The 57,671-nt window shown below is 71.4% G+C and carries 39 protein-coding genes (1 of these 39 running past the window's edge); 36 read left to right on the forward strand and 3 right to left on the reverse strand.

The window, feature by feature from the left end; genetic code table 11:
* The first annotated feature begins 128 nt into the window (after nt 1-128).
* From AB0F40_RS05330 to AB0F40_RS05345, 4 genes are all read left to right on the forward strand, one after another.
* Nucleotides 129-1,109 (forward strand): o-succinylbenzoate synthase, encoded by a 981-nt coding sequence (locus AB0F40_RS05330; protein WP_357464950.1) that lies wholly within the window; start codon nt 129-131, stop codon nt 1,107-1,109.
* Nucleotides 1,106-2,917 carry a thiamine pyrophosphate-binding protein gene (locus AB0F40_RS05335; RefSeq protein ID WP_357464952.1) on the forward strand — a complete coding sequence of 604 codons (1,812 nt, stop codon included), beginning with the start codon at nt 1,106-1,108 and terminating at the stop codon, nt 2,915-2,917. The genes AB0F40_RS05330 and AB0F40_RS05335 overlap by 4 nt, the downstream gene beginning before the upstream one ends.
* 110 nt (nt 2,918-3,027) lie before the next feature.
* Nucleotides 3,028-4,575 (forward strand): trypsin-like peptidase domain-containing protein, encoded by a 1,548-nt coding sequence (locus AB0F40_RS05340; RefSeq protein WP_357464954.1) that lies wholly within the window; start codon nt 3,028-3,030, stop codon nt 4,573-4,575.
* A 156-nt stretch (nt 4,576-4,731) separates the two neighbouring features.
* Entirely contained in the window at nt 4,732-5,259 is a 528-nt protein-coding gene (locus AB0F40_RS05345) for a GNAT family N-acetyltransferase (RefSeq protein WP_357464956.1), read from the forward strand.
* 4 nt (nt 5,260-5,263) lie between these two features.
* On the opposite strand, the gene AB0F40_RS05350 is transcribed toward AB0F40_RS05345, so the two are convergent.
* The gene (locus AB0F40_RS05350) at nt 5,264-5,893 is read right to left on the reverse strand and encodes a TetR/AcrR family transcriptional regulator (RefSeq protein WP_357464958.1); all 630 of its coding nucleotides are present in this window, start codon (nt 5,891-5,893) and stop codon (nt 5,264-5,266) included.
* A 130-nt stretch (nt 5,894-6,023) separates the two neighbouring features.
* Here AB0F40_RS05350 and AB0F40_RS05355 point away from each other — a divergent pair, with 130 nt between their 5' ends.
* Entirely contained in the window at nt 6,024-6,617 is a 594-nt protein-coding gene (locus AB0F40_RS05355; RefSeq protein WP_357464960.1) for a DUF6230 family protein, read from the forward strand.
* The gene (locus AB0F40_RS05360; protein ID WP_357464961.1) at nt 6,608-8,347 is read left to right on the forward strand and encodes a DUF6114 domain-containing protein; all 1,740 of its coding nucleotides are present in this window, start codon (nt 6,608-6,610) and stop codon (nt 8,345-8,347) included. The genes AB0F40_RS05355 and AB0F40_RS05360 overlap by 10 nt, the downstream gene beginning before the upstream one ends.
* A gap of 64 nt (nt 8,348-8,411) precedes the next feature.
* Here AB0F40_RS05360 and AB0F40_RS05365 read toward each other — a convergent pair whose 3' ends face one another.
* Complete coding sequence (locus tag AB0F40_RS05365; RefSeq protein ID WP_357464963.1) at nt 8,412-9,938, reverse strand: chorismate-binding protein; 1,527 nt, start codon at nt 9,936-9,938, stop codon at nt 8,412-8,414.
* Nucleotides 9,939-10,206: 268 nt separating this feature from the next.
* On the opposite strand from AB0F40_RS05365, the gene AB0F40_RS05370 reads away from it, so the two are divergent.
* The 17 genes from AB0F40_RS05370 to AB0F40_RS05450 all read left to right on the forward strand — a co-directional run bounded on the left by AB0F40_RS05370 (nt 10,207) and on the right by AB0F40_RS05450 (nt 30,220).
* Nucleotides 10,207-10,902 (forward strand): demethylmenaquinone methyltransferase, encoded by a 696-nt coding sequence (locus AB0F40_RS05370; RefSeq protein ID WP_357464965.1) that lies wholly within the window; start codon nt 10,207-10,209, stop codon nt 10,900-10,902.
* A 280-nt stretch (nt 10,903-11,182) separates the two neighbouring features.
* Nucleotides 11,183-12,487, forward strand: coding sequence for a geranylgeranyl reductase family protein (locus tag AB0F40_RS05375; RefSeq protein WP_357464967.1), 1,305 nt, complete (start codon nt 11,183-11,185; stop codon nt 12,485-12,487).
* Between the two features lie 76 nt (nt 12,488-12,563).
* Nucleotides 12,564-12,923, forward strand: a complete 360-nt coding sequence (locus AB0F40_RS05380) for an NADH-quinone oxidoreductase subunit A (RefSeq protein ID WP_253876038.1) — start codon at nt 12,564-12,566, stop codon at nt 12,921-12,923.
* Between the two features lie 74 nt (nt 12,924-12,997).
* Nucleotides 12,998-13,549 (forward strand): NADH-quinone oxidoreductase subunit B family protein, encoded by a 552-nt coding sequence (locus AB0F40_RS05385; protein WP_357464969.1) that lies wholly within the window; start codon nt 12,998-13,000, stop codon nt 13,547-13,549.
* On the forward strand, nt 13,546-14,301 hold the full coding sequence (locus AB0F40_RS05390) for an NADH-quinone oxidoreductase subunit C (protein WP_357464971.1): 756 nt from the start codon (nt 13,546-13,548) through the stop codon (nt 14,299-14,301). Before AB0F40_RS05385 ends, AB0F40_RS05390 begins: the two co-directional genes overlap by 4 nt.
* 68 nt (nt 14,302-14,369) lie before the next feature.
* Nucleotides 14,370-15,671, forward strand: coding sequence for an NADH-quinone oxidoreductase subunit D (locus tag AB0F40_RS05395; protein ID WP_357465136.1), 1,302 nt, complete (start codon nt 14,370-14,372; stop codon nt 15,669-15,671).
* On the forward strand, nt 15,668-16,492 hold the full coding sequence (gene nuoE, locus AB0F40_RS05400) for an NADH-quinone oxidoreductase subunit NuoE (RefSeq protein WP_357464973.1): 825 nt from the start codon (nt 15,668-15,670) through the stop codon (nt 16,490-16,492). The genes AB0F40_RS05395 and nuoE overlap by 4 nt, the downstream gene beginning before the upstream one ends.
* On the forward strand, nt 16,489-17,835 hold the full coding sequence (gene nuoF / locus AB0F40_RS05405) for an NADH-quinone oxidoreductase subunit NuoF (protein WP_357464975.1): 1,347 nt from the start codon (nt 16,489-16,491) through the stop codon (nt 17,833-17,835). Before nuoE ends, nuoF begins: the two co-directional genes overlap by 4 nt.
* Nucleotides 17,832-20,438, forward strand: a complete 2,607-nt coding sequence (locus AB0F40_RS05410) for an NADH-quinone oxidoreductase subunit G (protein ID WP_357464977.1) — start codon at nt 17,832-17,834, stop codon at nt 20,436-20,438. Before nuoF ends, AB0F40_RS05410 begins: the two co-directional genes overlap by 4 nt.
* Entirely contained in the window at nt 20,435-21,733 is a 1,299-nt protein-coding gene (gene nuoH / locus AB0F40_RS05415) for an NADH-quinone oxidoreductase subunit NuoH (protein WP_357464979.1), read from the forward strand. Before AB0F40_RS05410 ends, nuoH begins: the two co-directional genes overlap by 4 nt.
* A gap of 55 nt (nt 21,734-21,788) precedes the next feature.
* A complete protein-coding gene (gene nuoI, locus AB0F40_RS05420; RefSeq protein ID WP_357465138.1) occupies nt 21,789-22,652 on the forward strand; it encodes an NADH-quinone oxidoreductase subunit NuoI in 864 nt (287 codons plus the stop codon).
* The gene (locus AB0F40_RS05425) at nt 22,649-23,449 is read left to right on the forward strand and encodes an NADH-quinone oxidoreductase subunit J (protein WP_357464981.1); all 801 of its coding nucleotides are present in this window, start codon (nt 22,649-22,651) and stop codon (nt 23,447-23,449) included. Before nuoI ends, AB0F40_RS05425 begins: the two co-directional genes overlap by 4 nt.
* Nucleotides 23,449-23,748, forward strand: coding sequence for an NADH-quinone oxidoreductase subunit NuoK (nuoK, locus tag AB0F40_RS05430; protein ID WP_129786640.1), 300 nt, complete (start codon nt 23,449-23,451; stop codon nt 23,746-23,748). The genes AB0F40_RS05425 and nuoK overlap by 1 nt, the downstream gene beginning before the upstream one ends.
* 19 nt (nt 23,749-23,767) lie before the next feature.
* The gene (gene nuoL, locus AB0F40_RS05435; protein WP_357465140.1) at nt 23,768-25,693 is read left to right on the forward strand and encodes an NADH-quinone oxidoreductase subunit L; all 1,926 of its coding nucleotides are present in this window, start codon (nt 23,768-23,770) and stop codon (nt 25,691-25,693) included.
* Nucleotides 25,694-25,704: 11 nt separating this feature from the next.
* Nucleotides 25,705-27,288, forward strand: coding sequence for an NADH-quinone oxidoreductase subunit M (locus AB0F40_RS05440; RefSeq protein WP_357464983.1), 1,584 nt, complete (start codon nt 25,705-25,707; stop codon nt 27,286-27,288).
* Nucleotides 27,288-29,135, forward strand: a complete 1,848-nt coding sequence (nuoN, locus tag AB0F40_RS05445) for an NADH-quinone oxidoreductase subunit NuoN (protein ID WP_357464985.1) — start codon at nt 27,288-27,290, stop codon at nt 29,133-29,135. Before AB0F40_RS05440 ends, nuoN begins: the two co-directional genes overlap by 1 nt.
* Nucleotides 29,132-30,220 carry a polyprenyl synthetase family protein gene (locus AB0F40_RS05450; protein ID WP_357464987.1) on the forward strand — a complete coding sequence of 363 codons (1,089 nt, stop codon included), beginning with the start codon at nt 29,132-29,134 and terminating at the stop codon, nt 30,218-30,220. The genes nuoN and AB0F40_RS05450 overlap by 4 nt, the downstream gene beginning before the upstream one ends.
* A 138-nt stretch (nt 30,221-30,358) precedes the next feature.
* Here AB0F40_RS05450 and AB0F40_RS05455 read toward each other — a convergent pair whose 3' ends face one another.
* Entirely contained in the window at nt 30,359-30,628 is a 270-nt protein-coding gene (locus AB0F40_RS05455) for a HepT-like ribonuclease domain-containing protein (RefSeq protein WP_357464989.1), read from the reverse strand.
* A gap of 404 nt (nt 30,629-31,032) precedes the next feature.
* Between AB0F40_RS05455 and AB0F40_RS05460 the strand changes: the two genes are divergently transcribed.
* From AB0F40_RS05460 to AB0F40_RS05520, 13 genes are all read left to right on the forward strand, one after another.
* Nucleotides 31,033-37,107, forward strand: a complete 6,075-nt coding sequence (locus tag AB0F40_RS05460) for an Ig-like domain-containing protein (RefSeq protein WP_357464991.1) — start codon at nt 31,033-31,035, stop codon at nt 37,105-37,107.
* 89 nt (nt 37,108-37,196) lie between these two features.
* Nucleotides 37,197-38,597 carry an ATP-binding protein gene (locus AB0F40_RS05465; RefSeq protein WP_357464993.1) on the forward strand — a complete coding sequence of 467 codons (1,401 nt, stop codon included), beginning with the start codon at nt 37,197-37,199 and terminating at the stop codon, nt 38,595-38,597.
* 187 nt (nt 38,598-38,784) lie between these two features.
* A complete protein-coding gene (locus AB0F40_RS05470; RefSeq protein WP_357464995.1) occupies nt 38,785-44,835 on the forward strand; it encodes an Ig-like domain-containing protein in 6,051 nt (2,016 codons plus the stop codon).
* 94 nt (nt 44,836-44,929) lie between these two features.
* Nucleotides 44,930-45,904: a MoxR family ATPase gene (locus AB0F40_RS05475; protein ID WP_357464997.1), complete on the forward strand. Its 975-nt coding sequence runs from the start codon at nt 44,930-44,932 to the stop codon at nt 45,902-45,904.
* Nucleotides 45,901-47,232 carry a DUF58 domain-containing protein gene (locus tag AB0F40_RS05480; RefSeq protein WP_357464999.1) on the forward strand — a complete coding sequence of 444 codons (1,332 nt, stop codon included), beginning with the start codon at nt 45,901-45,903 and terminating at the stop codon, nt 47,230-47,232. The genes AB0F40_RS05475 and AB0F40_RS05480 overlap by 4 nt, the downstream gene beginning before the upstream one ends.
* Entirely contained in the window at nt 47,229-49,703 is a 2,475-nt protein-coding gene (locus tag AB0F40_RS05485) for a DUF3488 and transglutaminase-like domain-containing protein (protein WP_357465001.1), read from the forward strand. The genes AB0F40_RS05480 and AB0F40_RS05485 overlap by 4 nt, the downstream gene beginning before the upstream one ends.
* Nucleotides 49,700-51,277, forward strand: a complete 1,578-nt coding sequence (locus tag AB0F40_RS05490) for an RDD family protein (protein ID WP_357465003.1) — start codon at nt 49,700-49,702, stop codon at nt 51,275-51,277. The genes AB0F40_RS05485 and AB0F40_RS05490 overlap by 4 nt, the downstream gene beginning before the upstream one ends.
* A complete protein-coding gene (locus tag AB0F40_RS05495) occupies nt 51,274-52,080 on the forward strand; it encodes a protein phosphatase 2C domain-containing protein (protein ID WP_357465005.1) in 807 nt (268 codons plus the stop codon). The genes AB0F40_RS05490 and AB0F40_RS05495 overlap by 4 nt, the downstream gene beginning before the upstream one ends.
* Before the next feature lie 89 nt (nt 52,081-52,169).
* Nucleotides 52,170-53,912, forward strand: coding sequence for an FHA domain-containing protein (locus tag AB0F40_RS05500; protein WP_357465007.1), 1,743 nt, complete (start codon nt 52,170-52,172; stop codon nt 53,910-53,912).
* A 58-nt stretch (nt 53,913-53,970) separates the two neighbouring features.
* On the forward strand, nt 53,971-55,599 hold the full coding sequence (locus tag AB0F40_RS05505) for a serine/threonine-protein kinase (RefSeq protein WP_357465009.1): 1,629 nt from the start codon (nt 53,971-53,973) through the stop codon (nt 55,597-55,599).
* A gap of 51 nt (nt 55,600-55,650) precedes the next feature.
* Nucleotides 55,651-56,367 (forward strand): hypothetical protein, encoded by a 717-nt coding sequence (locus tag AB0F40_RS05510; protein WP_357465011.1) that lies wholly within the window; start codon nt 55,651-55,653, stop codon nt 56,365-56,367.
* Entirely contained in the window at nt 56,364-56,615 is a 252-nt protein-coding gene (locus AB0F40_RS05515; RefSeq protein ID WP_357465013.1) for a hypothetical protein, read from the forward strand. The genes AB0F40_RS05510 and AB0F40_RS05515 overlap by 4 nt, the downstream gene beginning before the upstream one ends.
* Nucleotides 56,616-56,628: 13 nt before the next feature.
* Nucleotides 56,629-57,671, forward strand: partial view of an FtsK/SpoIIIE domain-containing protein gene (locus AB0F40_RS05520; RefSeq protein WP_357465015.1) — the 5' portion only. It continues 3,436 nt past the right edge of the window; only the first 1,043 of its 4,479 coding nucleotides appear in the window; its start codon is at nt 56,629-56,631; its stop codon lies off the right edge, out of view.

The raw sequence follows: 57,671 nt of genomic DNA on the forward strand, positions 1-57,671 counted from the left end.
GGTCCGATGGGATGAGATCGGTCGGTCAACCGACCGAAGTCATCCCATCGGACCGAACTCACGCCGCCCGCTGCAGCTCACACCATCCGGAACCCGTGTGGTGTCAGCCAGGTCGTTAACCTGGCCCTGTGCTGCTGATCGGTGAGCCCGTCGTCTGGTCCACGCCCCTGCGGACCCGCTTTCGCGGGATCGAAGTGCGCGACGGCGTCCTGCTGCGCGGCCCTGCCGGCTGGGGCGAGCTGTCGCCCTTCTGGGACTACGACGACGACGAGTCGTCCACCTGGCTGCGCTCAGCGCACGAGGCCGCGTTCGCCGGCTGGCCCGAACCCGTCCGGCAGAGCGTTCCGGTGAACGTGACCGTCCCCGCCGTCGGGCCGGAGCGGGCCCGCGAGATAGTCCTCGCCTCCGGTGGGTGCCGCACCGCCAAGGTCAAGGTCGCCCAGCGCGGCCCCGACGGCACGCTCGAACCCGTGGCCGCCGAGGTCGACCGCGTCGCGGCGGTCCGCGAGGCCCTGGGGCCCGACGGCGCCATCCGGGTCGACGCCAACGCCGCGTGGACCCCCGAGGAGGCGCTCGCACACCTGGCGGAGATCGACCGAGCGGCCGGCGGGCTCGAGTACGTGGAACAGCCCTGCGCGGAAGTCGAGGAGCTGGCCCTGGTGCGCCGCAAGCAGGACGTCCCCGTCGCGGCCGACGAGTCCATCCGCCGCGCCGCCGACCCGCTGCGCGTGGTGCGCCACGAGGCCGCCGACATCGTGGTGCTCAAGGTCCAGCCCCTCGGCGGCGTCCGCGCGTGCCTCGACCTCGCCGAACAGGTGGGCCTGCCCGTCGTCGTCTCGTCGGCGCTCGAGAGCTCGGTCGGGCTCGCGGCCGGCGTCGCCCTCGCCGCCGCCCTCCCCGAGCTGCCCTACGCCTGCGGGCTCGCGACCTCGCAGCTCCTGGTGCACGACGTCGTCGCCCAGCCCCTGCTGCCCGTCGACGGCGCGCTCCCCGTCCGTCGCCCAGAACCCTCGCCGGAGGCGCTCGCCGCCGCGGCGGCCGACCACCCGACGACCGAGCGCTGGCTCGCGCGGTACCACCGACTGACCCGGACCCTGGAGGACGCATGACGATCCCGCCCGCCGTCACCGCCGCCCGCGCCCTGGTGGCCGACCTGGTCACCAGGGGTGTGCGGGACGTGGTGCTCGCCCCCGGCTCGCGCAGCGCGCCCCTCGCGTACGCGGTCGCGGAGGCGGCCGACGCCGGCCAGGTCACCCTGCACGTGCGCGTCGACGAGCGGACGGCGGGGTTCCTGGCGATCGGCCTGTCGAAGGGTGCCGAGGGTGCGCCGGTCGCGGTCGTCACGACGTCGGGCACCGCAGTCGCCAACCTGCACCCCGCCGTGCTGGAGGCGAGCCACACCGGGTTGCCTCTGATCCTGCTCACGGCCGACCGGCCGCACGAGCTGCGCGGCACCGGGGCCTCACAGACCACCGACCAGGTGGGGATCTTCGGCGCGGCGGTGCGGTTCGCCGTGGACGTGCCCGCGCCGTCGAGCACCGAGCCGGCCGCCGCGCCCGGCGATCCGGACACCGAGCCGGCCGCCGCGCCCGGCACCGCGAGCACGCAGGAGCTGCGGGACCTGAGGAGCGTCACCGGGCGCGCGGTCAGCGCAGCCCTCGGATTCCGGTCGGGGCACCCCGGCCCCGTGCACCTCAACCTGGCGTACCGGGACCCGCTGACGCCGTCGGCCCAGCTGCCGGGACCGGCGGACAGCGCGCTGGACGGCGGCTCGAAGCCCGACCCGCCGCTCGTCGTCCCCGCCGTCCTGCGACACTTCGCCTCGCCGGCGCTGCCCGGCGACCCCGCCCGCACCGTCGTCGTGGCCGGCGACGGCGCGGGGCCCGACGCCCGCCAGCTCGCCGAGGCGCAGGGCTGGCCGCTGTTCGCGGAGCCGTCGTCGGGAGCCACGGGCGGGCCCAACGCGATAGCCGCGTACCGGCTGCTGCTCGGGTCACCGGAGCTTGCCGCGGGTATCGAGCAGGCGGTAGTCCTCGGCAGGCCGACGTTGTCCCGGCCCGTGCAGCGCCTCCTCGGCCGGCCCGACGTCGCGGTCACCGTCGTCGCGCCGGGTGCCGGCCCGTGGCCCGACGCCGCCCGCAACGCCGCCGTCGTGCTGCCGGGCGTCGCGCCCGTGTGGTTCGAGGCCGCCGCGCCGCAGCCCACAGCGTTCCTGGAGCGCTGGCGGGCCGCCGGGGCGCAGGCTTCCCGCGTTCTCGACAAGGTGACCTGTGACGACGCCGTCGTCGGCGGGCCGACGGCGCTCTCCGTGGCCCGCGCCGTGGCCGGAGTGCTCGGGCCCGAGGACCTGCTGGTGGTCGGCTCGTCCAACCCCGTGCGGGACCTCGAGCTGGTGCTCGGCCTCGACGGGCCAGGCCCGGCGGTGCTCGCCAACCGCGGGCTCGCCGGCATCGACGGCACCGTGTCGACGGCGGTCGGCGTCGCGCTCACCGCCGCTCGGCGCGGCCTGCGCACCCGCGCTCTGCTGGGCGACCTGACGTTCCTGCACGACGTCGGCGGCCTGCTCCGCGGACCCGGTGAACCCCCGGTGGACCTCGAGATCGTCGTGGTGAACGACGACGGCGGTTCCATCTTCGCGACGCTGGAGCACGGCGCGCTCGCCGCGACCGGCAGCGCGGCGAGCGCCACGTTCGAGCGGGTCTTCGGGACGCCGCACGGGTCGAACCTTGCGCAGCTGTGCGCCGGGTACGGCGTGGACCACCAGCTGGTGCAGGACGTGCCGACCCTGCGCCACGCGCTGCAGGCGCCGAGTCACGGGGTCCAGGTCATCGAGGTGCGCGTGCCGCGTGCCGACCGGCTGACCGAGTCCCGGGAGCTGGCCCGTCGTATCGTGGAAGGTGGCGCCCCCTCTCGCTGAGCGCTCGCCGAGCGCCGGAGCCGTGAGGGCATGCAGCAAACTCACAGACTCGTCCAAGGCTGGGACAAGGATCGGGGTGTCAACTGGTTCTGACTTCAAGGAGGGTCACGATGACCGACGAGAACAGCACCACTCCGCAGCCGGATCAGCAGTCGCCCGCAGAGCAGCCCACCGAGCAGCTGCCGCCCGTGACGCAGCACACCCAGCAGCTGCCGGTCTCTGGCCCGGCACCCGCCCACAACGCGGCGTCCGAGAACGCGGCGCCCGAGAACGCGGCGCCCGCCCACAACGCGGCGTCCGAGCAGCCCTCGAACGTCACGCAGTCCCCGAACGCCGAGCACCACACGGCGCCGGTCCCGAGCCCCCCGTCCGGGTACGTCAACCCGTACGCGGCCCCGGCCACCGCGTCGACGTCGGCCGAACCGAAGACGAAGAACCGCCTCTGGGTTCCCGTGATCAGTGCGGCCGCGGCCGCCGCGCTGCTGGCCAGCCTGGGCACCGCGGGCGCCATCTCGTTGACAGACTCCGACGGAGCCTCCCTGGCCGACATCGGACAGTCGGCCGGCGAGAACGTGCCGGTGAAGAGCTCCACCGTCGAGAACCCGGACTGGACGTCGGTCACGTCTGCCGTGCAGGAGTCCGTGGTGGCCATCCAGGTGGCGAGCCAGGGCGGCGGCGCAGAGGGTTCCGGCGTCGTGCTGGACTCCGACGGGCGCATCCTGACCAACAACCACGTGGTCGCCGACGCGCAGACGGTCCAGGTCACGCTGAGCGACGGCCGGGTGTACGAGGCCGACATCATCGGCACCGACCCGGCCACCGACCTCGCCGTCGTGCAGCTGTCCGACCCGCCGTCGGACCTCAAGGCCGCGACGTTCGCCGACTCGGCCGACGTTGTCGTGGGCGAGCCCGTGATGGCGCTCGGCAACCCGCTGGGCCTGGCTAACACCGCCACGACGGGCATCGTGTCCGCCCTGGACCGGCCGGTCACGGCCAGCGCGGAGGACGGGTCGAGCCAGGTGGTCACCAACGCCATCCAGATCGACGCGGCGGTGAACCCCGGCAACTCCGGTGGGCCGCTGTTCAACGCGTCCGGTGAGGTCATCGGCATCACGTCCTCGATCGCCACCCTGTCGGGCGGCATGTCGTCAGGAGGCTCCGGCTCGATCGGCCTGGGCTTCGCGATCCCGTCCAACCTGGCGACGCAGATCAGCGACCAGCTCAAGGAGGACGGCACGGCCGAGCACGCGTTCCTCGGCGTGTCGCTCCAGGACGCGACCGCCACGGCCGACGACGTCACCCGCCGCGGCGCGGGTGTCGTGGAGGTCGTGCCGGACTCGCCGGCCGGGAATGCCGACATCCAGAAGGGCGACGTGATCGTCGGCATCGACGGTGACCCGGTCAACGGCTCGGCGTCGCTCACGGCGTTCGTCCGTGAGAAGGAGGCCGGTGCCGAGTCGGTGCTGACGCTGGTTCGCGACGGCAGCACCCAGGAGGTCAACGTCACCCTCGCGGTCAAGGAGGAGACGGCGACACAGGACTCGGGCACGCCGGACCAGCAGCAGGGTCAGGGCGACGGCTCGGGCTCCGGCTCGGACCAGAGCGCGCCGAACAACATCCCGGACTGGATGCAGGAGCTCTTCGGCAACCAGGGCTGACCCCCTCCCGTCCCGTCCTACCGAGGTCATCTGGCGAGGTAGTCATACAGCGTGAGCTGGGTGACTACCTCGCTGCACGCCCACCTCGCCCGACGACTGCTCGGCGTATTCGCGTTCAGCGGGTGAACCTCGCCCCACAGGTCTAAGTTAGGCCGCGTGTCTGGGACGTTCACCGTGGTCAGGACCCTCGGCCGGTCGGATGCCGCACACGACATCCTCGAAGAGCTGCCGGAATGGTTCGGCATCGACCGGTTCACGCACGAGTACGTCGAGGCAGCGGCCAAGTTCCCCAACTATGTCGCCGTCGCCGCGCCGGCGCCGACCGCGCCAGGGATCGCGGCGCCCGCGATCGGGGCCGACGGCGGCGAGATCCCCTTCGAGGACGTGCTCGGCGTGCTGCTCCTCGACCAGCGCTATCCGACGTCGGCGGAGGTGCACCTGCTCGCCGTCCGGCGCAAGCATCACCGCGTGGGGATCGGGCGGGCCCTCATGGAGCGCGTCGAGGGTGACCTCCGCGCCCAGGGGGTCCGGCTGCTCAGCGTCAAGACGCTCGGCCCGTCGGCCTACGACCCGGGCTTCGACCAGACCCGCGCCTTCTACGCGGCCTGCGGCTTCCACCCGGTCGAGGAGTTCCCGGACCTCTGGGCCGACGACCCCTGCATGCTGATGGTCAAGGCGCTCTGACCGGTCAGGGGAGGGCAGGGACCCCGAACAGCGCCTCGGAGGCGCCCGGCACCACGGCGGCGACGACGCCACCGAGGCTGCGCTCGAGATAGCCGACCAGCTCGTCGTCGGTGAGGTCCGAGTTGATGCCACCGTCGACCAGGGCCTGCTCGGCGAGCGCCACCCACGAGCGCACCGCGACCCGCAGCAGCTCGGTCTCGGGCACGCCCAGCTCCAGGAGCACGGCGAGGGCGCGCTCCGTCTGCTGGCGCCGCGCGTCCTCGATGACGGCGCGCACCTCCTCGTCACCGCTCGCCGCACCGCGGACGAGCGAGTAGAAGGTGGGGCCGTGCTCCTTGACGTATGCGACGAGCCTGGTCAGCGTGCCTGCCAGGCGTTCGGCCGGCGGGAGCTCCGGCTGAGGCTCGGAGGCGTGCAGCATCGAGTCGCGCGCGCGGCGCACGATCTCGTGGTGCAGGCCGTTCTTGGAGCCGAAGTAGTAGTAGACGAGACCCGTCGAGACACCGGCTTCCGCGGCGATCTCCTCGACGGTCACTTCGGCCAGCGGTCGGTCCGCAAGAGTGGCGACTCCCAGCGCCACGAGCTGGTTGCGGCGTTCCTCCGGGCGAAGTCGCGTGCGACGGGCTGTTGCCATGGTTCGAGCATATCCGTCAGGCTTTGCGACGTTGTCAGGAACGCCAATTGACGGTGACTCAGTAATCACGCTAACGTCGCGACGGGACGACGGCGTAGTCGTCCTCACATTGGCATCGAGGGGAACACCAATGAAGCTCAGCAAGCTCACGGGGTCGCGCAAGGGTCGCGTGGCTCTCGCAGTCATTCCGGTCACGATCGCCGCCAGCGTTCTCCTTGGTGGGGTTGCGCAGGGCGCAGTGCCCGTCTCGTTCGCCATCTCCGGCAGCCAGTTCAAGATCGGCGCCGACAAGCTCGAGGGCGTGGGCTTCTCGCAGTACGCGGGCGTGGCCACCGCCTCCGACGGCACGGAGCACCCCGCCGCAATCGCGAACATCGAGGACGCGAAGCTCTACAACCTGTGCCAGTCGGTCGTCGAGGAGACTCCGCTCGGCAAGGTGGGCATCCTGATCTCCGCCGGCACCGGCAAGGAGCCCGCGAAGGCCACCGACCTGCAGATCGGCATGAGCGACCTCTCGGGTACCGCTGTCTTCAAGAACATCCGCATCGGTGTCGACGCCTCCACCGTGAACACGGCCAAGCAGGGCGACTCGGGCGACTTCGCCATGGACTCCGACTCGATCGACATCGACGGTCTCCAGCAGGTGTCGTGGAGCACGCAGGCCGCCGTCTTCCAGCTGACGGACCTCAGCCTCAAGATCACGGACGGCACCGAGTGCTTCTAAGTTCGGATGATGGCCAGGCGAGCGCCGGCCGCCCCGGACTTCGCACGAAGCTCGCTGACTGGCGCAGGGACTTCCGACCCTGGCGCAAGCAGCGGCCGTTCGTCGGGGGTGTGCTGGTAGCGCTCGCTGGTCTGGAGATGCTCCTGTCCGGCCCGATCAAGCTGGACCAGCTCGGCATGAACGTCGTGCTGCAGTTCGGTGTCGAGGGGGCACAGGCGACGATCCTTCCGCTCACGCTCGTGCTGCTCGGGATCCTGTCGATCGCCCAGCCCGTGCACCGGATCTTCTACGGCGTGATCGCGCTCGCTATCTCCGTCTACTCCATCGCCGGGGTGAACCTCGGCGGCTGGGTGGTCGGGTTCCTGCTCGGCGTGATCGGTGGCGTCGTCGTCGTGTCCTGGGCACCACCCGACGCGGACGCGGAGGGCGAGGAGGCGGAACCGGCGGGCGAGGGCACCGACACGGATGCCGGTACCGCTGGCGATGCCACCTCCGAGACGGACGCCGAGACCGGTGCCGAGACCGGAGAGGCCGCGGACGCCCCGGCGTCGGACACCCCCGCAGCGGCCTCCGCCGTCCCCGACTCGGACGGCGACGCGCCGCGCGCAGATCGCGAGCCCGCCCCGGACACCGAGGCGATCCCACAGGTGGAGACGCTCAGCTCAGCGCTGCGCGCCCTGTCCCAGAAGTCCGCGGCGGTGGTGGTCGCGAGCGCGATGGCGCTCGGCGGCATGAGCCTGCCCGCCTCCGCGGCGGACGCCGGGGCTCAGCAGGACGACTCGTTCTGGTGCGTGGTCTTCGGCGCGTGCGACGACGACGGCGGCACGACCGACCCGTCCGCTTCCCCGACGCCGAGCACGTCGGACCCGGGCGGCTCCCAGCCGGGCGCCGGTGCGGGGGAGGACCCGGTCGGGGACGCCGTGGACGACGTCACCGACGGCGTGACCCGCCCCAGCGACGGGTCGGACGGCGCGGCCGGGGACGGGAAGGCCGGCGACGCGGCCGACGGTGACGCGGGCGGGACCGAGAACGACGACAGGTCCGAGTGCGAGGAGCCGACGCAGGACGGCGAGGTGCCGCCGGAGGCGGAGGGCAGCGCGCCGTCCGACCCCTGCGGCGAGATCGACCCGCAGGAGACGATCGAGGAGGCGCTGCACACGGAGCTCGGCACCTGCGTCAAGGTGAGCTTCGGCGGCAAGTACGACCTCAACATCGACCTGCCCGGCCAGTGCGGGGCCAGGGAGGACGACTCGGTCTTCTCGGTCCCGGCCGACCTGGAGAGCCGGGACCTGACGATCCCGCTCACCGGCATCAACGGCATCGGCCTGGCGAACGTGCCGGTCAAGAACAACGGGGACCGCAGAGACGCCATCAAGGTCTCGGCCGACAAGGTCGTCGTCGACGGCTTCTGGCTCAAGTCCTATGCCTACGACCACGGCACGACGGCGGGCACGGACACCAGGGCGAACTTCGTGTCGCTCGAGGGCAACGCCCACATGTACGTGTCGTCGATCCACGCGAACCTGCCCGACGGGCAGGACCTCCTGGAGGTGGCCACGAAGGTCCTCGAGGGCGCCTCGCTCATCGAGCTCCTGCTGACCGCCACGGACGCCCGGATGGGCTTCATCGGCGCGACGTCCGACGTCCAGGTGTGGGACAGCTTCCGCGAGCAGGTCTGGGGCGACCCGACCAACCCGATCGGCAAGGGCCCGACAGCCGGCACCCCCTGACCGAACACGTTGAGTGCGGGGTATCTGTTGGTCAGGAGCGGCTGATCCAACAAATACCCCGCACTCAACGCGTCAGGGCGTAGCGCATCGGTTCCAGCTTTGCCTCCGACTCCGCCAGCTCCGCCTGCGGGTCGGACGCCGCGACGATGCCGCAGCCCGCGAACAGCCGGATGTGCCGGCTGTCCGTCGGCGAGATCTCGGCGGAGCGCAGGGCGATGCCCCACTCGCCGTCGCCGTCTGCCCCGACCCAGCCCACCGGCCCGGCGTACCGGGCGCGGTCCAGGCCCTCGATCTCGCGGATGAGGCTGCGGGCGGCCGTGGTCGGCGTACCGCAGACGGCGGCGCTCGGGTGCAGTGCCGCCGCCAGCGAGAGCGACGACGGCGGTCGCGGGCCCGCCGGGTTCTGGTCCGTCAGCACGCCCGTCACGTCGGTCGCCAGGTGCATCACGTTCGGCAGGTGCAGCACGAACGGCGCCTCTGGCACGTTCATCGACGAGCAGAACGGCTCTAGCGCGGCGGCGACGGAACGCACCGCGAACTCGTGCTCCTCCAGGTCCTTCGAGGAGCGCGCGAGCTGGGCGGCGTGCAGCAGGTCGGCGTCGTCCCCGTCCCGCACCGCGCCCGCACTGCGCTGTGGCTGCACGGTGGTGGGCAGGGGAGCGGGGTCGGCCTCGACGCCCCGGCCGTGCTCCCGGCGGATCGTGCCCGCCAGCACGCGCGAGGCGACCAGCCCCTTCTCGCTGCGGACCAGCAGCTCCGGCGTCGCGCCGACCATGCCGTCCACGCTGAACGCCCAGCAGGCGTCGTACGCGGACGCGAGGCGGCCGAGCAGGTGGCGGGTGTCGATCGGGTGCTCGGCGGTCGCGACGACGTCGCGCGCGAGCACCACCTTCTCCAGCTCGCCGCTCTGGATCCGGGCTACGCCTTCCGCGACGACGGCCGGCCAGTCCGCCGCGCCCACGGCGCCGTCGGCCAGCACCACCCTGCCCGGCTCGACGACGGGCTGGTGCGGGTAGGCGGACAACAGGTCCTCACCCACCGGGGCGGACCGGTCGCCCACCAGCGAGATCGTCGTCATCCAGGCGCGGTCGCCCCGCCGTCCGACGACGACGCGCGGGACGATCAGCGCGCCGCTCGCCCGCGCCGGGTCCTCGGACTCGTCGCCGGGCGAGACGTCGTCGAAGGCGAAGCTGCCGAACGCGACCAGGCCGCTGCCGGGCAGGGTCACGTCGTCGTGCACGACGGCGCGGTCGAGCACCTGGCGCCACGCGTCGTCGGCGTCGGCGAAGCGGCCGGGTCCGAACGTCTCGAACCGCAGCGCCTCGCCCCAGCCCACGAGGCCGTCGCCGTGCCGTACCCAGGCGAGGGCGTGGGTGTCGGGGAGCCGGTCGACGAGAGCGGTCGGCGTGTCCGGCAGGTCATCGATGGCGACGGTGCGGACGACGAGCTGTGGGCCCTCGGGCGCGCCCCGCGGCGTGTCGTCGGACGGAGGCGGGGCCTCGGCCACCCAGGTGTCGTACACGGTGGTACCGGTGGGCGTGCCGGGGACGCCGGGTGTGCCGGGGGTCCCGCCGGCAGGTGAAGCGATCATCATCCTCAGGATAAGCGCGGGTGCGCCCGTCGGATGCGCCCCGTAGCGGAGGTCACAGTGGCGCGGCCGCCCGCCCGGGGAGCCTGGACCTGGTGTGGTCGGCAGGTTCGGTGCCTGGACCTGGTGTGGTCGGCAATATGTCAGGTGGTCGGTAGCCCGGGCTGCCGATTACCTGACGGATTACCGACCACATGGCCTTGTGGCCTCGTGCGGCGCACGGGGTCTCGTAGGGCGCGGGTGCGCGGTCGGGGCGTGAAACTATGGCCGTATGTCCCGCGCAAGCCTGGAAAAGAAGCCGGCCGAGGTCGCGTCGATGTTCGACGGGATCGCCGCCCGCTACGACCTGACGAACGACCTGATCTCGATGGGCCAGGACCGGCGCTGGCGCCGGCTCACGGTCGAGGCGGTCGCCGCGATGCCTGGCGAGCGTGTGCTCGACCTCGCCGCAGGCACCGGCACCAGCAGCGAGCCCTTCGCCGCCGACGGCGCGTTCGTGGTCCCGTCCGACTTCTCGACCGGCATGCTGCAGGTCGGCAAGGAGCGCCGGCCGGACCTGCCGTTCGTCGCGGGCGACGCCATGCGCCTGCCGTTCGCCGACGCGTCCTTCGACGCGGTGACGATCAGCTTCGGCCTGCGGAACGTCGCGGACACCGGTGTCGCGCTGCGCGAGATGCTGCGCGTGGTCCGGCCCGGCGGACGCGTGGTGATCTGCGAGTTCTCCACACCCACCTGGGCGCCGTTCCGGAAGGTCTATCAGGAGTACCTGATGCGCGCGCTGCCGCTGGTGGCGAACGCCGTGACCCGCGAGAAGGGCTCCTACGACTACCTGGCCGAATCCATCCGGACCTGGCATACCCAGGTCGAGCTCGCGCGCCTGCTGCTCGACGCCGGCTGGGAGCACGCTGCCTACCGCAACGTCAGCGGCGGCATTGTGGCCCTCCACCGGGCGGTCCGCCCGGCCTGAGCCTGCGGCGACCAAGAAGTCCGCCTCGAGCATGCAATCACGCATGTCCCCACGTCCGGGACCATGCCAGATCGCATGCTCGAGGCGGACTTCTTGGTCGTTCGGCAGACCAGGGCGGCACGACCCCAAAGTAAGGGGAACCTTCCTACACAATCCCCCCTAAGTGTGGCTAGGGTGTCGGTGTTGTGACAGGGTTCACAAGGGCTTGTCAGGAAGCCCTGATCAACACCGCACAGCAGGGTCAGCACCGACCGGCAGCGGGTTCCCAACGGGGGTGAACGTGCATACAGCAAGACGCGACGACGCGGACGTCATCGTGGTGGGCGCCGGTCCGGCCGGCTCGTCCACCGCGCACTGGTGCGCGGCCGCGGGTCTTGACGTGCTGCTCCTGGAGAAGGGCGAGTTCCCGCGCGACAAGATCTGCGGCGACGGCCTGACGCCGCGCGCCGTGGCCGAGCTGGTCCGCATGGGGGTCCCCACCCGCGAGGAGGACGGCTGGATCCGCAACCGCGGCCTGCGCGTGCACGGCGGTGGCCGCTCCTACGAGCTGGACTGGCCGAGCCTCACGACCTACCCGGGCTACGGCATGGCGCGTACCCGGATGACGCTGGACCACACCCTGGCCCAGCACGCGCAGGCGAGCGGCGCGAAGCTGCTGCAGCGCACCAAGGTCACCGGACCGGTCCGCGCCGACGACGGCCGCGTGGTCGGCGTCACCGCCCAGCCGCTCGACGCCCGTGGCCGTGCCGAGGGGCCCGTGCAAGAGCTGCGGGCCCCGGTAGTGGTCGCGGCCGACGGCGTCAGCTCGCGCTTCGGGCTCGCCGTCGGGCGCGAGCGGCGCGCCGACCGGCCCATGGGCACCGCCGTGCGGGCCTACTACCGCACCCCGCGCCACGAGGACCCGTTCATGGAGTCCCACCTCGAGCTGTGGGACGGCGAGCCGGGCAAGAGCGCCCTCCTGCCCGGCTACGGCTGGATCTTCCCGCTCGGCGACGGCACGGTGAACGTGGGCCTCGGCAGCGTGCACTCCACGCCCGCGCGCCAGTCCAAGGCGGGCATCGACTACCGGCGCCTCATGGAGACCTGGCTCGCCAAGAGCGCGCCGGAGGGCTGGGACCTGCTGCACGAGCCGGAGCGCGGCCCGATCCGCGGCGCGGCCCTGCCCATGGGTTACAACCGCGGCCCGCTGTACGCGGACGGCGTGCTCCTGGCCGGCGACTCCGCCGGCATGGTGAGCCCGTTCAACGGCGAGGGGATCGCCTACGGGCTGCAGGCCGGCCGGGTCGCCGCGGACGCGATCAGCCAGGCCCGCCACAAGCGCACCGACGCGGCCCGCGAGGCCACGCTCGGTACCTACGCCGACCGCATGCGCGAGGACCTCGGCGGCTACTACACGCTGGGCCGCTGGTTCGTGCGGCTCATCGAGCACCCCGAGATCATGCGCCTGTGCGTACGGCACGGGCTGCCGCGCAAGGTCGTCATGCAGTTCACGCTCAAGCTCCTGTCCGACTGCTACGAGCCACAGGGCGGCGACTGGGTCGACCGTGTCATCGCCGGCCTGACCAGGGTGGTCCCGAGCTCATGAGCAGTATTCCCGCGAGCAGTGTCCCCACGCTGCGCAGCACGTATCCGAAGGGCACGTCGTCCATGAAGGGCACAGCATGAACCCCTACGTACCCATCCTGATCCTCATGGCGATCGGGGCGGTCCTGGCGCTCGGTGGTGTCGCCGCGAGCGCCGTCATCGGTCCCAAGCGCTACAACCGGGCAAAGCTCGATTCGTACGAGTGCGGCATCGAGCCGACGCCGCACGCGGTGGGCGGTGGGCGACTGCCGATCAAGTACTACCTGGTGGCGATGACATTCATCGTCTTCGACATCGAGGTCGTCTTTCTCTACCCGTGGGCCGTCGACTTCACGACGCTCGCGACGTTCGGTCTGGTGGCGATGCTGGCGTTCCTGGCGTTGATCACCGTGCCGTTCGTCTACGAGTGGCGCCGCGGCGGATTCGACTGGGTCTGACCAACGACTTCATGCGCGGCGCCGCCAGGTGCCGTGCAGCGACGCCGGGCTGGTCCCGGCAGCAAGGAGGGGACATGGGTGTCGAGGAAGCACCGTCAGGTTTCCTGCTGACGACGATCGAGGATCTCGCCGGGTACCTGCGCAAGGCTTCGGTGTGGCCGGTCACGTTCGGCCTGGCCTGCTGCGCCATCGAGATGATGGCGGCGGGTGCGTCGCGGTTCGACCTCTCGCGGTTCGGCATGGAGGTGTTCCGTGCGTCGCCGCGGCAGGCCGACCTGATGATCGTGGCGGGCCGGGTGAGCCAGAAGATGGCCCCGGTGGTGCGCCAGGTGTACGACCAGATGAGCGAGCCCAAGTGGGTGCTCTCGATGGGTGTGTGCGCGTCGTCGGGCGGGATGTTCAACAACTACGCGATCGTGCAGGGTGTCGACCACGTGATCCCGGTCGACATCTACCTGCCCGGTTGTCCGCCGCGCCCGGAGATGCTGATCAACGCGATCCTCGGGCTGCACGACCAGATCCAGAGCGCGCCGCTCGGCGTGAACCGGGTCGAGGCGGCGCGCGCGGCGGAGGCCGCCGCGATGGAGGCCACGCCCACCTTCGAGATGAAGGGTCTGCTGCGATGAGCGACGTCACGCCGGGCGGTGACCAGAAGAACGTCGCGGTCCAGCCGCCCGAGGGTGCCGCGACCCTCGAGCTCGTCGAGGTGAAGCGCGGGATGTTCGGCGTGGACGGTTCCGGCGACACGTCCGGCTACGGCGGCCTGGTCACCCCGGTGGCGATGCCCGCCGCGTCGTCGCGCCCGTACGGGAACTGGTTCGACCAGGTGATCGACGTCCTGACCGAGGTGCTGGACGAGGCGGGCGTGCCGCCTCAGCAGGCCATCGAGAAGGTGGTCGTGGACCTGCACGGTGCCGACAGCGCGGACGCTCAGCAGGCGGAGCTGACGATCGACGTCGCCCGCGAGCACCTGGTCGCCGTCTGCCAGGCGCTGCGGGACGACCAGGACCTGCGGTTCGAGCTGTCGCTCGGGGTGAGCGGCGTGCACTTCCCGCACGACGCCGGCCGGGAGCTGCACGCGGCCTACCACCTGGCCTCGATCACGCACTCGCGCCGGCTGCGGCTGGAGGTCACGGCGCCCGACGAGGACCCGCACATCCCGTCGACCACCTCCGTGTACCCGTCCAACGACTGGCACGAGCGCGAGACCTACGACTTCTTCGGGATCGTCTTCGACGGCCACCCCGCCCTGACCCGCATCGAGATGCCGGACGACTGGGTGGGCCACCCGCAGCGCAAGGACTACCCGCTCGGCGGCATCCCCGTCGAGTACAAGGGGGCCACGGTGCCCCCGCCGGACACGAGGAGGAGCTACTGATGAGCGCTCCGACAGACCACCGGCCGCACGCCGCACCGCATGCGACCAGGCCCGCCGGGAACGAGGACATGTCGTCGACGGTGCGTGCGTTCGAGGCGTACGGCGACGGCGACTGGGACGACATCGCGCGCGAGGCGATCGGCGAGGAGCGGATCGTCGTCAACATGGGGCCGCAGCACCCGTCCACGCACGGGGTGCTGCGCCTGATGCTGGAGATCGACGGCGAGACCGTCACCGAGGCCCGCGCCGGCATCGGCTACCTGCACACGGGCATCGAGAAGAACATGGAGTTCCGGACGTGGACGCAGGGCACCACGTTCTGCACCCGCATGGACTACGTGGCGCCCCTGTTCCAGGAGGCCGCCTACTGCCTGGCGGTGGAGAAGCTCCTCGGCATCACCGACGACGTGCCTGAGCGCGCCTCCGTGATCCGGGTCCTGATGATGGAGCTCAACCGGATCGCCTCCCACCTGGTCTGCCTCGGCACCGGCGGCAACGAGATGGGCGCCACCACCGTGATGACCGTCGGGTTCACCGCCCGCGAGGAGATCCTGCGCCTGTTCGAGGCCGTGACCGGTCTGCGCATGAACCACGCGTACATCCGCCCCGGCGGCGTGGCCGTCGACATCCCGGAGGGGTTCACCACCCAGGCCCGCGCCGCGCTGAAGAACGTGCGCGGGTACCTCAAGCAGCTCACCGACCTCATGCTCGCCAACCCGATCTTCAAGGCGCGCCTGACGGACGTCGGCGTGCTCAACCTCTCCGGGTGCATGGCGCTCGCGATCACGGGACCGGTGCTGCGCTCCACCGGCCTGCCGTACGACGTCCGCAAGGACAACCCGTACTGCGGCTACGAGACGTACGACTTCGACGTCCCCACCGCGAAGGGCGCCGACTGCTACGACCGCGTGGTGCTCCGCATCGAGGAGTGCTACCAGTCCCTGAAGATCGTCGAGCAGGCCATGGAGCGCCTCGACCGCACGGAGGGCGAGCCGGTCATGGTGGCCGACAAGAAGATCGCCTGGCCCGCCCAGCTCGCCGTCGGCGGCGACGGGCAGGGCAACTCGCTGGAGCACATCAAGAAGATCATGGGCACCTCCATGGAGGCCCTGATCCACCACTTCAAGCTGGTCACCGAGGGGTTCCGCGTCCCGGTCGGCCAGGCGTGGCAGACCGTGGAGCACCCGCGGGGCGAGCTGGGCGTGCACGTCGTGTCCGACGGCGGCACCCGCCCCTACCGCGCGCACTTCCGCGACCCCTCGTTCAACAACCTCCAGGGCGTGTCCGTGATGTGCGAGGGCGGCCAGGTGGCCGACGTCGTCGTCGCGGTCGCGTCGCTGGACCCCGTGCTGGGAGGTGTGGACCGATGACATCGCAGGTCGAGCCTGTCGAGGCCAAGACAAGGACACGCTACGAAGGGGAGACCCTCGCAGCGCTGACCGCCGACGCAACGGCGATCATGGAGCGCTACCCGGACCCCCGCTCCGGCCTGCTGCCGATGCTGCACCTCGTGCAGTCCGTCGACGGCTACGTGAGCCGGGACGGCATCCTCTTCTGCGCCGAGATGCTCGGCATCACCGCGGCGGAGGTCTCGGCGGTCGCCACCTTCTACACCCAGTACAAGCGGCACCCGAACGGCACCTACACCGTCGGCGTCTGCACCAACACGCTGTGCGCGGTGATGGGCGGCGACGCCATCTTCGACGAGCTGAGCGACCACCTCGGCGTCGGGCACGACGAGACCACCGACGACGGCGCGATCACCCTCGAGCGCGTCGAGTGCAACGCGGCCTGCGACTACGCGCCCGTCGTGATGGTCAACTGGGAGTTCTTCGACAACCAGACCCCCGAGACGGCGACGGCGCTCGCGGACAAGCTGCGTCTCGGCGAGGACGTCGCCCCGACCAGGGGCGCCAGGTCGGTGTGCTCGTTCAAGCAGATGAGCCGCGTCCTGGCCGGGTTCTCCGACGGCCGCGCCGACGAGGACGCGGGCACGGGCGAGCCGACGCTCGCTGGGCTGCGGATCGCCCGCGAGCGCGGCTGGACCGCCCCGGAGGGTGCGTCGGCGTCGCCGGACGAGCCGGGCGAGACCATCACGGGCGAGCCCGGGTCGAGCGCCGCCCGCAAGCCCACGACGCCGGCGGACACCGAGGTCGGCAAGGACAAGAAGCCCGGAGAGGACGCGAAGTGACCCTCACACCGGTACTGACCGACACGTGGGACAAGGACCGCTCGTGGCGCCTTGCCACCTATGAGCGCGCCGGCGGGTACGCCGGCCTCAAGAAGGCCCTGAAGACGGAGCCGGCCGAACTGGTCCAGGCCGTCAAGGACTCCGGCCTGCGCGGCCGCGGCGGTGCGGGCTTCCCCACGGGGATGAAGTGGGGCTTCCTGCCTCCGCCCGACGGCGGCCCGCGCTACCTGGTCGTCAACGCGGACGAGTCCGAGCCGGGCACCTGCAAGGACATCCCGCTGATGCTTGCGAGCCCGCAGCACCTGATCGAGGGCGTCGCGATCACGAGCTACGCGATCGGCTGCGACCACGCGTTCATCTACGTGCGCGGCGAGGTGCTGCACGTCTACCGGCGGCTGCTGAACGCCGTCGAGGAGGCGTACCGCGCGGGGTACCTGGGCAAGAACATCCAGGGCTCGGGGTACGACCTCGACGTCACCGTGCACGCGGGGGCCGGCGCCTACATCTGCGGCGAGGAGACGGCGCTGCTCGACTCGCTGGAGGGCCTGCGCGGCCAGCCGCGGCTCAAGCCGCCGTTCCCCGCCGTCGCCGGCCTGTACGCGCGACCCACCGTGGTGAACAACGTGGAGTCCATCGCGTCGGTCCCGGCGATCGTGGCCAAGGGCGCCGACTGGTTCTCCTCGATGGGCACCGAGAAGTCGCAGGGCCACGGTCTGTTCTCCCTGTCGGGGCACGTCACGAAGCCCGGCCAGTACGAGGCGCCGCTCGGCATCACGCTGCGCGAGCTGCTCGACCTGGCCGGCGGCGTCCGCGCGGGGCACGAGCTGAAGTTCTGGACCCCTGGCGGCTCCTCCACGCCGATCTTCACGGCCGAGCACCTCGACGTCCCGCTCGACTACGAGTCCGTGGGCGCCGCCGGGTCGATGCTCGGCACGCGCGCGCTGCAGATCTTCGACGAGACCGTGTGCGTGGTCCGGGCGACGAGCCGGTGGACCGACTTCTACGCGCACGAGTCGTGCGGCAAGTGCACGCCGTGCCGCGAGGGCACGTACTGGCTCAAGCAGGTGCTGCACCGCATCGAAAGCGGAGACGGCCAGGACGGCGACCTCGAGCTGCTGCTCGACCTGTGCGACAACATCCTGGGCCGCGCGTTCTGTGCCCTGGGTGACGGCGCCGTCTCGCCGATCACCTCCAGCATCAAGCTGTTCCGCGAGGAGTACCAGGCGCACATCGACGGGCACGGCTGCCCGTTCGACCCGAGCGCCTCGGCACTCTTCCCGTACACCCCCAAGACACGCACTCCTGGCACCCTCGCGGGCGCCGGCGCGGGAGGTCACCGATGACCGTCACCACGAACAAGACCGAGGCCGAGGCCGCACCGGTCGAGCTGGTCACCTTCACCATCGACGGCACGGAGGTGAGCGTCCCCAAGGGCACGCTGATCATCCGGGCCGCCGAGCAGGTCGGGATCCAGATCCCGCGGTTCTGCGACCACCCGCTGCTCGCTCCGGCCGGCGCGTGCAGGCAGTGCCTCGTCGAGGTCTCCATGCCGGACCGCGAGGGCAACGTGCGGCCCATGCCGAAGCCGCAGGCGTCCTGCACGATGACGGTCGCGCCAGGGATGATCGTCAAGACGCAGCACACCTCCGCCGTCGCGGACAAGGCGCAGCAGGGGGTCATGGAGCTGCTGCTCATGAACCACCCGCTGGACTGCCCGGTCTGCGACAAGGGCGGCGAGTGCCCCCTGCAGAACCAGGCGATGTCGAACGGCCGCGCCGACACGCGGTTCGTCGACGTCAAGCGCACGTTCCCCAAGCCGATCGCCCTGTCCACGCAGATCCTGCTGGACCGGGAGCGGTGCGTGCTGTGCCAGCGCTGCACCCGGTTCAGCGAGGAGATCGCCGGCGACGCGTTCATCGCGCTCCAGGACCGCGGCGCCCACCAGCAGATCGGCCGGTTCGACGAGGACGTGCTCGGGTTCGCCGGGGCCGAGTCCAGCACCGGTCCGGTCGACCGCCCGGTCGGCGAGGCCACCACTGACACCTCCGGGCGGCCGTTCTCCTCCTACTACTCCGGCAACACCGTGCAGATCTGCCCGGTGGGCGCGCTCACCGGGGCGGGCTACCGCTTCCGGTCGCGGCCGTTCGACCTGGTCAGCACGGAGAGCATCGCCGAGCACGACTCCTGCGGCTCGGCGATCCGGATCGACCACCGCCGCGGCCAGGTGCTGCGCCGCCTGTCGGGCGAGGACCCGGTGGTCAACGAGGAGTGGATCACCGACAAGGACCGCTTCGCGTTCACCTGGCAGACCGCGGCGGACCGCATCACCACGCCGCTGGTCCGGGAGGGCGGGACGCTGCGCCCCGCGTCCTGGGTCGAGGCCCTCGAGATCGCCGCGGCCGGGCTGGCCAAGGCCAGGCAGGCCGGCGGCGTCGGCGTGCTGCCCGGTGGCCGGCTCACCGTCGAGGACGCCTTCGCCTGGTCGCGCTTCGCGCGCACGGCGCTCGGCACCAACGACGTCGACCAGCGCGCTCGCGTGCACTCCGCCGAGGAGGCCGCGTTCCTGGCCCACGTCGTGGCCGGGTCGGGCGTCGGCGTGACGTTCGGTGACCTGGAGCAGGCGCCCGCTGTGCTGCTCGTCGGCCTGGAGGCCGAGGAGGAAGCTGGCATCACGTTCCTGCGGCTACGCAAGGGCACGCTGGGGACGGCGAAGACGAAGGTCTTCTCGGTCGCCCCCTACGCCACCCGCGGCCTGACCCGCATGGACGGCACGCTGCTGCCTGCCGCGCCCGGCACCGAGGCGGAGTGGCTGACCAGCCTCACCACGAGCCTCGCCCCCGAAGGCTCCGGTATCGACACCGGCGCGCTGGCCCAGCCGGGCGCCGTGATCCTCGTGGGCGAGCGCCTCGCGGGCTCGCCGGGCGCCTACGCGGCGGCCGTCGGCCTCGCCGAGGCGACCGGCGCACGGCTCGCCTGGATCCCCCGCCGTGCGGGGGAGCGCGGCGGCGTCGAGGCGGGCCTCCTGCCCGAGCTGCTGCCGGGCGGTCGCCCGGTCGCCGACGCGGCAGCGCGCGCCCAGATCGAGGAGGCCTGGGGCGGGAACGTCCCGGAGACCCCTGGCCGGGACACCGCCGGCATCCTCGCCGCGCTGACGGACGGCGCGCTGGGCGGGGCGATCGTCGGCGGCGTCGAGCTCGCCGACCTGCCCGACCCGGCCGCCGCACGTGCGGCGCTCGACGCAGCCGGGTTCGTCGTGAGCCTGGAGGTGCGGGCCTCGGAGGTGACCGAGCGGGCCGACGTCGTGCTGCCCGTCGCGCCGCCCGTCGAGCGTGCCGGCTCGTACTGGAACTGGGAGGGCCGCGTGCGGTCCTTCGGCGCGGCGCTCGAGTCGAGCGCCCTGCCCGACCACCGCGTGCTGCACGTGCTGGCCCAGCACCTCGGCGTGGACCTGCAGGCGGCGTCGCCGACCGAGGCCCACCTCTCCATCGCCATGACGCAGCGCGGCACCTGGTCCGGGGACCGGCTGCAGGTCCGGGCCGGCGCTCCGGCGGCACCGCCCCAGGTCGGAGCAGGACAGGCGGTGCTCGCCACCTGGCGTCTCCAGCTCGACGTGGGGCGCGGCCAGGACGGCGAGCAGTTCCTCGCCGGCACGGCCAAGCAGCCCGTCGCGCGTCTGTCCGCCGCCACGGCGGCCGGCTTCGGTGTGGCCGACGGCGACCGGGTCACCGTCAGCACGCAGCGCGGCGCCATCGGCGTACCCGCGGTCGTGACCGACGGCATGGTCGACGGCGTCGTGTGGCTGCCGCTCAACAGCGCGGGCTGCCGGGTGCACGAGACGCTCGGTGCGGCGGCAGGCGACCTCGTCACCGTCGCCCCCCACGTGTCAGAGACACAGGTCACCCCGGTGACCCGTACGTCTGACAACTCGGAAGGGAAAGCTCTGTGAACCACCTGACTCTGGCTGCCGCGGCGCCTGGGGTGACCGCCGACTTCTCGCAGGAGACCATTTGGGCCTCCATCGTGAAGGCCGTGCTGATCGTGGTGTTCCTGCTGACCAGCGTGCTCTTCGCCATCTGGTTCGAGCGCAAGGTGGTCGCGCGCATGCAGGTGCGTCCCGGCCCCAACTGGCACGGGCCGATGGGCCTGCTGCAGTCGCTGGGCGACGCGATGAAGCTCCTGCTGAAGGAGGACCTGACCGTCACGCGGGCCGACCGGTTCGTGTACCTGCTGGCGCCGATGATCTCGGTGTTCTGCTCGCTGCTCGTGTTCGCGGTGATCCCCTTCGGGCCGAGCCTGTCGTTCTTCTGGACGGACTGGACCACGCCGGCCCAGCTCACCGACTTCCCGGTGGCGGTGCTGTACGTGCTGGCCGCCGCGTCGCTCGGTGTCTACGGCATCGTCCTGGGCGGCTGGGCCTCCGGCTCCACGTACCCGCTGCTCGGCGCCGTGCGTTCGACGGCGCAGGTCATCAGCTACGAGCTCGCGATGGGCCTGTCGCTGGTGAGCGTGTTCATCATGGCGGGGTCGATGTCGACGTCGCAGATCGTGGACAGCCAGACGCAGATCTGGTGGCTCATCCCGCTGGCTCCAGCGTTCGTGATCTACGTGATCTCGATGATCGGCGAGACCAACCGCCTGCCGTTCGACCTTCCTGAGGCCGAGGGCGAGCTCGTCTCCGGTTACATGACCGAGTACTCGTCGATGAAGTTCGCCTGGTTCTTCCTGGCGGAGTACATCAACATGCTCAACGTCTCCGCCGTCTGCGTGACTCTCTTCCTGGGTGGCTGGCGGGCACCGGTGCCCGACGCGTTCCTCGGCGGTGCCCTCAACGAGGGCTGGCTGCCGATCATCTGGTTCCTGGTGAAGCTCTGGGCGGTGATGTTCGTCTTCGTGTGGGTGCGCGGCACGCTGCTGCGCCTGCGCTACGACCAGTTCATGGTCTTCGGCTGGAAGGTCCTCATCCCGGCCGCACTGGGCTGGGTCGTCGTGCTCGCCGTCGTGCAGTGGCTGCAGCGCGTGCAGGGCGTGACCTACCAGCAGTTCATCCCGGTGATCATCGGGGCCGCCGTCGTCTTCATCGCGATCATGTGGTTCTGGCCGGAGAAGAAGGAAGCGCCACCGGGCGCTGACGCGGACAAGGAGCCTGTCGACGCCTTCGCCGGCGGGTTCCCGGTGCCGCCGCTGCCCGGCGAGAAGCTGCCCCCGTCCAAGCGGTTCGGAAAGGAGGTCCATGGTGAGTGAGCACCAGGGAGGCGAGTACCAGCCCCTGCGTCCCACGCCGGGGGCCATCGGGGAGATGTTCGCCCCCGTCGCGGGCTTCGGCGTGACGCTGTCGTCGATGTTCAAGCCCACGGTCACTGAGCAGTACCCGCGCGAGAAGGTACCGACCCAGCGTCGGTTCCACGGCCGTCACCAGCTCAACCGGTACGCCGACGGGCTGGAGAAGTGCATCGGCTGCGAGCTGTGCGCCTGGGCGTGCCCGGCGGACGCGATCTACGTGGAGGGCGCGTCCAACGCGGCCCTGCCGCAGAACGCGGGCCTGGACGTGAACGCGGACGACTCCCACGGGGCCCACATGAGCCCCGGCGAGCGGTACGGCTCCGTCTACCAGATCAACTACCTGCGGTGCATCTTCTGCGGGCTGTGCATCGAGGCCTGCCCGACGCGCGCGCTGACCATGACCAACGACTTCGAGCTGGCCGGCAAGACGCGCGCCGGCATGATCTACGAGAAGCAGGACCTGCTGGCCCCGCTCTCGGAGGGCATGCTGGCCGCGCCGCACCCCATGGTCGAGGGCACCACGGACACCGACTACTACAGCGGTGACGTCCTCGGCCCGACGGCGGCGCAGGTCGACTGGGTCCGCGAGCAGCGGCCGGACGACCCGACGCTGGACGCGGCCGAGGCCGTGACCTCCGGCAAGGCGCCGGCTCCCACGCAGCGGCAGCACGAGCTGCGCCCGGACGAGGGTCCGGGCGCGGCCGAGAAGTCGGCCGGTGCGGCCTCGGTCGGCTCGGTGCGGGTCCTGGCCGACGGTTCGCAGGTGAACGCCGTCGAGACCGGCGCGCGTGAGACCAGCGAGCCCGGCTCGACGTCCGCGGCGGAGCTCACCGGCGGGGCCTCGACCGGCCCGCGCACCGGCACGGAGGTGAGGGCATGACCCCCGCCGGGCTCGAGATCTCGGGCGGCGAGACCGTCCTGTTCTGGGTGATCGCCCCCCTCATGGTCCTCGCCGCGCTCGGCCTGCTGTTCGTGAAGCGGGCGGTGCACGCGGCGATGTGCCTGGTGTTCGTCATGGTCAGCATGGCGATCCTGTACATCGCGCAGGAGGCGCCGTTCCTCGGCGTTGTCCAGGTCGTGGTGTACACGGGCGCCGTGATGATGCTGTTCCTGTTCGTGCTGATGCTCGTCGGCGTCGACGCGTCGGACTCGCTCACCGAGACCATCCGGGGGCAACGCTGGACCGGGCTGCTCATCGGCATCGGCCTCGCGGTGATCCTCGGTGGTGTCGTGGGCCAGGCCGCTTTCCCGCCCGCCCGCGGCCTGGAGGGTGGCGACCCGGATGGTGTGGCCAACCCGCAGGCTCTGGCCCGCGTGCTGTTCGGCGACTACGTGCTGGCCATGGAGGCCGTCGGCGTGCTGCTCGTGACGGCGGCGGTCGGCGCGCTGGTGCTGACGCACCGGCGCCGGCTCACGCCGAAGCAGACGCAGGAGTCGGTGGCCGACAAGCGCATCAAGGCGCTGCCCGACGGCGTGGTGCTCACCCCGCTGCCGCCGCCCGGCGTCTACGCCCGGTCCAACGCGATGGACACGCCGGCGCTCGGCCCGGACGGCGAGCAGGTGCCGCAGTCGGTGTCGCGCGTGCTGCGCATCCGCGGGCAGGAGCGGCCGGCGCCGGAGGGCCCGGCGGTCGTGGTCTCGACAAGCTCTACCCCCGAGACGGAGAGGGACGCCTGATGGACATCACCAACTACGTGGTCCTGGCCGCCGTGCTCTTCGCCATCGGGGCGACGACCGTGCTGCTGCGCCGCAACGCGATAGTCGTGTTCATGGGCGTGGAACTCATGCTCAACGCGACGAACCTCGCCTTCGTCACCTTCGCCAGGATGCACGGCGACGTGACGGGCCAGGTGCTCGCCTTCTTCGTCATGGTCGTCGCCGCCGCCGAGGTCGTCGTCGGCCTCGCCATCATCGTGACGATCTTCCGTACCCGACGCTCGGCCTCGGTCGACGACGTCAACCTGTTGAAGGGCTGAGGGGGAGACAGTGAACGACGTGATCGGGCTCGCCCCCTGGCTGATCGGCATCCCGCTGATCGGCGCAGCGATCCTGCTGCTGGGTGGCAAGGCCACCGACCGCTGGGGCCACTGGCTCGGGGTGGCGGCCTCGGCCGCCTCCGGAGTCATCGGCTTCATCCTGATGTTCCGCATGATCGGCACGCCGGCCGGGGAGCGTTCCGTCGACCACCACCTGTGGACCTGGCTGTCCGCGGGCGGTCTCGACGTGGACCTCGGCCTCCGGCTGGACCCGTTGTCCCTGACCTTCGTGATGCTCGTGACCTTCGTGGGCACGCTCATCCACGTGTACTCAGTGGCCTACATGGACCACGACCCGCACCGGCGCCGGTTCTTCGCGTACCTGAACCTGTTCGTGGCAGCCATGCTGACGCTGGTCCTGGCCGACTCCTACCTGCTGCTCTTCGTGGGCTGGGAGGGCGTGGGTCTCGCGTCCTACCTGCTCATCGGGTTCTGGGACACGGGTCGGCCCTCCGCCCGGGAGAACGCGGTGGCGGCGAAGAAGGCGTTCGTCATGAACCGCATCGGCGACATGGGCCTCATCGCGGCGATGGCGCTGCTGTTCGCGGGCACCGGCGCCCTCGACTTCGCGACCACCCTGTCCGACGACGCCCTCGGCTCGCTGTCGGAGGGCACCACCACGGCGATCGGCCTCTGCCTCCTGCTCGCCGCGTGCGGCAAGTCGGCGCAGTTCCCGCTGCAGGCCTGGCTGGGCGACGCGATGGCCGGCCCGACGCCGGTCTCCGCGCTCATCCACGCCGCCACGATGGTCACCGCAGGCGTGTACCTCATGGTGCGGTCCGGCCCGATCCTCGAGGCGGCGCCGACGGCGCAGCTCGTCGTGGTGATCGTGGGCGCCGTCACCCTGCTCTTCGGTGCCGTGGTCGGTACCGCCAAGGACGACATCAAGAAGGCGCTGGCCGCCTCCACGATGTCCCAGATCGGCTACATGATGCTCGCGGCGGGTCTCGGCCCGGCCGGGTACGCGTTCGCGATCTTCCACCTGCTCACGCACGGCTTCTTCAAGGCCGGCCTGTTCCTCGGGGCCGGCTCGGTGATGCACGCGATGGACGACCAGACCGACATGCGGCGCTTCGGCGGGCTGTCGCGGTTCCTGCCCATCACGTGGATCACGATGGGCCTGGGCTGGCTGGCGATCCTCGGGATCCCGCCGTTCTCCGGCTTCTGGTCGAAGGACGGGATCATCGAGGCGGCGTTCATGCCTGTGGACGGGCAGCCGTGGCGCGCGTGGGTGTTCGGCTCGATCACGGTGCTCGGCGCCGCGATCACCGCCTTCTACATGACGCGCCTGTTCTTCATGACGTTCGGCGGACGCCGTCCGCGCTGGACGGAGAACCAGCACCCGCACGAGGCCTCGCCGCTGATGTGGTGGCCGCTGGTCTTCCTCGGCGTCGGCTCGGCCGCGCTGGGTGCCGTGCTCGGCATCGGTGGCACGTTCGTCACCTGGCTGGAGCCGGTGGTCGGCCACGCCGAGCACCACGAGCCGGTGCTCCCGGTGCCGGTGATCATCACCACCACGCTCGTGGTCGTGGTGCTCGGGGCGCTGCTGGCGTTCCGGATGTACGCGGTCAGCCTCGTGCCGGAGGAGGCGCCGCGCGGCTCCTTCCTGACCCGGGCCGCCCGCAAGGACCTGTATCAGGACGCCGCGAACGAGACACTCGTGATGAAGCCCGGCTTCGGAGTGGCCCGCCTGGTCCAGGTCGGTGACCGCGACGTCGTCGACCGTGGCTGGAACCTCCTGCCCCAGGCGCTGTCCTGGTTCGGCGCGGTGTTCCGGAAGGCGCAGAGCGGTTATGTCCGCTCGTACGCGGCCGGCATGGCGGGGGGCGTCCTCGTGATCGCCGTCGTCGCGTGGCTCGTCGTCGGCCTCGGTGGTGCCCAGTGATCGGAGGAGAGATGTTTCCCTGGCTGACCGTGCTCATCGCATGGCCGCTGGTCGGCGCGGCCGTGGTGGGGCTGAGCGCGCTCGTCCGGTCCCGTACGGGGCCCGCGAGCGCAGGGGTCGGCCTCGCCCGCCCGCTCGCGCTCCTGTTCTCGCTGGTCGAGGTGGCCCTGCTCGTCGGCGCGTTCGTCGCCTTCGACACGAGCGCCGCCGCCGAGCACCAGCTCGGCGCCGTCCACCCGTGGATCCCGCAGATCGGCGTCTCGTACGCGGTTGGGGTCGACGGCGTCGGCCTGCTGCTGGTGGCGCTCTCCGTGGTGCTCGTACCGCTGGTGCTGCTGGCCGCCTGGAAGGAGCAGGGCAGGGACGAGGTCCGGCTGCGCAAGTTCGTCGGTCTCGTGCTGCTGCTCCAGGCCTTCATGGTCGCGGTGTTCGCCGCCCGTGACGTGTTCCTGTTCTACGTGCTGTTCGAGGCCATGCTGATCCCGGCCTACTTCCTCATCGGTGGGTTCGGTCAGGGTGCCGGTCGGCGCAGGGCTGCCGTGAAGTTCCTGATGTTCAGCCTGGGCGGCGGGCTGATCATGCTCGCGGCGGTGATCGCGCTGTACTTCCTCGGCATCGGTGCGGGCATCGACCCGAGCCGGGCGTTCCTCGTGGACGAGCTGGCCGCGGTCGACCTCGGCACCACCGCCGAACGCCTGATGTTCGCCGGGTTCTTCATCGCCTTCGCGATCAAGGCCCCCATGGTGCCGGTGCACAGCTGGTTGCCCGACGTCGCGGGGAATGCCACCCCCGGCACGTCCACCCTGCTGATCTGCGTGCTGGACAAGGTCGGCACGTTCGGCATGCTGACGCTCTGCCTGCCGCTGTTCCCGGAGGCGTCCCGCTGGGCCGCGCCGCTCGTGATCGCGCTCGCCGTGATCTCGGTGCTGTACGGCGCGATCATGGCGATCATGCAGACCGACCTGCTGCGGCTGGTCGGCTGGACGTCGGTGAGCCACTTCGGCTTCATCATCCTCGGCATCTTCACCTTCACACCGCTGGGGACCGCCGGGTCGAGCTTCATGATGCTCAACCACGGGCTGGCGACCGGCGCGCTGTTCCTGGTGGCGGGGTTCCTGATCTCCCGTCACCCGGAGCGGTCGCAGAAGATCTCCGACTACAGCGGCCTGCGGTCGGTCACGCCGGTGCTCGCCGGAACGTTCCTCGTGGCGGGGCTCGCGACGCTGTCGCTGCCCGGCCTGGCCACGTTCGTCAGCGAGATCATGGTGCTGATCGGTGCGTTCGGCGGCTCGCCCGCCGGATCGGCCGGGTGGGCGATCGCCGCGATCCCCGGCGTGGTTCTCGCCGCGATCTACGTGCTGCTGACCTACCAGAAGATCTTCACCGGAGCACCGGCAGCGGGACTCGAGGCCCTGCCCGACCTGCACGTGCGTGAGCGCATCGTCGCGGCACCGCTCGTGGCCGGACTCCTCGTGCTCGGTCTTGTGCCGGGCCTGGCCCTGACCTACGTGAACGCGCCGGCCGAGCAGTCGGTGGCCGTCATGTCGGTCGACGAACCGGCGGACGCCGCCGCGCAGACGGGGAGCGACAACTGATGTTCGAGGCACCTGAGATCGACTGGCTCGCCCTCGCACCGCTGATCGTGGTGCTAGGTGCGGGTGTGGTCGGTGTGCTCATCGAGGCGTTCGTGCCCGCCAGGGCCCGCCGCGTGACCCAGGTCGTGCTGACCCTCGCGGCCCTGGCCGGAGCGTTCGCGTTCATCGCGGTCCTGTGGCCGCAGATCGTGGTCCAGCCCGTGCAGGTCGTGGGTGGCAGTGTGACCCTGACGCCGTTCGCGCTCGGCGCGCAGGGCATCATCGCCGTGCTGGCCTTCCTCGGCGTGCTCGTCGTGGCCGACCGCACGACGACCGGGCAGGACGCGTTCGCACCCGCGGCATCAGCGGTGCCAGGCACCCCGTACGAGGACCTGGCGCGGCGCTCCGGCCTGGAGCAGACCGAGATCTACCCGCTGCTGCTCTTCGCCGTGGGCGGCATGATGCTGTTCGCCTCCACCGACGACCTGATCGTCATGTTCATCGCGCTGGAGGTGCTGTCGCTCCCGCTGTACGTGCTGTGCGCGACGGCGCGCCGGCGTCGGCTCCTCTCGCAGGAGGCGGCCGCCAAGTACTTCCTGCTGGGCGCGTTCGCCTCGGCGCTGTTCATCTTCGGCGTCGCGCTGATCTACGGGTTCGCCGGTACTGTGCGGCTGCTGGAGATCGCCCAGCGGATGCAGCAGGGTGGCCTGCCGCTGGAGGGCATGAGCGTGCTGCTCGTGGCGGGCGTCCTGCTGGTCGTCGTCGGCCTGCTGTTCAAGGTCGGCGCGGTCCCGTTCCACGCCTGGACGCCCGACGTCTACACCGGCGCACCCACGCCGATCACCGGGTTCATGGCGGCGTGCACCAAGGTCGCGGCCGTCGCGGCGCTCGTCGAGGTGCTGTACCGCATCTCGATCGGGGTGGGGGGCATCGACCCGGAGATCATGCGCCAGCTGCAGATCGTCATCGTCGTGGTCGCGATCCTGACGATGGTCGTCGGCACCGTCGTGGGCATCGTCCAGACCGACGTGAAGCGCCTGCTGGCCTACTCGTCGATCGCGCACGCGGGCTTCCTGCTGGTCGGCGTCGCGGGCTTCAACGCTCCGGTGCAGTCGTCGACGCTCTTCTACCTGCTCGCCTACGGCCTCGCGACGATCGGCGCGTTCGGTGTGGTCACGCTGGTGCGCGAGCGCCGGATCACGGCGAGCACCGGCGAGGACAACGGCCCGGTGGGCGAGGGCGACGGCGTGGTGCTCGGCGAGGCGACGGAGATCGCGCAGTGGGCAGGGCTGGGCCGCAAGGCCCCGTGGCTCACCGCCGCGTTCGCGCTGTTCCTGCTGTCGATGGCCGGCATCCCGCTCACCGCCGGGTTCATCGCCAAGTTCGGCGCGTTCACCGGGGCGACGACGGGCGGCCTGTGGTGGCTCGCGGTGCTCGGCGTGCTCGCGTCGGTGGTGGCCGTCGCGTTCTACGTGCGGGTCCTGGTCGTCATGGTGTTCCAGCGGGCGGAGGACGAGCCGGAGCCGTCGGGGGTCTCGACAAGCTCGACCACCGAGGGGACGAGCTCGACCGCCGAGGGGACAAGCTCGACCACCGAAGGGACGAGCTCGACCGCCGAGGGCGAGGGTGCGATCAGCGAGGGTGCGAGCTCGACCAGCGAGGGCGAGGGTGTGGTCTCGGCCGGCGGGGCCGCCACCTTGACCAAGGTGCAGGTCACGGCCGCGCAGCGGATCGTGGTGACCGTCGTGCGGTCTCGCGGACCGGCCGCTGTGGCCATCGCAGTGTGTGCGATCGCGACAGTGATTCTCGGCGTGTTCCCGTCCCCGGTTCTCGGTCTGGTCGAACAGGCAAGTAAGTTCGTGCCGTGACCTCCGTACCGCTGCCGCACCAGACGACGACGGGTACGTCGGCGTCCGCCCCTCCGGCTGCTCCGACCGACCTGCCCGATCCCACCGCGCTCGGCCTGCCGATCGCCGACCCGGAGCTGGCCTCTCGCCTCGCGGAGCGGCTGACCGGGGTCGACAAGGTGCTCCTGGAGGCCGTCGCCAGCACCGACAAGCTGGCCGACGGCGCCTCCCGGCACCTCATCGACGCGGGCGGCAAGCGGTTCCGCCCCCTGCTCACCCTGCTGACGGGTGAGCTGGGGGACGGGTCGGTCCCCGGGGTCGTGGACGCCGCGGTGGTGGTGGAGCTGACGCAGGTCGCGTCGCTGTACCACGACGACGTCATGGACTCCGCGCCGATGCGGCGCGGCGCTCCCGCTGCCCACATGGTGTGGGGCAACTCGGTGGCCATCCTCGTGGGCGACATGCTCTTCGCGCGCGCGTCCGCGCTGGTGGCCGAGCTGGGGCCGGAGGCGGTGATCCTGCAGTCCCGGACGTTCGAGCGGATGTGCCTTGGGCAGCTGCACGAGACGATGGGCCCGGACGACGGCGAGGACCCGGTGGCCCACTACCTCCAGGTGCTGTCCGACAAGACCGCGTCGCTGCTGTCGGCGTCGGCCCGCCTGGGTGCGATGCTCGCCGGAGCGCCGAAGGCCCAGATCGAGGCAGTGGGCGCGTACGGCGAGAAGGTGGGCGTCGCGTTCCAGCTCGCCGACGACGTGCTGGACGTCGCCTCGTCCGGCGAGACGTCGGGCAAGACGCCGGGGACCGACCTGCGCGAGCACGTGCCGACCATGCCGGCGCTGCTGCTGCGGCAGCACGTCGCCTCGGGCGCTGCCACCGACGACGAGCGTGACCTGCTCGCGACGCTCGACGGTGACCTGTCCTCCGACGAGGCACTGAACGCCGCGGTGGAGCGGCTGCGCGCGCACGCGGTGCTGGCCGAGACGCGGGAGCTGGCCGTGCAGTGGGCGCAGGCCGCGTCGGCGGAGCTGGCGCCGCTGCCGGAGGGGCCGGTCAAGGAGTCCCTGGAGCAGTTCGCGCAGGCCCTGGCCGACCGAGCGGTCTGAGGCCCCGGCCGCCCGAGTGCAGACTTAGTCGCGCCCGCATCCGCCGAGTGCAGAGTTCGCTGCGCCTACGGGGCCTCTATCCGCGTCCAACTCTGCACTCGCCGAGTACTGGTGCGACGAAGTCTGCACTCGCGGGGGTCAGGCGGTGTCGAGGCCTGGCGGCAGCACCATCGGGTCGCCGGGCTGCGGTGGTAGGCCCAGGTCGCGCGCGAGCTGTGGCACGAACACCGCGAGTACGTCCCAGGCGACCTCGTCGTTCACCTCGTCGTTTGCGTGGGCCGCTATGTTCCGCATCCCGGCGATCCTGCGCCAGGGCATCTCGGAGAAGTGGTCCCGCACCCGCCCGTGCAGCTTCTCGCAGACGGTCGCGACCTCGATGATCAAGTACGTCGCGGCCGCACGCGTCATCCAGGCGCGCTCAGCGTGAAAGGCTGCGTGGCCGTCGGCCACGATCTCCGCTGACTGCGCAGCGAATCTCGTGAGGTCGCCGAGCCGGCGTCGAGCCTGCTCCGGGTCGTACGGACGCCTGGCCCGGTCAGTTCCGGGTCCGGGGCCGGACGGTGGCCGCACCACCCGTTCGAACCGTGGCGGGCGCCTGCGAGAGTCCGAGCGCCGTCCGCCGGATGTGTACCCACGTGCCGAACTCAAGATCCATGGACCGACGATAACAGCCCTGTTATTGCCCTGCGAAGGATGTTATGAGCTCGGTCAGATGCACCAGTCCTCAGGCCCCGCAACTTCCGCGCATGGGGACCTCTCCCCACCTGCGCCCGCGAACCACTGGCTAGGATGCACCCGTCGAGGGGTGGTTCGTGGCAGACGCGGTCGAGGGCAAGTTCAGGGCAACAACAGGGTTCATCGTGTCCTGGGCTCTGGTGGCACTGTTCAGTGGTGCGCTGGTGGCTCTTGCCTTCCTGCAGGACGGCGAGGCCACGGCGGAGCTCGATCTCAACGACTCCGGCGTCTGGGTCACGCAGACCGCGTCGGGCAAGCTGGGTCGGTTCAACGACGAGGCGGGGGCCCTGGACAGCACGCTCCTGGCCGGATCGTCGACGTTCGACGTCCAGCAGGACGAGGGCCGGGTGCTGCTGACGGACGAGGGAGCATCGTCGGCGAGCCCCGTCGACCCCGCGCACCTGGTGCTCGCGGGCCCCGTCCAGGCGCCGCGGGGCGCCCAGGTCGCGTCCGGCGGGCCGACCACCGCGATCCTCGACCCCGAGAACGGCCGGCTGTGGGTGCTGCCCTTCGACGGCGTGACCGCTTTCGACGCGAAGGAGCTCGATCCGACGGCGGAGCTCGGTTCGGGCGGGCAGCTCGCCGTCGCGACCGACGGGACGGTGTTCGTCGCGGTCCCCTCGGACGGGATGCTGTACCGGGTCGACACCGGTCAGCGGGGCGCACCGGGTGAGGTCATCGAGAGCGAGCTTCCCGTAGCGAAGGACGCCGAGGTGGAGCTCACCGCGGTCGGCGACGAGCCGGTGGTGCTGGACCGGACGGCGTCCGCGCTGGTGCTGCCCGACGGCGAGGTCGTGGACCTGCCCGGCGGCGCCGAGGGGCGGCTGCAGCAGCCGTCGGACGAGCAGCGGTCGGTGGCGGTCGGCACGCCGACCGGGCTCGTCACGCAGCCGCTGGGCGGCGGCGCGGCGACGACGCGCGTGGCCGACGGCGTCCCTGCGGCACCCGTCCAGGTGGGCGCCTGCACGTTCGGTGCCTGGTCGGGTACCGGCCAGGTGGTGCGGGACTGCCCGGGCACGGACCGGGACGTGGACGAGAACCTGGAGGGCGCGGACGGCGAGCTCGCCTACCGGGTCAACCGCGACGTCGTCGTGCTGAACGACGTAGCGGAAGGCACCCTGTGGATGGCCGCCGACGACTTCGAGAAGGTCGACGACTGGGACCTCACGATGCCGGAGGAGTCCGAGGGGGAGCAGACCGAGACGGAGACGACCACACCCGAGCTGGTGGACCAGTTCGTCGCCGAACGGGACAAGCCCAACCGGGCGCCGACGCCGGCGGACGACGACCTCGGGGTGCGTCCGGGGCGCACGACCGTGCTGAACGTGCTGGGCAACGACACCGATCCCGACGGTGACGTGATGACCGTGTCGGTGGCGGGACCGCCCGAGGATGCCAAGGGCATCACCGTGCACCGGGTGCTGGACGGTCTGGCCCTCCAGGCGGACGTGCCGGCGGAGGCGTCGGGCTCGGTCACTCTCACGTACACGGTCGACGACGGCCGTGGCGGCACCGCCGACGCGAAGGTGCGGGTGCGCGTTGTGCCGCCCGGCTCGAACGAGGCGCCGGTCGCCGACGGCGAGCCGGTGCTCCGCGTGGCGCAGGGCGGCGAGGCGACGATCAAGGTGCTGCCCTTCTGGCGCGACCCGGACGGTGACGACCTCGTGCTGTCGAGCGCCGCCACCGGTGACGTCGCCGACGAGGTCCGCTTCCGCCCGGACGGCGCCGTCGAGTTCCGGGACGGCGGCGGCACGACGGGGCGCAAGATCGTGGATCTCACGGTCAGTGACAGCGGCGGCATGGTGGGCGAGGGCAGGCTCCTGGTCGACGTCGTCGCGGCCGAGGAGCCACCGGTCGCCGTCGGTGACCACGTGGCGGTCCCGGCCGGACAACCGGTGACGGTGTACCCGCTGACGAACGACACCGACCCGAACGGCGACCGCCTCCGCCTGGTCGACGTCGGCGAGCAGGCTCCGGCGACGATCACGCCGAACTTCGCGGCGGGCTCGTTCCGGTTCGTGAGCCAGGAGCCGGGATCGTACGACCTGACCTATCAGGTGAGCGATGGCCCGGAGGCGACGCTGGGGCTGGTGCGGGTGGACGTGCTGCCGCCCCCGGAGCAGGACGGCGCCCCCGTGACGGTGACCGACACGGTGCTCCTGCCGGCCAGTGGTTCCGCCCTGGTGGACGTGCTGGCGAACGACACCGACCCGGCCGGCGGTGTGCTCGTCGTGCAGTCGGTGACCCTGCCCGACGGCGCCCCGGTCACCGCGGCGGTGCTGGACCACCACGTGCTGCGCCTCAGCGAGGCCAAACGGCCGGAGGGCCCCGTCACCATCGAGTACACGGCGGCGAACGGCACGGAGACGACCGTCGGGCAGGTGCGGGTGGTGCCGGTGCCTGCCGCGACGAAGCTCCGCCCGCCGGAGGCCGACGCCGACGAGGCGACGGTGCACGCCGGCGACGTCGTGACGATCCCGGTGCTGACCAACGACAGCCACCCCGACGGGCTCGAGCTCACGCTCGCCGAGGAGCTGGTCGAGGAGCCCGAGTCGGGCGAGGCCTTCGTGTCGCAGGACGCCGTGCGGTTCAAGGCGGGCCCCGACCAGGGCGGCACCGTCCACCTGGTCTACGAGGTCACCGACCCCAACGGCCAGAAGGACTCCGCCCAGGTGACCGTGACGGTGGTGGACGACGACGAGAACGTCGCCCCGCAGCCGCCCGACGTCACCGCGCGGGTGCTGGCCGGAGCGAGCACCCGGGTGGCCCTCCCGCTGGAGGGCAGCGACCCCGACGGCGACCACGTGCAGCTCGAGGCGGTCACGTCGGCACCGACGATGGGCACCGTCGACATCGTGGACGGATACCTGGAGTACGCGGCCTCCCCGAACGCCGCCGGGGAGGACCAGCTCACCTACTCCGTCACGGACACGCGGGGCGCTACGGCCACCGGCATGGTTCGCGTCGGGGTGGCGACGCCGCCGCAGGTGAACCAGGCGCCGCTCGCCGTGGACGACGAGGTCTCGGTGCGCCCGGGCCGGACGATCGGCATCGACGCGCTGGAGAACGACTCCGACCCGAACGGCGACCAGGTCGGCCTGGTGCCGAAGTCGTTCGACGGTACGGTCGAGCTGGAGCCGGAGGTCGCGGACGACCTCGTGGTCGTCACCGCGCCCGACGGCGAGGCCACGCACACGTTCTACTACGGCATCGAGGACTCGTTCGCGGCGCGCGCGACCGGCGCGATCACCGTGGAGGTGGCCAGGGACGCGCCGCTGCTGCGCCCGGTCGCGCGGGACGACGCCGTCGCCCCGGAGGACGTCACGTCCTCCACCGTGACCGTGGACGTCACGGGCAACGACCTCGACCCGGACGGGCTCGCCGCTGACCTCGAGGTCACCGTGCCGGGCCAGGGGCCGGACGGCGCCACCGTGACCGACGACGGGGAGATCGCCGTGCCGCTCACGGCTCAGCCGCAGATCATCACCTACGAGGTCACCGACCTCGACGGGCTGACCGGCAAGGCATTCCTGCGGGTGCCGCGGGACGGTACGCTCCCACGGCTCCGCGAGGACCTGGCGCCGGTGGAGGTGGCCGCCGGAGAGCCGACGCCGCTGGACCTCACCGAGTACGTGGTCGTCGCCGAGGGGCGTACGCCGCGGATCACCGACGAGTCGAAGGTCGCGGCCACCGAGGGCGACCACGAGGTCACGGGGCCCGCGGCCGTCACCTACACGGCGTACGAGGACTACTCCGGCCCGGCCGCGCTGACGTTCGAGGTCACCGACGGCTCGGGTATCGACGACCGCGAGGGCCGTACCGCCCTGCTCACGCTGCCCATCACGGTGCTGCCGGGCGAGAACGAGCCGCCCGAGATCACCGGCACGCCCGCGCTGGAGGCCGCGGCGGGCGAGGAGACCGCGCTCGACCTGTCCCGCTTCGTGACCGACCCGGACGGCGACCCGCTCACCGTGACGGTCGACGGCGACACCGGCGGGCTGAGCCTCGCGACCGAGGGCACGACGGTGCTGGCCACCGCGGCTCCGGACGCGCCGAAGGGCACCAGCACCACCGTCGGCTTCACGGTGTCCGACGGCGGGCACCCGCCGGTCGCCGGGCAGCTCACCGTCACCGTCGTGGCGTCGACGCGTCCGCTCGTGCGGGCCACCACCGACGAGGTCCCCGACGCGCACCAGGGTGAGCCGGTCACCGTGGACGTGCTGGAGAACGACGTCAACCCGTTCCCGGAGGATCAGTTGCGGCTCGTCTCGGCCCGGCTCGAGTCCGGCCGGGGCACCGTCGAGACCGCTGGGGACAGCGTGACGGTCACCCCGCCCGACGACTTCCACGGCGTGACGGTGGTGCGCTACCGGGTGGCTGACGCGACCGACGACCCCACTCGTGAGGTCGAGGGAACCGTTCGGGTGACGGTGCTCGGCGCGCCCGAGACGCCGCGTCCGCCGGTCGTCGAGGAGGTGCGGTCCGAGACGGTCGTGCTGAGCTGGGACCCGCCGTCCGACAACGGCGCGGAGATCACCGAGTACCGCGTACGGCCCCGCCGGGGGAGTGCCACCACCTGCCCGACCACCACCTGCACGATCACCGGCCTGACGAACAACCAGACGTACACGTTCACGGTGACGGCGAAGAACGAGGTCGGTACGTCGGGCGAGTCGGGGGCGTCCGAGGAGGCGCGGCCGGACGAGAAGCCGGACCCGCCGGCCGCGCCCAAGCTCGTGTTCGGTGACCGGCTCCTGACGGTGACCTGGCAGAACCGCTCGTACACGGACCGCTCGCCGATCGAGTGCGTCAACCTGGAGATCAGCCCGGCGCCGCCGTCGGGTGCGATCCAGAAGACGTGTCTCGACGGCACGCGGACAGTGTGGGAGGGGCTGCGGAACGGCACTGCCTACACGGTGCGGGTGCAGGCGCGGAACGCGGCGCCCGACCCGTCGGACTGGTCCGACCCGTCGGCGCCCGAGACCCCGGCGGCACCGCCGGACCGTCCCGCCAGGCCGACCGCGTCTCGCCTGGATACCGCGGTGGGCGGGCAGATCGCGGTGCGCTGGACGGAGCCGGTGACCAACGGCGCCTCGATCGAGAGCTATTACCTCACCGTGTTCCAGGACGGGGACAAGAAGGAGACCGTCCGGGTGAACGGCACGTCCAAGAAGTTGCGGAACCTGGACCAGCGGTCGGCCTACCGGTTCACGGTCGTCGCGGAGAACAAGGCCGGGAAGTCTCCGGAGAGCGCGCGGTCCGCGGCGCTGGAGCCGTACGGCACGCCGGTAGTACCCGGTGCCCCGAGCGCGTCGCTGATCAAGGGAGACACGAACGGCAAGGCCCGGGTGAGATGGGGCGAGATCAACACGTTCCGTGGCAACGGCCCGTACTACGAGGTGCGTGCGGACGGCTCGACGGAGAAGCGGGCGGCGGGCTCCCCGTACGACTTCGGCGGCCTGAGAAACGGCCGGAACCACACCTTCGACGTCCGGGCGTGCAACGCGTACGCCTGCTCCGCCTGGACGGACCGGTCGAACGCCGTCAAGCCGTACACGGTGCCGGGCAAGCCCCGCATCGAGTGGACGCGGGACCGCAGCGACGACGGCTACTTCACGCTGTCCCGCGCGACCAACGACGGCGGGGACGACGTCACGGAGACGCAGTGGGTCATGAGCGGCGACTCGAATCGTGAAGGTGTGTCGCCCATCGCGGTCCGGCGCGTCACCGTTCCCACTGCGCCGAACAGGAGCTACACGCTCAGGGCGCGGAGCTGCAACGAGGCGGGGTGCGGCGACTGGGTCCAGAGGTCGGGGACGACGGGCAGCTCCGACGCGAACCGGTCGCTGCGGACGGAGAAGGGCAGCAGCGCAGGGAGCGGTGAGAACTACCTCAGGATCGTGGTGCGCAACGGCAGTCCCGATACGACGTTCGGGGTGCAGTGCCATGCGGACGGCCAGGGCTTCTACCCCGAACGGGTCAACGACGACGGGAGAAGGTTCTTCGCGAACGACGACCGGTTCGGCAACCGGCTCCGGCTGGACTCGAACGGTGCCATCAATGCGGAGATCGCCTGTTCCTGGGGTAGGGCGGGGTCGGACGTCTGGATCAAGACGGGCGCCTGGGGAGACGCCGAGCACATCACCTGGTGACCCGCGCCGCGGAGTTCACCCGGCGTCGGCCTCGGGTTGGACCGACAGAGCCCTACATGCATCTACTCTAACAATGTTAGAGTAAGTGCATGCACGCGGCAGAGGTGGATCAGGCGTTGGCGCTCCCGCCGGACGAGGCCCTGGACGTTCTTGCCCGATTGCCAGAGGGGCAGTGGTTCGAGCGCAAGTCGGGCCGGGTCGACCCGAAGGACCTGGCGATCCCACTTGTGGCGCTCGCGAACGCCGAAGGCGGCTGTGTCGTGGTCGGTCTCTACGACGGCGTGGTCGACGGTGTGCCGCCGGCGCGAGTCAATGCGCTTCGCCAGGCCGCGCAGGACTTCACCCGCCCGGTGGTCCGCGCTCGCGTCGAGGAGATCCGGCTCTCGGACGACAGGCGCGTTCTACTGCTCCGAGTGGATCCGGGGGAGGCTGTCCATGAGACGGCCAAGGGTGACGTCTACCTGCGGATCGGAGACGAGTCGAGGCGGCTCGGCTTCGCGCAACGGCAGGAGCTCGAGTACGACAGGGGCTCCGCGCCGTTCGACGGCACGCGAGCCAGGGTCGGTGTCGATGAGCTCGATCCCATCGAGGTCGGGGCCTACCAGCGTGCCATCGGATCCTCGTCTCCCGACGCGATGCTGCGCGCTCGTGGCCTGCTGACCCGGGACGAAGAACCGACGGTCGCCGCCTATCTCCTGTTCGCCAGGTCACCCCAGATGCTCTTCCCGAACGCGCACGTGCGCGTGCTGCGCTACACGGACGTGGATCGCGGTACCGGCGCGCGGCTCTCGCTCGACGACGACGCGGACATCCGCTGTGAAGGATCCATCCCGCAGCAGATCGACCGCGCGGCCCAGGAGATCGAGAGACTGCTTCATCGTCGAAGGGCGCTCTCGGCCTCCGGACGTTTCGAGGCGTCGGGGATCGTGCCACGCGATGCCTGGCTCGAGGGCCTCGTGAACGCGGTGCTGCACCGTTCCTACAGCATGGTCGGTGACCATGTGCGGGTCGAGCTCTTCCCCGACCGGGTCGAGATATCGAGTCCTGGGCGCTTTCCCGGGATCGTCAACCCGGACCGCCCGCTCGACATCAGCCGGTACGCCCGTAATCCCCGCATCGCGCGTGTGTGCTCGGACCTCGGCATCGCGCAGGAGCTCGGCGAAGGTATTCGACGGATGTTCGACGAGATGCGGAGCAGGGGGCTGACCGACCCGGTGTACACCCAGACGCAGAGTGGCGTGCGGCTGGTCCTGTCGTCGCTCGACATGCTGCCCGAGAAGATCGCCGATCAGCTCTCGCCCGGGGCGCGGCATGTGCTCGACGTGCTGCGCTCCTCGGGCCGCCCGCTGGGCACGGGGCAGGTCGAGGATGCCGCGGGGATAGCTCGTCCGACGGCACTCCGCCACCTGCAGAAGCTGCAGGAGCTGGGAGTTGTCGTCTGGGAGGGGCAGTCGCGGAAGGACCCCAGGGCCGTCTGGCGGATCTCCTGACGCACGGCGGTCGGGCGGTCACCCCGGACGCCAGACAGACTCGTACAATCCGGTCGAACACCATGGGTAGTCCTGCCCACCAAAACTCCAGGACGATTCACCCTTCGTCCCGGTAGGGTGCACCCGTTGCGCCTGTGTGTGCGGTCCGGGTGAACAGACTTCGCTGGAGTAATGAAGAGGAGGACGCATGAGCTTTGTCTCACGCGTGTACGAAAATCGTCGGTCAGCGGCATCGATCGGTGCGGTATCCCTCTTCGGCGTAGGCCTGGTCGCCTTCGCGTTCCTCTACGAAGGCGAGGCGACGGCGGACGTCGAGCTCAACGACTCCGGCGTCTGGGTGACCCAGACGGCGTCGGGCAAGCTCGGCCGGTTCAACTACGAGGCGAAGGCCCTCGACGGCACGCTGCTCGCCAACTCGACCAACTTCGACGTGGAGCAGGACGCGCAGCGCGTGCTGCTGGACAGCGGTGCCGACTCCTCCGCCAGCCCGGTCGACCCGGCGCTGCTGGCGCTCGAGGGCACGATGAAGTTCCCCACCGGAGCGAAGGTCGCGGCGGGTGGTGCCACGACCGCCGTGTACGACGACGAGACCGGCCGGGCCTGGGTCATCCCGTTCGACGGCGCCGTGGCGTTCGACGAGAAGGAGATGAAGCCGGTCCTCAAGGCCGGTCCGGGCGGCCAGATCGCGGTGAGCAACGACGGCACCGTCTTCCTGGCCGTGCCGTCCGACGGCAAGCTCTACACGATCCCCACCGGCACCCAGGGGGTCGCCGAGGAGCCCGAGGAGTCGGAGCTCCCGGTCAAAACCGACGCCGAGGTGCAGGTATCGGCCGTTGGCGACGAGCCGGTGGTGCTGGACCAGTCGACCGGGACGCTGGTGCTCCCCGGCGGTGACACGGTGAAGATCGAGGACGGCGCGCAGGGCGTGCTCCAGCAGCCCTCCGACGACGCGCCCAACGTGGCGCTCGCCACGACCAAGGGCCTCGTCACCCAGCCGCTGGGCGGCGGGGAGGCGACCACGCGCACGGCGTCCGGCCAGCCGTCCGCGCCCGTGCAGCTCAGCGGGTGCACCTTCGGTGCATGGTCCGGTTCCGGCCAGGTGGTTCGCGACTGCCCGGGCCCGGACAACGACGTCGACCAGGTGCTCGAGGGCGTCGACGCCACCGCGAGCCTCGTCTACCGCGTGAACCGGAACGTCATCGTGCTGAACGACGTCGCGGACGGCTCCCTGTGGATGGCCGCCGACGAGTTCGAGAAGGTCGACGACTGGGACCTGAAGATGCCGGAGGACAAGGAAGGCGAGAAGACCGAGTCCGAGGACACCACACCTGAGCACGTCGACCAGTTCGTGGCCAAGCGTGATCAGGCGAACCGCCCGCCCGAGCCCAAGCCGGACACGTTCGGCGTGCGGCCCGGCCGTACCACCGTCCTCAACGTGCTGGGCAACGACTTCGACCGGGACGGCGACGTGATGACGGCGTCCGTCAAGGGCGAGGTGAAGGGCGACATCTCCGTCGACCGGGTCCTCAACGGCGCGGCGCTGCAGGCGAACGTGCCGGAGGACGCGACAGGCACCATCAGCTTCGAGTACGAGGTCGACGACGGTCGGGAGAACGGCACGGCGACCTCGTCGGTGGACGTCAAGGTGGTACCGCTCGAGGAGAACAACCCGCCCACCCAGACGGGTAAGCCCGTGCTCCGGGTCGGCCAGGACGGGCTCGGGACCATCAAGGTGCTGCCGTACTTCAAGGACCCGGACGGCGACGACCTGTTCCTCACGCACGCGAGCACCGCCGACAAGCGCGACGAGGTGCGGTTCCGCCCGGACGGCTCCGTCGAGTTCCGGGACGGCGGCGCCGCGACGGGCAGCAAGGTCGTGGACATCACGGTGTCGGACGAGGCGGGCGTGCCGGTGGAGGGCAAGCTCCTGATCGACGTGCTGGCGACCAACGTGCAGCCGGTAGCGGTGCAGGACCATGTCACGGTGCTGGCGGGCGAGCCGATCACCGTCGACCCGCTGAAGAACGACTTCGACCCGAACGGCGACGACGTGCGCCTGACGAGCGTCGCAGAGGTGAGCTCGGCGACGATCGAGCAGAACCAGACGGCGGGTACGTTCAAGTTCGAGAGCGACAAGGTCGGCTCGCACGACGTCACCTACCGGATCACCGACGGACCCAACCCGACGATGGGGCTGGTCCGGGTGGACGTCACCGCGCCGTCCGACGAGGCCCGGTCTCCGGTGGCGGTGTCCGACCAGGTGCTGCTCCCGACCGGCGGCACCGCTCTCGTGGACGTGCTGGCCAACGACACCGACCCGGCGGGCGGCGTGCTCGTGGTGCAGGGCGTCGACGTGCCGTCGGACGCCCCGGTGAGCGTGTCCGTGCTGAACCACCAGATCCTGAAGGTCTCCGAGATCAAGCGGCTCGACAAGGCGGTGGTCCTCGACTACAAGGTGGCCAACGGCTCGGGTACCGCTACCGGCCAGATCCGCGTGGTGCCGATCCCCGCGCCCGCTCAGCTGCGACCCCCGGAGGCCGGCCCCGACGAGGCCACCGTCCACGTGGGCGACGTGGTGACCATCCCGGTGCTGAAGAACGACACGCACCCGGACGGCCTCGACATGAAGCTCACCGACGAGCTGCAGGAGGCGCCTCCGGCGGAGGCCGGCGAGGCGTTCGTCTCGGAGGACACCGTGCGGTTCCGCGCCGCCCAGGAGGCCGGGACGTATCACGCGGTCTACGAGGTGGAGGACAGCAACGGGCAGAAGGACTCCGCGCAGGTCACCATCAACGTCCTCGACGACCCGCAGAACGGCGCCCCGCAGCTGCCCGACATCGAGGCCCGCGTCCTCAGCGGCGGCATCGTCCGGATCCCGCTGCCGCTGGACGGGACCGACCCGGACGGCGACTACGTGACGTTGAGCTCGATCTCGGGGGCACCGAGCCAGGGCACCGCCACGATCGTGGACGGGTTCATCGACTACCAGGCGGCTGACGACGCGAGCGGCCTGGACACGTTCACCTACCAGGTGATGGACACGCGCGGCGCGCCGGCGGAGGGCACGGTCCGCGTGGGCATCGCGTCGCCGCCCGCGAGCAACCAGGAACCGCAGGCACTCGACGACGAGACGCGGGTCCGTCCAGGCCGCACGGTGGCCGTCGCGGCGCTCGAGAACGACTCGGACCCCGACGGCGACCAGATCGGTCTGGTGGCCAAGGGCTTCGAGGGCAACGACGACGTCGATCCCAAGGCCGTGGACGACGACGTGGTCGTCGAGGCCCCGGGCGACGAGGGGGCCTACTCCTTCTACTACGGCATCCAGGACACCTTCAAGGCGCGCGCGAGCGGCGCCATCACGGTGAACGTCGACCAGGACGCGCCGCTGCTGCGCCCCGTCGCGCACGACGACGTGGTGACGGCCGACGACGTGGAGGGTGCCTCCAGCGTGACGGTCAAGGTGCTCGACAACGACGTGGACCCGGACGGCGTGGCGGCCGACCTCGGGGTGACGGTCGACGAGTCCGTCGAGGGCGCGACGGTCACCGAGTCGAACTCGCTCGAGGTCGAGCTCACCGAGAGTGCGCGGGTCATCACCTACACCGTGACCGACATGGACGGGCTGGAGGCCAAGGCGTTCGTGCGCGTGCCGGGCGACCAGTCCCGCCCGCACGTGAAGCCGGGCCAGGGTCCGCTCAAGGCCACGAGCGGCGAGCCGCTCACCATCGAGCTCGCCGAGTACGTGGTGGTCCGGGAGGAGCGCGAGCCGCGGATCACCGAGGAGGACACGGTGAAGGCGGTCGAGGGCACGGTCTCCGTGACCGACCACGACACCGTGGTGTACACGTCGGCCAAGGACTACGCCGGTGCGGCGTCGGTCAGCTTCGAGGTCACCGACGGTGACGGGCCGGACGACGCCGAGGGGCTCACCTCGGTGCTGACGCTGCCGATCGACGTGACCCCGGCGAAGAACATGCCGCCGAAGGTCAGCGGCACGCCCGTGCTGCAGGTCGCGGCCGGCGAGGAGGCGACCGTCGACCTCTCGCGGTACGTCAAGGACCCGGACAAGGACCCGCTGACGTTCGAGGTCACGGGCGGCGAGGGCATCTCGACGGCGGTCTCCGGGGCCACGGTGACCGGTCAGGTCGAGCCGTCGATCAGCAAGGGCACCTTCCGCGAGCTGCCGATGACGGTGTCCGACGGCATGAACCCGCCGGTCGACGCCAAGCTGACCGTCGAGGTGGTGGCGTCCACCCGGCCGCTGGTGCAGACGACCGAGGACGTCGTGCGGGACGCGCACCAGGGCGAGGCGGAGACGATGTCGGTGCTCGACAACGACACCAACCCGTTCCCCGAGGACGAGCTCACGCTGTCCGGTACGCCGACGGTCGACACCGGCTCGGGCACGGCGTCGTACAGCGGCAACCAGCTCGTGGTGACGCCCGACGAGGACTTCACCGGCGCGATGCTGGTGCGCTACCGCGTGCAGGACGCCACCAAGGACGCGGACCGTGAGGTCGACGGCATCGCGAAGCTCACCGTGCTCGGCAAGCCCGAGGCGCCGCGCGCCCCGCGGGTCGAGGAGGTGCGGTCCGAGACCGTGGTCCTGACCTGGGACCAGCCCAACAACAACGGCTCGGACATCACGGGGTACACGCTCAAGACCAACACCGGTCAGGAGCACGAGTGCTCCACGACCACGTGCACCTTCGACGGCCTGCAGAACAACGTGAAGTACACCTTCACGGTGACGGCCACCAACGACGTCGGCGAGTCCGAACCGTCGCCGGCGTCCCGCGAGGCCCGGCCGGACGAGAAGCCCGACAAGCCCGCGCCGCCGTCGCTGGAGTTCGGCGACAGCGAGCTCACGGTCACGTGGAAGAACCGGACGTATACCGACCGGTCGCCGATCGAGTGCGTCAACCTGGAGATCAGCCCGCCGCCGGCCGACGGCGTGACCCAGAAGACCTGCCTGGAGGGTGGCCAGACGGTGTGGTCCGGGCTGGAGAACGGCACCGCCTACACCGTGCGGGTGCAGGCAAAGAACGACGCTCCCGACCCCTCCGACTGGAGCGAGGCGTCCGCGCCGGAGACGCCGGCCGCGCCTCCCGCGGCACCGGCGGCGCCGACCGCCAGCCGCGTGGACACCGCCGTCGGCGGCCAGATCCGGGTGAACTGGAATGCACCGGCGAACAACGGCGACGCCATCGACAAGTACTGGCTGGGCGTCTACAAGGACGGCCAGCTCGACCGGTCCATCGACACCACGAAGACGCAGCAGACCGTCCAGGACCTGTCGACCGGTTCGTCGTACACGTTCCGGGTCCGGGCGACGAACAAGGCCGGCGAGGGTGAGGCGAGCCCCGACTCGAACAAGGTGGTGCCGTACGGCACGCCGGACACTCCGGGGAAGCCGAGTGCTGCCCTCGGGTCCAATACCAGCGGGCGGGCCAACGTGAGCTGGAACGCCATCGGCGAGTTCCGGGGCACCGGCCCGCGGTACGAGGTGCGGGCCAGCGGCATGGGCTGGAAGAACGCCGGAAATGCAACCTCGTACACCTACACGGGGCTGAACAATGGGACGTCATACACGTTCCAGGTGCGCGCCTGCAACCAGTACACGTGTTCCGGCGCGTCTGACTCGTCGGGCTCCGTGAAGCCGTACGGCCCGGTGCCCAGGCCGTCGATCAGCGCGAACGGCGGTGCCGCAAAGGTGACGTTCACCTGGGACGCGCGCGCGGAGAACGGCCGGAACACCACGGTGTCGGTCACGGGCGCGTTCAACAGCTCGCAAAGGAGCGGAGACCAGTCAGTGGACGCCAACCCGAGTCAGTCCAAGACGGCCTGCGTCCAGGCGACCGACTCCGAGGGGCAGAAGAGCGAGCGGGTCTGCGCCACGGCGTCGGCCGACACGCCGACAGCCACCGTCACGCATGGCCAGCGGGTCAACAACAGCGACTGCTCTACCGCGTCCTGCGCGCACTTCCGGATCAACGTCAATGGCTTCGAGCCTGGCAGCCACAAGGTCGCTTGCTGGGCTGAGGACACCCCCGAGGTCAAGGGGTGGCACGACATCGTCAACCACAGCCGGAGCTGGGACGGCAGCTACAAGAAGTCGTACAACTTCCCGTCCAGCGGGTCGGTCGACCTCGACTGCTTCTTCGGCCATCCCGGCACACCCGTGCGGGTGCTGATCGACGGCAAGCAGTACGCGGTCTCGACCTGGTGGAACGGCTAAGAGCGGGCCGCCGCGCCGTCGGCGACCGTTCCCGCCATCATCGACACAACTTCACCCGACGAACGAGCAGTAACGAGCAGTAGGGAAACATGAGATGACCACGATGACCCCCGAGCAGGCGGCCTGGTTCGCCCAGACCTTCGACCGGCTCGTCGGTAACGTCGGCCAGGCGGTCCTTGGCAAGGCACCGGTGATCCGCCTGGCGCTCACCTGCATGCTCGCCGAGGGCCACCTGCTGCTGGAGGACGCTCCCGGCACGGGCAAGACCATGCTCGCCCGCTCCATCGCGGCGTCGGTCCAGGGCACCCACAACCGGATCCAGTTCACGCCGGACCTGCTGCCGTCCGATGTCACGGGTGTGACGATCTACGACCAGAACACGGGCAAGTTCGACTTCCACCCCGGCCCGATCTTCAACTCCATCGTCCTGGCGGACGAGATCAACCGTGCCTCGCCGAAGACGCAGTCGGCGCTGCTGGAGGTCATGGAGGAGGGGCGCGTCACCGTCGACGGCATCGCGCACGAGACCGGCCGCCCGTTCATGGTCCTCGCCACGCAGAACCCGATCGAGCAGGCCGGTACCTACCGCCTGCCCGAGGCCCAGCTCGACCGCTTCCTCATGAAGACGTCGGTGGGCTACCCCGACCACGCGTCGACGGTGGAGATCCTGTCGGGCGCCTCGGTGAAGGACCGCAGCAAGGCGCTGCAGCCGATCATCACCACCAAGGCGGTCACGGAGATGGCCGACCTGGCCATGACCGTGCACACCGACACCGCCGTGCTCGAGTACGTCAGCCGGCTCAGCGAGGAGACGCGCAACGCGGCCGAGGTGCGCGTCGGCGTGTCGGTCCGTGGTGCGCTGGCCCTGGTGCGCTGCGCCAAGGTGTGGGCCGCCGCGCACGGCCGCAACTACGTGCTGCCCGACGACATCAAGGAGCTGGCCCAGCCCGTCTGGGGCCACCGCTTCGTGCTGGATCCCGAGGCCGAGTTCGCCGGCTCCCGCCCCGACGTCATCCTGGCCCGGATCATGACCGACGTCGCGGCTCCGCAGGAGCGTGCCTCGGCATGACGGCAACGGGCATCCCGTCTGGCACCGCGTACGGGAAACGGCAGGAGAAGCCACGTGGTCTCGGCGGGGCGGTGGCCGCCGGCCGCGCGCAGGTGCTGCGCGGCCGGCGTGGCTGGGTGACCTTCACCGCCGCCGTCCGTTCGCGGACGGCGGCGGTCGGCCGCGTGCTCACGCCCGTCCGCCGCACGTTCAGCACGTTCGGCATAGCCGTGACGCTCATGGCCGCAGGCGCGTGGGTGGCCGGGCTCGTGCTCGGCTGGCTCGAGGTGCTCGTCGCGGCGATCGTCCTCACCGTGACGCTCGTGTGCGCCATCGTGTTCGTGCTGGGCCGGTTCAAGTACGACGTCGTGCTGGACCTGGCGCAGGCCCGTGTCACGGTCGGCGACCGCGCCGTCGGGCGCCTCGACGTGCGCAACGCGTCGAGCCGCGCGCTGCTTCCCTCGGTGATGGAGCTTCCCGTCGGTTCCGGTACCGCCGCGTTCCCCGTGCCGCGCCTGCCCGGTGGTGGGTCGCACGAGGAGATCTTCACCATCCCGACCCGGCGCCGCAGCGTGATCACCGTCGGTCCGGTCAAGTCCGTCCGCGCGGACCCGCTGGGCCTGCTCCGCCGCGAGATGACCTGGACCAACGAGCAGGAGGTCTTCGTGCACCCGCGCGTCAAGAACCTCACTGGCTCCTCGACCGGGTTCCTCAAGGACCTCGAGGGGCGGGTCACCAACGACATCACGAACTCGGACGTCAACTTCCACGCCCTGCGTGACTACGTGCCCGGCGACGACCGGCGGCACATCCACTGGAAGACGACGGCGCGCACGGGCCAGCTCATGGTGCGCCAGTTCGAGGAGACCCGCCGCTCGCACCTCGCGGTGCTGCTTTCCACGCGCGCGGAGGACTACGCGAACGACGAGGAGTTCGAGCTCGCGGTGAGCGTGTGCGGCTCCCTGGGCCTGCAGGCCATCAAGGAGGACCGCGGCGTCACGGTGCTCGTCAACGAGGCCTCGCTGCGCGGCGACCACCGCACGCGCCTCATGGACGACCTGTCCCGGATCGAGCTCGAGTCCCGTAGGTCCAAGCTGGTCGACCTGGCCCGTTCGGCCGCCATGGCCGCCGCCGACTTCTCGGTGATCGCGTTCGTGATCGGCAGCAGGGTGACGCCCACCGAGCTGCGCTCGGCGTCGGCCCGGGTCCCCGCCGGGGTGCAGGTCATGGCCATCCAGTGCGTTCCTGGCGCGTCCCTCGGCCGGCACGCCATCGCAGAGCTGGGCGTGCTCACCCTGGGCCGGCTCGCGGACCTGCCCCTTGCCCTGAAGAAGATGAGCGACGGATGAGCGACGAGAACACCCGCGGGAACGTCCCGGTCGGGGCGGGCGGATCAGGCCAGGGCCGGCCGTCGTCCCGCACCCGCGGCACCCGGACCGGCTACGGCACGGGCACAGGACGGGGGACCACGCGCCGCAAGGAGGCCGAGCGTCCACGGGCACTGACCTGGTTCGCCCTGGTCGACGTCGCGGCGCTGGGCGTGATGCTCGGCGCCGTCGCTGTCGGCTTCGGGCCGGTCTGGGGCTCGCTGGGCTACGTGCTGCCCACGCTCGGCGGCGCCGTCGTCGGCCTGTTGGTGGCCTGGGTGGGCGCCTGGCGCCGCTTCCCCGCCGTGACCGTGACCGCGCTCGCCGTGCTGGGCTACCTCCTGTTCGGTGGCGCGCTCGCGCTGCCGCACACGACGGTCGCCGGGGTGGTTCCGACCCTCGACACGTTGCGCGATCTGCTGCTCGGCTCCGTCGAGGGCTGGAAGCAGTTCGTCACCACCGTGCCGCCCATGCGGTCCTTCCCCGACCTCGCCGTTGTCCCGTTCCTGCTCATGCTGCTCGTCGCGCTGATCGCCGGCACCATCTCCTGGCGCGCGAAGCACGCGGTATGGGCAGTGGTGCCGGTCATCGCCGGCCTGGTCGCCGTGATCCTCCTCGGCACGCTCGACGCCGCGCTGCCGGTGGTGCAGGGCCTCGTGATCGCCATCGCCGCCCTCCTCTGGGGCGCCGTGCGGGTCATGGAGGCGCGCGTCGGCACGCACTCGATCAGCACGGAGGCCAGCCGCGAGGCGACCCGCCGCCTGCGCTGGTACCGCATCCGCACCGGCGCCGTCATCCTGGGCGTCGCGGCGCTGGCCGCTGGCTTCACCGCCCCGATCCTCATGCCGGACCAGCCCCGCACGGTCCTGCGCGAGACGATCGTGCCGCCCTTCAACATCCACCAGTTCACCAGCCCGCTCGTGGCCTTCCGGCACTACGCGAAGGATGCCCGCGAGGACGAGCTGTTCACGGTCAGCGACCTGCCCGAGGGCGGCCGCGTCCGGCTCGCCACGCTCGACGAGTACGACGGCGTGGTCTTCGACGCGTCGGGCGACGGCGGCGACACCGGCGTCTACACGCGCGTCGGCGAGCAGATCGCGACGTCGCTGGAGGGCACCCCGACGCCGATCGACGTCACCGTGACGGGCTACAGCGGTGTCTGGGTCCCGGAGATCGGGAACCTCACCGGTGTGGAGTGGACCGGCCCGAACGCCGAGGCGCAGACGGACGGGACCTACTACAACTCGACGACCAGGACCGCCCTCACCACGGCGGGCATCAAGCCGGGCGACACGTACCGGCTGAGCACGCTGGTGACGGAGAACCCCGACGAGGAGACGCTCAAGAAGGGCACGATCCTCGAGGCGGACCTGCCGGAGACCGACGCGAGCGCGATGCCGCCGGGCCTGCCCGCCAAGTCGACGCAGTTCACGGGCGAGGAGACCGACCCGGCCACCAAGCTGTTCCTGATCCGGGACGCCCTGCAGTCGTCAGGCGTGCTGTCCAGCGGCCTGGACGGTGAGGTGCCGTCCCGCCCGGGCCACTCGGCCGAGCGCATCGACACCCTCGTCGAGGAGGAGAAGATGGTCGGCGACGACGAGCAGTTCGCCGTCGCGCTCGCCCTCATGGCACGCCAGTCGGGTATCCCGGCCCGCGTCGTCATGGGCTTCTACCCGGACAAGGACAGCAAGTACGAGGAGGGCGAGCCCTGGACGGTGCTCGGCAGCGACGTGCACGCCTGGATCGAGGTGCCGTTCGAGGGCCACGGCTGGGTGCCGGTCGACGCGGTACCGGAGGAGAAGCCGCAGATCCAGCCCGAGCCGAAGAGCCAGGAGGTCCCGAAGCCTCCGGTGCTGCAGGAGCCGGAGCCGCCGGAGGAGCCCGAGAAGGCCAAGGCGGGCAGCGTCGAGGACGACGAGAAGGACGATGCCGAGAACGACCTCTTCGACTGGGGTCTGCTCGGCGTGATCCTGCTCGCCGTCGGCATCCCCCTGCTGCTGATCGCCGGTCCGATCGTCGCGATCCTCGCCTACAAGGCACGACGCCGGGCGCTGCGCCGCAGTGCGGAGCAGCTTGCCGACCGGGTCAGCGGCGGCTGGCACGAGGTGGTCGACGTCGTGACCGACCTCGGGACCACCGTTCCCCGCGGGGCGACCAGGCGCGAGAGCGCCGGTGTGATCGCCGGGGCGCACCAGGTCCCGTCGACGCTCATGCTCGCGCACCGCGCCGACGCGACGGTCTTCGGGCGGGAGCAGCCCACGCCCGTCGACGTCGAGGCGTTCTGGACTGAGGTGGACGAGCTGGTGGGCGGGCTACGCTCCACCGTGAGCACGCGACGGAGGGTGCGGGCAGCGTTGTCGCTCCGCTCCGTCTGGGCACGAATCGGTGGACGCCGCGGGATCTTCGCGGCACTCGGGGGACTCGGGTCCCGTCGGACGAAGGAGAGTCGATGACGGACGTGGTCTGTGCTGGATGCGGGTCGACACAGGACGGGGGCATCCCGTACTGCAGCGTGTGCGGCCGCCCGTTCCCGCGCGCCCAGCAAGGTGATGTCGGGACCACGGTGCCGGAGTCGCTCTCGCACACGCGGGTAGGTGTCTCCGCGGTGCAGCCGGAACCGGTCGCGTACGCGGGAACCGGGCGCCGGTTCCTCGCCGCGCTCCTGGACGGCGCGGTGATCGGGGTGGTGGCCTGGGTCATCCTCATGATCGGCCTCGCCAGCGCGGGCGGCACCGGCGCGCTGCTCATGACGCCAGAGGCCATCGCCACGGCGATGACGGTGCCGCAGCTGATCAGCGGCCTGCTCGCGCTGGGCTACTGGCTCGGCGTCTCCGCATGGGAGGGCAAGACCGGCAAGACGGTCGGCAACCTCGTCTGCAAGATCCGCACGGTCGACGCCGTCGCGCACGACCCGATCGGGTTCGGCCGCGCGTTCCTGCGCTGGCTCATCGTCGGGCTCGGCTCTCTGGTCTGCCTGGTCGGCCAGATCCTGGTGCTCGTGTCCCCGGCGTTCGACGGTCAGGGCAAGCGGCAGGGCTGGCACGACAAGCTCGGCCGCGCCGTGGTGCTCATGGCGTCCGACGTGGCCGGTGCCCCGGCGGGTGCCGCCGCGGCCACGGCCACCAGGTCGACCACCGGTACTGGCGCGAGGCCGGCCGCTGGGGCTGCCGCGAAGGCGCCCACCAGTACCTCACAGGTGTGGACCGGCGCCGCCAACGGCGCCCCGGCCCAGCAGGCTCCGGCGCAGCAGGCCCAGCCGGCCGCCCCGGCCCAGGACCCGTGGGCGTTCCCGGAGTCGTCGGCGAACCGCGGCGGCGCGGGTGTGATCACCGGGATCCCCGGCCAGGCACCCGGTGCCCCGACGGAGGCGCTGCCCCCGCAGGAGGAGCCCGTGACGGTCCGTCGACCGCACCCCGGCTCGGGCGGCACGCCCCACCCGGGCGGGCCGACGCCGCCGCCCGTGCAGCAGCAGCCGGTCCAGCAGACGCCGCCCGTCGCCCCTGTGGCTCCGGTGCGGCCCGTCCAGCCCGCCCAGCCGGACCTGACGCAGCGTGCTCCCCTGCAGGCCCAGCCGGCGCAGCCCGTTCAGCCGGTACAGCCGGTCCAGCAGCCCGAGCCGGAGCAGCGTGACTCCGCGCCGATCGACATGACGCGTACCCACATGAGCCGGCCGCTCGCCCCGGCGCCGGTGACGACGGTGGTGCTCGAGGTGGAGAACGGCGAGCGCTACGTCGTCGACACGAAGGCGCTCGTCGGGCGCAACCCGCAGGCGCCCGACACGTCGGGCTGGATCCTGATCAAGGTGGAGGACCCGACCCGGTCGGTGTCCAAGACGCACGCCGAGCTGGGGGTGGACACCGCCGGCCTGTGGCTGACCGACCGCGGGTCCACGAACGGCACGGTGGTCTCGGCGCCCGGCCTGCCGCCGCGCGTGGCCGAGCCGGGCGCCCGGGTCCGGGTGCCGGTGGGGTCGACGATCCACGTGGGCGACCGGCGCGTCGTCGTGCACCCGCAGGCCTCCGCATGAACGAGGACGCACTGACGCTCGCATGGGGCGCTGCCTCGGACCGGGGGCTGCGCCGTCAGCTCAACGAGGACGGCTACTTCGCCGGCGGCGGCGCGTTCTTCGTGGCCGACGGCATGGGCGGGCACGCGGCAGGCGAGGTCGCGAGCGCGACGGCGCTGGACGCGCTGCGCCCGCTGTCGGACATCGAGCGCGTGGAGCCGCACCACGTGGAGGCGCTGCTCGAGACGGCGCAGGAACGGGTCCGGGCCATCGACACCTCGGGTCTGGGCCGCGGTGCGGGCACGACGCTCACCGGCGCGGTGGTCGCGTACCTCGACGACGCGCCGTACTGGCTGTTCGTGAACGTGGGCGACTCCCGTACGTATCTGCTCTCCAGCGGGGTGCTGGACCAGGTGAGCGTCGACCACTCCGAGGTCCAGGAGATGGTCGACGCCGGTACGCTGACCGCCGAGGAGGCGCGGGACCATCCGCGCCGACACGTGATCACGCGTGCGCTGGGCGGGCGGGACGAGGCGCGAGCCGACTTCCGGTACATCCCGATCGGCGCGCACGACCGGATCCTGGTCTGCTCGGACGGGCTGACGGGTGAGCTCGACGACGCGCGGATCACCCAGATCATGCTGGGCCACCCTGATCCGCAGGTGGCCGCGGGGCGGCTGGTCGAGGCGGCGATCGCGGCGGGGGGCCGGGACAACATCACGGTCATCGTGGTGGACGCGACGGGCGTCGCGCACGAGACGGCGGGCACGAGCACGTCGCCGCGGGGTGGCTTCGCGGACGAGGACACCCTCCCGCGCGACTGAGCTGGGCAGGGTCGCGGTAGTCGGTAGAGACTACGCATGGCTGTGGGCAGGGGCGGGACACGAGCAGAGCAACACACTAGGAGGCGACCATGAGCACCTCGGACGCTGGACAGCGAACCGGGATCCGGTACACGACGGGGAAGGCGCGCGTCATCGTGCGCGGCGACGCCGTCGTCGTGCTGCCCGGCGAAGGGACCGGAGCCGACGAGGCCGACCCGGCCGCGGGCCTCTGGGCCGACCTCGGGACACCCGGCGCGGGGGTCGCGGAGGTGCTCGGCACGCTGACGACGTCCGCGGTGGGCGGGCTCAAGGGCGTTCCGCCGTTCGCGGTCGTGGTGCTCACGGGGGCCGGCACGGGCGAGCCCGCGAGCGCGCACGTGGTGGCGCGCGGCGACGGGCTGACCGTCACCATCGAGACCGGGGACGAGTCCCAGACCGTCTCGGGGGCCGGCGTGATCTCCTGGACCGAGCGCGTGGTCGACGGCGTCACGGCGGTCGAGGTGGCGACGGGAGTGTCGGGCTTCGGCAGCTTCGCGGAGGGCCTGCCCGTCGAGTCGGGAGTGGTCCTGGCGGGCGTGGTGCGTCACCAGGTGGTCGAGCCCGTCTCGCCGCTGGCCGAGCTTGTCGAGACCCCGGATTCGACAGGCTCAACCTCCGAGGCGCCTGTCGAGCCTGTCTCCCCGCTGGTCGAGCTTGTCGAGACCCCCGTTTCGACGGGCTCAACCTCCGGAGCCCCGGTCGATACCCCGGTCGAGACCGGAGGCTCAGCCGCCGAGGTCCCCCTCGAACCCGGTTCCGACACCGTCGCCCCGCTGGGCACCGTCACCATGGTCCCCGCGTCCGAGGAGACCTTCGCGCCCGACGGCGAGGCGCCGCCGCCCGCGCCCGAGGAGGCCGCCCCGGATGAGGCGCCGGACGAGGACGACTACATGCACCTGTGGGGCGCCACTGTCGCCCACGGTGTCGAGGCCGCTGCTGTGCGGCCGGAGAGCGCCGAGGAGGGCGAGGACGAGCCCGCCCCGGCGTCGGGCGCCATCCCCGCGGCACCGCCGCCTCCGCCTGCCCCGCCCGTCCCCGCCCCCGCCCTGCCGGACATCTCGGACCCCGGGTCGGACGGCATGATCTCCGGCGTCCCGATCTCGGGCGTGCCCGGCTGGTCCGGCGCCACGCCGGCCGCCGCGCACCGCGCTGCGGCCGTCGGCGCGGAGGCGGAAGTAGAAGCGGCCGACGACGACGACCACGACGGTCACACGGTGATGTCGTCGGCGATCGCGGACCTCAAGGCAGCCGCGTCCGCGCCGTCGGCGCCGAAGTTCTCCGCACCGACCAACCCGAACGCGCCCAGGATCCTCGCGGTGACGTGCGAGAACGGCCACGCCAACCCGACGGCCCGCGAGAACTGCAGGGAGTGCGGCAGCGCGCTCTCGGCGGAGGCGGAGCTGGCCGCGCGTCCGTCGCTGGGCCGCATGGTCGTGACCTCCGGGGCCGCGACGTCAGGCGCGGCGGGAGTGCGTGGCGGCCAGGTGGTCGAGCTGGACCGGCCGGTGATCGTGGGCCGCCGGCCGCGCACCAACAACACGTCGGCGGACCAGATGCCGCGCCTCGTCACGGTCTCCAGCCCCCAGCAGGACATCTCGAGGTCCCACACCGAGATCTCGCTCGAGGACTGGCACGTGCTCGTGACCGACCTGGCCACCACGAACGGGACGACGCTGCTGCGGCCCGGCCAGCCCCCGCGGCGCCTGCACCCGAACGAGAAGGAGCTCGTGTCCGACGGCGACGTCGTCGACCTGGGTGACGGCGTGACCCTCACGTTCGAGGGCATCTGGTGAGGGTCTCGACAAGCTCGACCGGCGACGAAGCAAGCTCGACCAACGACAGAGGAGCAGTGTGAGCAGCAAGAGGAAGCCGTCCCCGCCACCCGAGATCGAGGGCTTCGAGTACCGCAAGCTCATCGGATCGGGTGGCTTCTCGGACGTGTTCCTGTACGAGCAGCAGCGACCGCGCCGGCAGGTCGCGGTGAAGGTGCTGCTCAAGGAGTGGTCGAGCGAGACGCAGCGCGCGGCGTTCGACGCCGAGGCGGACCTGATGGCGACGCTGGGCAACCACCCGTCGATCGTCACGATGTACGAGGCGGGCGTCGCGACCGACGGCCGGCCGTACCTGGCCATGGAGTACTGCTCGCGGCCGAACCTGGGCGCGCGCTACCGGTCGGAGCGGTTCTCCGTGGCCGAGGCCCTGCGCATCACCATCCAGATCGCGGGCGCCGTCGAGACGGCCCACCGGCTGGGCATCCTGCACCGTGACCTGAAGCCCTCGAACATCCTGGTGACGCAGTTCGGGCACCCGGCGCTGACCGACTTCGGCATCTCGTCGACGGTCGACGAGGCAGCGGCGGCGGAAGGCATGTCGATCCCGTGGTCCCCGCCGGAGTCGTTCGGCGACCCGCCGATGTCGGGCATCGCGACCGACGTGTGGGCCCTGGCCGCCACCTGCTACACGCTGCTGGCCGGCCGCACCCCGTTCGAGACGCCGGGCGGCTCGAACACGTCCGCCGACCTCGTGCGCCGCATCGAGCAGGACGAGCTGCCGCCGGTGAGCCGCAGCGACGTCACGCCGTCGCTCGAGCGCGTCCTGCGCATCGCGATGTCGAAGCTGTCCTCCTCGCGGTACCCGACCGTGCTGGCCTTCGCGCGCGAGCTGCAGAAGGTCCAGGTCGAGCTGTCCCGCGACGTCACTCCCATCGACCTGCTGGACGAGTCCGGCGCCATGCAGGAGGACGAGGCAGAGGCCGACGGCACCCGGCTGCGCCAGGTCGTCACCATCGACCCGGCCGGCGCGGGCGGTGCCGTGGGCCCGAGCGCGTTCGGGCCGGGCGCCACCGGCCACGGCGGCTCCGGCGGCGCGCTCCAGGCCGTAGCTAGCGGCGCCTACGCGCCCGCTGCGCCGGCACCGGCACCGGGCCCCGCGCCGTCGGACGACACCGTCTACCGCACCTCGGCGGACCAGGCGACGCAGGGCACCCAGGCGACCCCTGGCGCCGTCGGGCAGCTCGCGCCGGAAGCCCCCACGCCCCAGGTCGCCGAGGATGAGGAGCAGCCGCGACGCGGTGTCTGGGCGCTGGTCGTCGGCGTGGTGGTCGTCGCGGTCGTCGGGGTGTCCGCATGGGCACTGACCCGGGACGGCGGCGGCGAGCCGGAGGGCGAGCAGACCGTCGCCACCTCCGGCGTCGTGCCCCCGGCGCCGGCCGGCGGCTACGTACCGCCCGTGAGCGAGGTCAAGGGCAAGGTGCAAGGCAAGGAAGCGGTGTTTACGTGGACGCCACCCCAGTCCCTGGAGGAGGGTGACACCTACGCCTACCGGGTGCTGGAGCTGACGGGTGAGCCCGTGTACGAGGAGATCCCGGAGGGTACGTCCGTGACGGTGCCGCTCCAGGGCGAGACATGCGTCGAGATCGTGGTGGTGCGCTCCGGCAAACCGTCGAGCGCGGCGTCCGACTGCGTGACCGCAGAGGGCTGACCAGACAAGCTCCGAGCACGCCGCTCGGACCAGGCACGGGGAGGTGAGTGGATGAACGGCCTTGCGATCGAGTTCGCCGGCGAGTGGTTTCGGCCGTCCGAGGAGGACGCGACCTTCGACATCGGCCGTGAGGGGGACCTAGCGATCGACGACAACCCGTACCTGCACCGGCGCTTCCTGCGCATCGCGCACGAGGACGGCATCTGGTGGCTCTCCAACGTCGGCTCGCTCATCTCCGCGACCGTGTGCGACGCCGGAGGCGGCGTGCAGTCCTGGCTCCCGCCGGGCAACCGCCTGCCCATGGTGTTCCCCACGACGTCGATAGTGTTCACAGCCGGACCCACGACGTACGAGATCACCGCGCAGCTCGACAACGCGCCGTACCACGAGATCCGGTCCGAGGACGATGACGACTCGGGCGCCACGACGATCGGCGCGATCAGCTTCACGAAGAGCCAGAAGCAGCTCATCGTGGCGCTCGCCGAGCCCATGCTGCGCCGCGAGGGCACGGGCCTGAGCGAGATCCCGTCGTCGGCGTCGGCCGCGCGCCGGCTCGGCTGGGCGAGCACGCGGTTCAACCGCAAGCTCGACAACGTGTGCGAGAAGCTCGACCGCATCGGCGTGAAGGGGCTGCGCGGCGGTCCCGGCGCGCTGGCGACCAACCGGCGCGCGCGGCTCGTCGAGTACGCGGTGGCCTCGCGCCTGGTGACCCAGTCGGACCTGCCGCTCCTGGACGAGGCAGAGGCCGAGAAGGGGGCGACAGCATGAGCAAGCTGCGCAGCACGCCGGAGCTCGTGGTGGCGGGAGCCATCGGCGGCGGGCTGATCGTCTGGGTGCTCGTAGTCTTCGGCACGGTGCTGTTCACGGGCACCGGCACGGGTAACTTCCTGGACCCCTGGCGCGCTCTCGGGCGCGTCCTCATGACGGGGTCGACATGGCTGATCGCGGCCGGTGGCGCCGTGGCCGGCGGGGTGGTGGGCGCCGTCATCGGCGGCCGCCGGGACAAGAAGAAGTGACGGGGGAGGATTCATGCGCGTCAAGGTGACGCTCGTACGTTCGGACGGTAGCCACGACGACGTCGTGGTGACCGCCGACGCCGGTGCTCGGATCGGGGAGATCGCCGACACGATCGCCAGGGTGGACCCGTCGGCGCCCGGCGCCCCGGGCCGGTCCCGCACGCTGGAGGCGCAGCTCCCGGGCCAGGACCGGCCGGTCCGGCTGCCCGCGGACGCCGCGCTCGGTGAGGCGTGGATCGGCTCGGGCGCGTTCGTGGCCTCGGTGGAGCAAGCCATGCCGGGCTTCGACTACCCGGGATCGGACGCCGTCCGCGCGGCCGTCCGCATCGAGGGCGCCGGCACCGTGGAGCTCACGGAGGGTTCGTGGGTGCTGGGCCGCTCGCAGGAGTGCGACGTCGTCGTCGACGACACGATGGTGTCGAAGAAGCACCTGCGGCTCGACGTGTCGGACGACGTCGAGGTCGTCGACCTGGGTTCGGCGAACGGCATCCTCGTGGACGGCGAGCACGTGCAGCGCCTGCGCATCGAGGGCTCCCAGCGCGTGGTGCTCGGCGACACGGCCGTCACGATCGAGGCGCGCAGGCCCGCCACGATCACCGGTGTGACGCCCAAGGCGGGCCCGGTCTCGTTCACCCGTTCGCCGCGCGTCGAGGCGCGGTACAACGGTGAGGAGTTCGACTCTCCCGAGGCTCCCAAGGAGACCGAGCCCCGGGAGTTCCCGTTCCTCGCCCTGATGGCGCCCGTCCTCATGGGCGGTGCGATGTTCATGATCACCGGACGCCCCGCGTCCCTGCTGTTCGTGGCGATGGCGCCGCTCATGATGATCGGCAACTACGTCACCCAGGGCAGGCAGGCGAAGAAGCGCCTGGAGCGGGACGTCGCCCGGTTCGACGAGAAGCTCGCCTCGCTGCGTGAGGTCCTCAAGGAGGAGAAGGAGACCGAGCGGTCGGTCCGGCTCCGTGAGGCGCCGGCCACCCAGCATGTCTACGTCGAGGCGATGCGGCACGGCCCCCTGCTGTGGACGCGCCGCCCGGAGCACTGGAGCTTCCTCAACGT

Source organism: Promicromonospora sp. NPDC023987 (assembly GCF_040639055.1).
GTDB lineage: Bacteria > Actinomycetota > Actinomycetes > Actinomycetales > Cellulomonadaceae > Promicromonospora.

What these genes read in the sequence shown, in the direction of transcription:
- AB0F40_RS05335 (WP_357464952.1), top strand. Translation starts at nt 1,106, where the DNA reads ATGACGATCCCGCCCGCCGTCACCGCCGCCCGCGCCCTGGTGGCCGAC.
- AB0F40_RS05340 (WP_357464954.1), top strand. Translation starts at nt 3,028, where the DNA reads ATGACCGACGAGAACAGCACCACTCCGCAGCCGGATCAGCAGTCGCCC.
- AB0F40_RS05350 (WP_357464958.1), bottom strand. Translation starts at nt 5,893, where the DNA reads ATGGCAACAGCCCGTCGCACGCGACTTCGCCCGGAGGAACGCCGCAAC.
- AB0F40_RS05355 (WP_357464960.1), top strand. Translation starts at nt 6,024, where the DNA reads ATGAAGCTCAGCAAGCTCACGGGGTCGCGCAAGGGTCGCGTGGCTCTC.
- AB0F40_RS05365 (WP_357464963.1), bottom strand. Translation starts at nt 9,938, where the DNA reads ATGATCGCTTCACCTGCCGGCGGGACCCCCGGCACACCCGGCGTCCCC.
- AB0F40_RS05370 (WP_357464965.1), top strand. Translation starts at nt 10,207, where the DNA reads ATGTCCCGCGCAAGCCTGGAAAAGAAGCCGGCCGAGGTCGCGTCGATG.
- AB0F40_RS05380 (WP_253876038.1), top strand. Translation starts at nt 12,564, where the DNA reads ATGAACCCCTACGTACCCATCCTGATCCTCATGGCGATCGGGGCGGTC.
- AB0F40_RS05385 (WP_357464969.1), top strand. Translation starts at nt 12,998, where the DNA reads ATGGGTGTCGAGGAAGCACCGTCAGGTTTCCTGCTGACGACGATCGAG.
- AB0F40_RS05390 (WP_357464971.1), top strand. Translation starts at nt 13,546, where the DNA reads ATGAGCGACGTCACGCCGGGCGGTGACCAGAAGAACGTCGCGGTCCAG.
- AB0F40_RS05395 (WP_357465136.1), top strand. Translation starts at nt 14,370, where the DNA reads ATGTCGTCGACGGTGCGTGCGTTCGAGGCGTACGGCGACGGCGACTGG.
- nuoE (WP_357464973.1), top strand. Translation starts at nt 15,668, where the DNA reads ATGACATCGCAGGTCGAGCCTGTCGAGGCCAAGACAAGGACACGCTAC.
- AB0F40_RS05410 (WP_357464977.1), top strand. Translation starts at nt 17,832, where the DNA reads ATGACCGTCACCACGAACAAGACCGAGGCCGAGGCCGCACCGGTCGAG.
- nuoI (WP_357465138.1), top strand. Translation starts at nt 21,789, where the DNA reads ATGTTCGCCCCCGTCGCGGGCTTCGGCGTGACGCTGTCGTCGATGTTC.
- AB0F40_RS05425 (WP_357464981.1), top strand. Translation starts at nt 22,649, where the DNA reads ATGACCCCCGCCGGGCTCGAGATCTCGGGCGGCGAGACCGTCCTGTTC.
- nuoK (WP_129786640.1), top strand. Translation starts at nt 23,449, where the DNA reads ATGGACATCACCAACTACGTGGTCCTGGCCGCCGTGCTCTTCGCCATC.
- AB0F40_RS05440 (WP_357464983.1), top strand. Translation starts at nt 25,705, where the DNA reads ATGTTTCCCTGGCTGACCGTGCTCATCGCATGGCCGCTGGTCGGCGCG.
- nuoN (WP_357464985.1), top strand. Translation starts at nt 27,288, where the DNA reads ATGTTCGAGGCACCTGAGATCGACTGGCTCGCCCTCGCACCGCTGATC.
- AB0F40_RS05455 (WP_357464989.1), bottom strand. Translation starts at nt 30,628, where the DNA reads ATGACGCGTGCGGCCGCGACGTACTTGATCATCGAGGTCGCGACCGTC.
- AB0F40_RS05465 (WP_357464993.1), top strand. Translation starts at nt 37,197, where the DNA reads ATGCACGCGGCAGAGGTGGATCAGGCGTTGGCGCTCCCGCCGGACGAG.
- AB0F40_RS05470 (WP_357464995.1), top strand. Translation starts at nt 38,785, where the DNA reads ATGAGCTTTGTCTCACGCGTGTACGAAAATCGTCGGTCAGCGGCATCG.
- AB0F40_RS05475 (WP_357464997.1), top strand. Translation starts at nt 44,930, where the DNA reads ATGACCACGATGACCCCCGAGCAGGCGGCCTGGTTCGCCCAGACCTTC.
- AB0F40_RS05480 (WP_357464999.1), top strand. Translation starts at nt 45,901, where the DNA reads ATGACGGCAACGGGCATCCCGTCTGGCACCGCGTACGGGAAACGGCAG.
- AB0F40_RS05485 (WP_357465001.1), top strand. Translation starts at nt 47,229, where the DNA reads ATGAGCGACGAGAACACCCGCGGGAACGTCCCGGTCGGGGCGGGCGGA.
- AB0F40_RS05490 (WP_357465003.1), top strand. Translation starts at nt 49,700, where the DNA reads ATGACGGACGTGGTCTGTGCTGGATGCGGGTCGACACAGGACGGGGGC.
- AB0F40_RS05495 (WP_357465005.1), top strand. Translation starts at nt 51,274, where the DNA reads ATGAACGAGGACGCACTGACGCTCGCATGGGGCGCTGCCTCGGACCGG.
- AB0F40_RS05500 (WP_357465007.1), top strand. Translation starts at nt 52,170, where the DNA reads ATGAGCACCTCGGACGCTGGACAGCGAACCGGGATCCGGTACACGACG.
- AB0F40_RS05510 (WP_357465011.1), top strand. Translation starts at nt 55,651, where the DNA reads ATGAACGGCCTTGCGATCGAGTTCGCCGGCGAGTGGTTTCGGCCGTCC.
- AB0F40_RS05515 (WP_357465013.1), top strand. Translation starts at nt 56,364, where the DNA reads ATGAGCAAGCTGCGCAGCACGCCGGAGCTCGTGGTGGCGGGAGCCATC.